Genomic DNA, 56,479 nt, shown 5'->3' on the forward strand with positions numbered 1-56,479 from the left:
TTAATATATCTGAAATTTATACGGTTTTGATAAATTGAAATAATTATTTAATTTCGAGTTCAAGTCATTTTGTTTATTATCAACACAATCATCTTTTTTGAATTGTGTTATGGCCTTGAATATCCCTGAATCCTTAATGAACCTTGAAGCTAATGGCGGTATTTATGCAGTATGGATGCTACTCCAGCATTTATATATCGATGCGGATATTGAACAGTTGATAGAGGTCTGTGGTTACGATGCAGAAAACGGAACGACAACCATTGGCTTGGCAGTCGGATTAAAGAAATTTGGCTTTGATGTTCAATTTTATACTGATGAAGACACAGAGCTTCAAGCACAAGAAAAATTGAGTTATGCAGAAGCTGAGCAACTAAAGCTGCCAGTTTTAGCGGCCATCAATTACCAACAAATTCAACAGGCATTTGAGCAAAATAAATTTATCATTGTCTATTACGATACTTTAGAAGGCGTCGGAAACCATTCACTGGTTTATTCTATAGATGAACAAGAAATCTGTTTCTTTGACAGTTTTGAGGCGATGCCTGCATCTGTATTTGAACAACAGCGAAAAGCCGAAGGCATCTGCCGACAAGTGATCGTGCTTGATCATTCAAGCGCTCGCATGGAAACAGTACAATAAACATGAAAAGAAGACGTTAAATGAAAAAGATCCTCGGACTATGCGTGTTCATCTCTATGCAGATCAGTGCGAATGACAGCACGGGTTTTGTGGCAACGGGCGGTGTGCAATATCTGAAAAATCCAAAAATCAGTATGCAAAGTGAAGATTTGTTTATCAGTAAAAACATCATTCGGGTGAATTACCAATTTAAAAATCTTACAACTCAAGATATTACGGAAACTGTTTTATTTCCCTTGCCGCGTGTGGGCAGTTCGCGTGAAAGCGATTTTGCGCATACCGAACAATTGATTCAAAGCTTTAAAGTACAAGCCAATGCACAAAAGATTCAGCCAGAAACGCATGTGCGTGCATTTTTACCCACTTTAACGGCAGGTGGTGACTTCAATTCCAATGGTGACGTTGTCGATGTGACTGCAGGTTTGAAAAAATGTGGTTTTTCAGATCGAGATTTGATGTATCCGTGGTTATTGCAGCAAGACTCTACACTTAATCTGCGTTTGTACCGTTGTCAGGACAAAACGGTGCAGCAGCTTTTAAAACCTTATCAGGTGGATGATGAAATTTATTGGGAATCGCAAATTATTTATAGTTGGCAGCAGACGTTTAAGGCCAATGCGTTGACCCATGTAAAACATGAGTACATGCCATTGGTCGGTGGTTCGGTCTCTTTATATCCAGAAGAGGATGAAAAAACCTATTGTATGGATCAAAACTTCAAAGCGGGTTTGAAAAAGACCAAGTCGCAATATGCCCCTTATCAAGCTTTGGGCTATATCTTAAAAACGGGTGCAAATTGGGCGAAACCTATTCAAAGTTTTAAACTGACCATTGAGCGTGACCCGAATGAGTTGGTTTCATTTTGTTGGAATGGTCAGGTGAAAAAGATCAGTTCGACACAATTTCAAATGACAGAAAAGAATTTTGTGCCGAAACAGGATTTAGATATTATTTTTGTGCGTAAGTTTTAAGTAGTAAAAAAGCCCATCAAAGGATGGGCTTTTGATTTTATTCCTGTTCTGCGGCATCTGCCTTGTCGTGCCAGTATTTGGCTTTTACCTCATCCGCATCGACACCTAGGGCATTTTCATAAATGAATGCCAAATCACGCATGGCTTGAGCTTCACCCAGTTCCGCTGCTTGTTGTACCAGTTCAATTGACTTAGCGACATCCTTTTCAACCACATCACCACGACGGTAAAAACCAGCCAATTCTAATATTGCAGAAGGGTGTTTGAATTCAGCGGCTTGTTTTAACCAGTGATGTGCATGTCCAAAGTAGGTTTCAGCTTCGCTTGGATCTTCTTCGCGAAGTTCTTTGGCATAAAAAGCATAACCTTCACCCAGCCAATACATGGCTTCTACATGACCCAATGCTGCTGCTTTGAGCGCCCATTCTTCTGCAAGCGTAATGTCATCTTCATTTTCACTTTGCATATACAGTTCAGCAAGTTCAAATTGAGCGTTACTATTACCTGTTGTTGCAAGATTGACCAATTCAGCAGGAATTTTAGGAGATTTAGGCATACAAATAACCAAAGATTTAAACTGTGGATAGCCTAATGCTTTCAAGTGAAAAAGCCAATCCGAAGATTGGCTTTTACGCTCAGATCAGGTGCAAAGTTAGGCTGAATATAAATAAGAGTAAAACTGAAACAGCGATATTCTTAATTTTTTGCTCAAAATAACTTAAACAAAGTCCAACAAACAGTGCAGCGAAGCTAATTACGCCAATCCAATAACTGATTTCGGTACTCCAATGTCCTTGTGTTAAGCAAATGAGCAAAGAAACAATTAACAGGAACCAACCCACAGTGGTTGCTAAGCGTGTTTGCTGAAGTGTTAGTTCTTTAGCAAAGATTTGCTTTTGGTGCTTAGACATACTGCTGGCAAGTGCAAAAAAACCTAAGGTTGCTAAAGTCCAAATGATCATAAACCAAATCATGCTTTGGCCTCCTGAACAGATGCTTTTACTTTTTTATTCGGCAAACCTTGATGTTTTTTCACTTTGTCATAAGCGAAATAGAAGATCACTGCCATTACCCACATGGCTAAATCAACCGATGCAATCATCCATTGACCCTGCGCAATGCTGTTCCGCAAAGCCTGACCACCTGTCATCAAGTTGACCACTGGCAGCAGGGCGAAAGCCAGTGTTGCCAATAAAAGTAAGTCTAACCATGCTTGGCGGTGGGTACGGAAAATGGCATAAATTAGCGTGAGTAACCATACTGTAAAGAAGCTACGGATCTCCCAGTTTAGGCGCATTTCTACATCTGCAGGAATGAAACGGTTGGCATAAAAGTATGCCGCGCAGGCCAAAGGCAAACCAATAATGGCCGCAATATTTAGGACTTCAACCAGTCGGAAACCAAATGATTTATAGCCTTGTTTCTGCTGTTGGGGTGCACGTTTTACACACCAAAGAATCAGACCCGTAGCCACCATGAGCGTGCCTAAAATACCCGAGCAGAATAATAACCAACGCAGTGCTAAGTCGAGGCCACGCGCTTCGTGTAAGACAGTGACCACGTTATAGATGCCACTTGGAATCGATGGATTTTTGATTCGTATATTTTTATCCGTTTCATCTTGACCCGTGACCCCGTTATAGTTGAGGGTTGCATACACATTGCGATGCGCGACACTTTCAGCACGCAAAGCACGCAACTCAATTTTGGCTTGGTCTGTATTGGGTGAAATAATGTTAATTGAAGAAATTGGATTGTCTTTCCACTGTTGTTGTACCGCTGCCATAATTGGCGCTAAGTCTGTCAGTGGTGCAGGGCGGAGTTCGGGTTTTGGACGTTCCTCACCACGACCTTGAGCATGTTCACCACGTTGCTGTCCGCGTTCTCCACGAGTCGCTCTTTCGCCGTCGCGTTGACCTCGATCTTCGCGCTGCACATCTTCAGCTTTTTGGGGCTGCTCAATAATGCTGGCCTGTTGGTCACGTAAAAACTGTTGTCGATTTTCATACGCTTGGTTAATTCCCCAAGGCATGAACATAAACATGAGCAGTAGTAGGCCACTAAAGGTAATCATTAGATGAAAAGGCAATGCAAAGACAGCGGTTGCGTTGTGTGCATCTAGCCATGAGCGTTGACCTTTGCCAGAGCGAAAGGTAAAGAAATCTTTAAAGATTTTTTTATGGGTAATGATGCCGCTAACAATTGCGACCAACATGAACATGGTGGCAATCCCGACCAACCAACGCGTCCACAGGCGGGGTAAACCGTACAATTCAAAATGGAAACGATATAGGAATCCACCACCACGTGTATCCCGTGGTTTAATCACTTCACCAGTCGCACTGTCTAAGGTGATGCGTGTTCCACCACGACGTGCTTTGGGGTCTTCACCAACGGCACGAATAGTCACTTCAGTTGTAGTTTGGCGTGAGTTGGGTAGTTGAATATTCCAGCTGCCTGCATCTGGGTGGTTTTTCTGTAAATAGTTGAGCGCGACCTGCATCTGTTGCACTTGAGACTGCGCAGGGATAGATTGATGTGTTTCGGGTTTCATCCAAGTAGAAATTTCATTTTGGAAAAAACTCAGGGTTCCAGTCACAAAAATTGCATACAGCAGCCACCCTAAAATGAGACTGGCCCATGTATGCAACCACGACATGGATTGGCGCGGTCCTTCCGCTTTTTGATCAACACGCATTGAAAAACTATCCTAAAAATTTGAGTAGGGCATACAGGGCAATACATGGCACAGCAATGCCGAGCGTTACTTTTAAGGTTTTTTTAACCATAAAGACCCAAATAAAGGCAGCACAGTTAAGACAAAATGCAATGAGGGTGGCGCTCATGGCTGCATTGACAGGATTTGCAATAAAGACTTTGGCAATGGTTAATGCAGAGAGTGCAGCAAGGAAATAACCTCCAAGCAAGGCAAGTGCAAATCGGTATAACACCATCAGACGGTAGCTAAGTGGTGTGTCGACTTTTTTCTTTTTGGTTGGTTTCGGACGGATTTTTTCCGAATGAACCAAGGCATCAATTTGAGTGGTGCTATTCATGGAAGAGAGTTGGTGTATTGGTAAACAATATTGAAAATGATAACAATTATTATTTAAATGGAATAGATGGTAACTTTATTTATTTTTTCTGTAACGGTAAGTGAGTTTGGTGAACAGAAAAATTTGGATTGTAGTCGCTACCTTTTTAAATCGATTTGATTCTTATTTTTATTTCTCTAAGGAATGGCTACACAGTGTTACCAAATCACGTTATACGCTGTTTTGATCTGCGTTAGTTTCATAGTCAATACTTGGGCGAATTTGGAGGAAAAGATGGCTGCTTTTATTAATGCCGAACAGGCAAAAATTATCTCCAACCAAGCGTATTTAGATATTGAAGTCTATAAATTACGTTTAGCTTCACTCATTGAGGAGAGTGCGAAACAGGGAAATACTGCAGTATTTACAGTTCTGCCAAAACATTTACCCTTAGAAGATATTCGTCATCTTTCAGCAGAACTTACCCAACTGGGCTATCAAGTCCGTTTGGAAGTAGAAGAGTTCTATTACCGTTTAAACGTGTATTGGATTTAAAACTTCGCTTTGATGTCTTGGTTTATATTGTGTGGATAAAATAAAAGCCCGTAGACGGACTTTTATTTTTTAGGAGTTTCGAAAACCGATGAAAGGTTATATAGCTGAATACTTAATTTATTATCACACCTAAAACCATAGGAAATGAGGTTTTACAGATGTTTCCATGTGCTAGTGTTTTTAGAATTTAGCTATAGTTGAATATCGGAAGCCTTAGTATTGTAAGGATTCTTTAAATCTAGTGTCTGTTCAAGCTGATGATCAAAAATATCGGTGAGCATACTATCGAAGCGTTGAGCATTGTAATGAATCAACTGATCGGCTTCCTCAGGGTTGATGAATCCTGTTTCAAGTGCGTGTTGGATATGTGATTCAAAATCTAAGCCTTTAAATTGTCCTTTAGACTCCGCTTTTTTAAACTTCGTCCACAGTGGATCAATCTTTAATGCTGCTTGGAAGGCATTTTCCATACGCCCAAAGACGTCATTGGGATCGGTATTGTAAAAAACATGCTGCTTCAGTTGTTCACGGAAAGGATTATTTTCCATGATCGAAAGTCCTAATAGCGTTTTTAGCTGATCACTTGGTTGCTGGGCAACACGACCAAAAGGGAAACAGATGAACTTGACTACACAAGCTGACGCTCGCATAGGAAAGTTTGCAAATAGCCCATCAAATGCATCCTGAATTTGGACAAATGCTTTTTCTAAAGCCAGTTGTGCATGCTGTTGTTCCACCTCACTACGTTGTCCTTTTTCATAAAACTTCAAAATAGCGGTCGCGATAAATAGATGGGCATGAATGTCGGCTAAACGCCCTGAAAGCATTTCTTTGCGTTTAATATCGCCTGCAAGTAAGCCTAAACAAAGGTCTGCGGTTAAAGCGAAGTTGGCACTGAAACGGTTAATGGTTTTGTAAAAAGGACGTGAGAAAGCATCTGTCTGTGCGGAAGCATCTGAAGGGCCACCGAATATGCCATAACTGAATGAACGTGCTGCGCGGTTAAAAGTATAAGCTAAATGTTTAAAAAGTAGCGTGTCGAAAGGCGCTAAAGCTGCCTTTGTATCTTCTGCTTGAAGGAGTTGTAGCTCTTCATATAAATAAGGATGACAGCGCATTGAGCCTTGACCAAAGATCATTAAAGAACGGCTTAAAATATTGGCCCCTTCAACGGTAATTGAAATGGGGATGGCCTGATAATTCAGTGATAAAAAATTGCGTGGCCCCATTTGTACCGCCCGTCCACCAACGACATCCATTCCGTGATTGACAATTTTACGCATGGTTTCGGTGGCATAGTATTTGGCCATAGCTGTCATCACAGCAGGTTTTCCACCTTCATTTAAACCACAAGTCACCATATAGCGAAAAGCTTCTAACATATACGCACCGCTGGCAATATCACTGGTGGCTTCTTGCACGCCTTCAAAATGCCCCACAGAAATTTTAAATTGTTGGCGGACTTTGGCAAAAGCACCGACACTTAAATAGGCCATTTCAGCTGAAGCAGTGGAGAGCGCTGGCAGTGAAATCCCACGACCTACGGCTAAGCACTCCATCAGCATGCGCCAACCTTTACCTGCATTTTCCACCCCACCAATAATCCAATCGAGTGGGATAAAAATATCTTGTCCATCGACCGTACCATTCATAAAGGGTGAACCAGGATTATGTCGCGCACCGACTTGGACGCCGTCATGACTGGCAGGTAATAAGGCACAGGTGATGCCGTATTCAGTTTTGCTTGCATCGCCTAATAGTCCATCAGGGTCATACAGTTTAAAAGCGAGACCAATCACAGTCGCAATAGGCGCCAGTGTAATCCAGCGTTTTGAAAAATTCATACGTAAACCGAGTATTTCTCGGCCTTCAAACATGCCATAACAGACCATGCCTGTATCAGGTATTGCACCTGCGTCGGAACCAGCCTCGGGACTGGTTAAACCAAAGCAGGGGATTTCTTCGCCTTTGGCGAGTCCTGGTAGATAGCGTTGTTTTTGTTCCTCAGTTCCATAATGTAAAAGCAATTCACCTGGACCTAGAGAGTTGGGCACCATACAACTGACGGCAGTGGTTAGGGAACGTGAAGAAATTTTGCTCATGATGCGGCTTTGGGCAAAGGAGCTAAACGCACGACCGCCGTATTCTTTGGGAATAATTAAACCTAAAAAGCCTTGTTCTTTGATATATTGCCATGCCTCAACAGGAAGATCTTTTAAGTGGTGATGAATTTCCCACTCATTGAGCAAACCGCAAAGGTGTTCAACTTCATGATCTAAGAAGGATTGTTCTTCAGCAGACAGAGTTGGGTAGACATAACCATCAAATTTTTTCCAGTCAGGCGCACCCATAAATAATTCTTTTTCCCACCAACTGGTGCCAGCATCTAATGCTTCACGCTCGGTACTGCTCATACTCGGCATGGCTTTGGCTAAAGTTTTATAGGCAGGTTGAGTGATTAAAGACTTGCGTAATGGATCAATAACCACAACCAGGCTGAGAATAATTAAGGGCAGACCTAGAAGTAATGACCACGGACTGATAAAAATAGCAGCGAAGAGGGATGCAAAAATAATTATTACAGTGCCAAGCAAGCGACTGAGTTCAAAATAAAAAATAGCCCAGAGGATACAGATTAAAAACAGAATGGTGAAAATGAAACCCATTGAAACCTCCCGTTGTTTACACCGTGAGGTCAGTCATACGTTTTATAAAATTCCACGGAAAATAAGGCAAAACGTAGACTAAAAAGGTGTAATAAAATGAATTTGATGTGATGTGTAGCATCACGATTATTTTAGACTTTGAATTAGATTAGGATGTTTATTGAACAATGACTGTGTTAGAAATGTATGAATACGTAATTGAAAAATATAAAGAACGAAGTTCGTAATAAAAAAAGCCCTCATATGAGGGCTTTTAAGTTTTGCGTTTTTAACTGTTTAACGCTACAGCAAATTAAGCTTCAATCGTTTGGACTGCAATCTTTTTCGCAGGGTCTGCTTTACGACGGACTGCTGGTACAGGTTCGCCATAGTATTGACGGTCAGCGAAGTAGCTTGAACGAACCATCGGCGCTGCCCAAATATTTCTAAAGCCCAGCTTTTGACCATGCGCAGTGTAGCGTTCAAATTCTTCTGGTGTAACGAAGCGGTCAATCGGCGCATGCTCTTTAGAAGGCTGTAAATACTGGCCAATTGTTACATAGTCAACGCCGTGTGCATGTAAGTCATCTAGAAGTGAAATGACTTCTTCTTCAGTTTCACCAATACCGACCATTAAACCACATTTGGTTGGAACGTCAGGGCAATATTCTTTAAACATTTTCAACAGATTTAAAGAGTGTTGGTAGTCTGAACCTGGACGCATTGCTTTGTATAAACGCGGCACCGTTTCAATGTTGTGGTTAAACACATCAGGTGGACACTCAGTCATAATGCGAAGCGCAATGTCCATACGACCACGGAAGTCAGGTACCAAAATCTCAAGTAAAGTATTCGGGCTTAATGCACGTGCTTCTTTAATACAGTCAACAAAGTGCTGTGCACCACCGTCAAGTAAGTCATCTCGGTCTACAGATGTGATCACGGCATATTTTAAACCTAAGTTTGAAATCGTTTCAGCCATGTGACGTGGTTCGTCTGCGTCAAGTGCATTTGGACGGCCATGTGCCACGTCGCAGAAAGGACAACGACGTGTACAAATGTCACCCATAATCATAAAGGTTGCAGTACCGCCACCAAAACATTCTGGGAGGTTTGGACACGCAGCTTCTTCACAAACGGTATGCAGTTTTTGTTCACGTAGGGTTGATTTAATGCGTTGCACTTCTTCGGGTGCTGCCATTTTCACGCGAATCCAATCCGGCTTGCGTGGCGTTTCAACCGTAGGAATAACTTTTACAGGTATACGCGCGACCTTTTCTGCGCCACGAAGTTTGATACCCTGCTCAGGTTTACGGTTTTCAGACATATTCAACTATTCCACTGTTTTTGACGGGGGAGATGCTAAAAATAGCAGTATTAGTATAGCGGAAATGCGAATTGATAGGGCGGAAATACTATTCATTTACTAAATGTGGTTATCACTTAATATATGTAAGCTAAATACAGCAAATTGCCTGCAATTACGTCATAATATGCCCAAGATAAGTAATAAGTTTTTGAAGAAGGAGCGTTGAATGCCACGTAAAAAAGAGGTCGTTGGTGGAACTTTCGTTAAGTACGATGCGGTCGTTCTAGGTTCAGGCCCTGCGGGTGAAGGCGCGGCAATGAAACTTGCCAAATCTGGAAAGCGTGTTGCGATTGTGGATGTGCGTGAGCAGCTCGGTGGTAACTGTACCCACGTGGGGACCATTCCAAGTAAAGCTTTACGTCAAACGGTATCGAGTATTATCCGTTATCGCCGTGACCCAATGTTTAAAAAAATGGGCGACTGGCGTCAGTTTACAATGAAGCAAGTGCTTCAAAATGCACATAAAGTGATTCAACAACAGGTTGATACACACTCACGTTTTTATGACCGCAATAAAATTGATATTTACCATGGTCGTGCCTATGTTCAAGACCAAAATACGGTTTTAGTATTTAGCCCTGAAGGCATTAAAGAAACGATCATGTGCAAACAAATCGTGATTGCAACGGGTAGCCGTCCATACCGTCCTGCGGCGCTTGATTTTAACCATCCGCGTGTATTCGATTCGGACAAAATTTTAGACCTTGATTATTCGATCCAAAAAATCATCATTTATGGTGCGGGTGTGATTGGCTGTGAATACGCGTCTATTTTCATTGGGTTAGATCATAAAGTTGACTTGATTAATACACAGCACAAATTGTTGAGTTATCTAGACGATGAAATTTCTGATGCTTTGTCTTATCACTTACGTCAACAAGGGGTCTTGATTCGCCATAATGAGCAGATTGATCATCTTGAAACGTATGATGATCACGTGGTGCTACATTTGCAAAGTGGTAAGAAAATTAAAGCAGATGCTATTTTGTGGTGTAACGGTCGTTCTGGAAATACGGATGGCTTAGGTCTAGAAAATGTTGGTATTACGCCAAACAGCCGTGGTCAAATTACAGTCAATGATCAATACCAAACCGAAGTGGAAAACATTTACGCTGCGGGTGATGTGATTGGTTGGCCTTCACTGGCTTCTGCTGCATATGACCAAGGTCGTTGCGCAGGTGCAAATATGAGCGGTGAAGTGGGTGTAGAACCTGTGGTTGATATTCCGACAGGAATTTATACCATTCCAGAAATTTCTTCGATTGGTAAAACTGAACAAGAGTTAACCGAAGAAAAAATTCCGTATGAAGTGGGTCAGGCTTCGTTCCGTCATTTGGCACGTGCGCAAATTACGGGTGACACAGTGGGTGAGTTGAAAATTTTATTCCACCGTGAAACTTTGGAAGTGCTGGGTGTGCATTGCTTCGGTAATAACGCTTCGGAAATTATTCATATTGGTCAAGCGGTGATGAATAGTCCAAACAATACCATCAATTATTTCGTAGAAACGACGTTTAACTATCCAACGATGGCTGAAGCATATCGTGTAGCGACTTTAAATGGTATGAACCGTTTGTTCTAATTTTTATAGTATTTTCAGAGACCTGTAAGTTTAGACTTACAGGTTTTTTTATATATAAAATTGCTATTTTGTAAGTGCAGGCATATCTAAAAGCCTAAAACTTTTTAACGATTTGTGCGATGGTAGGTGAGTGCGACAAGTAAAGGGGGGAGGGAGCAACTTTGTTTATGAGATACAAGTAATTTTGCGGGTGCCATGTTTCTTAGCGTAGAACATGGAAAGAATGATCCAGTGATACGGCGTAGCAGATATTATTAGACATAAAAAACCAACAAAGTTGGCTTTTTTGAATTGGGCTGCGACGTGAAATCAGTTACAGGATGAACTGATGTAAGAAGTAGGCAGAAATCATCATGCCTAACACAAAAAACATGCACGAATAAGCGTCAAGCTGATAACGCTTTTCTAACTGATGTTCAACATGCTGTATATTTTCTTCTTGCATAATTTTCATGGAAGTTTTTATTCCGATTTAATTATCGTTAAAATCCTATTGCATGTTTGTATTTTTAACATAAAAAAATGCTTAAATAAAGTACTAATTAAAAATAATCAGATCTCCACTATACATAATCACTTAAATATTCAAGTTTATGCTGAGTTAACCCAGAAGCCAGTAGCTACCAATAACTAACTATCTGAAAGTCATAGAACTTAGGATTTTATTATTCATCGTTAAAATAAGATAATTGAATTTAAAACTGTGGATAAAAGTTCTTTTAAATGAATTTAAAATACCAAGAGATAATAAAATATGTGGATAAGTTTTATACAAATGAATTCAAATTAAAATAAATCGTACTGATATAAATAAAAAAGCCAACGCAACCTATACATCGATCTGGCATAGGCTGAGTTGGCTTATTTTTATAAATTATTGATTTAATGAGTAAATATTGGCTTGAATCCAAATGTTGCCGCGAATGTATTGTCCAATATTAAAGTTGGCGTACTCTGGATTTTTAGTGGCAATACGAATCAGTGTCGCGGGTTGGTTGTCTTCATGAATCAAGGCAACATCAAGCAGAGTGTAGTCTTGTTCCATAAATTGCATGCTAGTTTTGCCAATAATATTCCCTTGGAACCATGCTTCATCTTCCTGACCGATCTTTTCGCCATACAAATAAGCGACCATTTTTGAAAAATCGACAGTCACAGGTTCTTTGTCATCATCCGACTTTGGTTCCCATGCATCAATCTGTTCTTGCAGGTTTGCAGGAGCAATGCCGTTGTTTGCTGCCAAAATATCGTTCAAGGCACGATGATGTTTAATCGATGCAGGATCATCAACCACCAGTTGCTCGTGTTCTGCGACCGCTTCTAGTTCATATGCCCATGCATTGAGATGTGCAATATAGGTTTGGTCTTTTTCGTATTGAGCATGATTGACGCTATATAAGCTGTCATAAGCGTAGACGATGCTGTTATTGCCTAAGTTTAAACGTAAAACGGCTTGTGTGTTGGATTCACCGCGAATGATGCGTTCAACCACAGCAGACACTTTATAGGGGCTATTAAAACTTGGAAATGCAGTTTTAACAGCCTTGGGTTTATTGTCTTCAACCGCGATGACTTGAGTCAGCTGAACAGCCGCTTGACTTGGACCTTGAATGAGCCAACAACCCGCATCCATATCTTGTTCAGTCTGGCATAAACCCATCGGCATGATTGGTGCATTTAAAGCTAAACCTAACCATTTAGGGACATCTTGTGCAGGGTTATCTGTGAGTAAATTCCAATGCTCGACGTGGCTACCAAAGTTTTGGTCATCAATGGTGATTATTTCTGGACTATTTTGATTGTTCATATGCACGATTGAATGAGGTTATATATCCCTATTAAATCGAGGGTTATTTCTATATTTCAAGTGCTATATTCTATTTTTACTAGAAAATCATCAAAAAAAGAGTAAAGCCTTACTTTATTTGATAGACAAAAGAACAAAGTATTTTCATCTGATACTTAAAAAGTATGAAGCGAGCTTTGTATAGGTGATTTTGAGCGATTTTATCTATTATGCTCAAGCACTGAGTTTGTTAGACTAAGGTAGTTTCTTTTGTTTATGGATGTGCAGTGCTGCCATTTAAACTCTGGGTCGATGCAGATGCATTGCCTAAAATTTTACGTGAAGTGATTTTACGTGCTTCAGATCGTTATCAGCTTGAAGTGACCTTTGTGGCCAATCAAAATGTCGGGATTACGCCTTCCGTTCGTATAAATTCAATTCAAGTGATGAGTGGGGCCGATGCCGCGGATAAAGAAATCATCGAACGCATGAAAGAGAATGATATTGTGATGACACAAGACATTCCGCTGGCAGCACAGGTGATTGAAAAGGGTGGAATCGCAATTCACCCACGTGGTGAAATCTATACTACAGCCAATGTCAAAGCCCGCCTACATTTACGTGATTTTATGGATTCATTACGTGGAGCAGGCGTAAATACGGGTGGGCCACCACCTATTTCTGAGCGTGATAAACGCGAATTTTCTAGTTCTTTAGACCAAACCATTCAAAAGCAAAAACGCAAAACTGCCATTTAGCATCGAGCTGATTATGTCTTCTAAAGCCAATCTGATGGCAACCTATGGATTATTGGTTTTTATTTGGTCCACAACGCCTTTAGCGATTGTGTGGAGTGTGACCGATTTACATATGCTGTGGGCGTTGGTATTACGTTTTTTCATTGCGCTGCCTTTGGCTATTTGTTTGTTATTGGTTTTAAAGCGACATTTCCCTACCGATAAAGTTGCTTGGCATAGCTATTTGGCTGGTTCTTTTAGCTTGATTGGCTCGCAGTTTTTTACCTATGTGGCGACCAACTATATTAGTTCAGGCATGATTGCATTGATGTTTGGCTTAGCACCGATTATGGCAGGACTGATCGGACGTTTTTACTTTAAGACTTATTTGAGTGCGATGCAGTGGCTTGGAATGTGTATTGCACTGCTGGGACTTGCGATAATTTGCCTTGCAGGTACAGCACAGCATGTCCATCCGTTTGGGATTGGACTGATGTTACTGAGTGTATTTTCTTATGCAGCCTCTATTTTCTGGGTGAAAAAAGTCAATGCGAATATTGAACCCGTTGCACAAGCGACAGGTTCAATTTTGGTGTCGACATTGGCGGCTATATGTATTGTGCCGTTTATTTGGCAGCATGCACCGCAGCAAATGCCCGATTTGAAAACTTGCTTGGCGCTGCTATATACGGTCGTCATGGCATCATTGATTGCGATGTTCTGTTATTTTAAATTGGTGCAGAAAATTCAACCTACGACTTTATCGCTGACTACCGTCATGACACCGATGATTGCTTTATTTATAGGTGCTGTGCTGAATCAAGAAAAACTTTCGATGATGGTGATTTTGGGTGCAGTGGTTTTATTGTCAGGTTTGTTCGTTTACTTTTATAAAGACCTTCAGGCAAGCCGGAAACTTGCCCAAAAGTTAAAAAGCCAAAACTAGTCCAAGGTTTTGGCTTTAATGATCTTCGACAGTCAAAGAAATACAGTCGGCCAGTTTGACACGATCTTGTGGGTGCAAGGTAATAAAGTATGCTCCCGTGCGGCACTTGCCATTTTCCTCTTCATTGCTGTACACCACTTGCGCAATCGCGGCAATATGGAAGAAGTTTTCAGGGTGGCTCAAGGTTAAGTGGATATAGGTACCATCTTGAATTTGTTTTTCGCTATAGAAGCTCAAGCCACTTTCTGAAAAGTTCACATGTTCAGGCGTAGGTAACATGGTTTGTACAATTGTGTCGTACAAAGACCCCGTGATCAGGTTTAATTTCTGGTTAAATAGGGATAAGATTCGAGCAATTTGTTGATCTTTTTCAGATAATTGTTCTAATTCGTAGTTTAGTGCATGATCAAATTGATCTAATTCTGCGAGTAGTAGAAAATAGCGCGGTAAAACAAAATTAGGATCGTAAGGGTCATTCAGGGCAACATCATCAGAAATGATCTGATAGTTAATTCTCAAGGCCGCATCGATTCGTGACATCACACGACGTTCTGTTTGAACGTTTTGATGCTGTAAATTTTCCATAATTATGACCTCGGACTAGATGGTATGTTTAAACCAATCTCGCTGTATATAGGGTTGAGATATACTCGCGCACGGCGTAGCAACCACTTTATTTCTTTTATTGCACTGGTTTCGATGATCGGTCTGACACTGGGTGTGGCTGTACTTATTACAGTCTTATCTGTAATGAATGGTTTCGACCGAGAGCTGAAAACACGTGTACTTGGAATGATACCTCAAGCCACTGTTTCTTCAACACAAATTTTAACAGATTGGCCTGAACTTGCAAAAAAAATTGAGACAAAGGAACACGTCTCAGGCGTAGCGCCGTTTACTCAATTGCAGGGGATGCTTACGGCACAAGGCCAAGTGGCTGGAATTATGGTCACGGGGATCGAACCTCAATATGAAAAAAAGGTTTCGATTATCCAAGACCACATGGTTGAAGGCGGTATTGATAACTTAAAAAAAGGTGAGTTTGGTATTGTTTTAGGCAAACAAATGACCGATGCCTTAGGTTTAGGTTTAAATGATAGTGTGACTTTGGTTTTACCTGAGGCAACGCCATCACCAGCGGGTGTGGTACCGCGTTTTAAACGTTTCAAAATTGTGGGCATTTTCAGCATTGGTGCTGAGGTCGATTCGATGATGGGCTATATTGCCTTGAATGATGCATCAACGTTGTTACGCTTACCTGATGGTGCGCAAGGCATTCGCTTGAAATTGGATGATATTTTTGCAGCACCTAAAGTGTCTGATGAAATTGTCATGGATCTGCCAAGCGGTTTTTATGCTTCGAATTGGACCTATACGCACGGAAATTTGTTTAGTGCGATCCAAATGGAAAAGGCCATGGTGAGCTTATTACTCTTCCTGATTGTCTTGGTGGCTGCATTTAATATTGTGTCCTCCTTGGTAATGGTAGTGACCGATAAAAAATCGGATATTGCCATATTACGTACCCTTGGTGCCTCACCTGCAACTATTACCCGTATTTTTATGGTTCAGGGCACGATTATTGGTGTGATTGGTACGGTATCGGGTGCGATTCTCGGCATTGTTTTCGCTTCTGGAATCAGTGGTTTTGTGGGTTGGTTAAACAATGTGATGGGACTTCATCTGTTTGATGCCTACTTTATCAATTACTTACCATCGTATTTAAGATGGCAAGATGTATTAACCATTGTGTCACTGTCTTTAGTTTTAAGTTTCCTTGCAACTATTTATCCTGCAATGCGTGCTGCAAAAATCCAACCTGCGGAGGCATTACGCTATGAGTAAAATTGTTTTAGAAGCGCAAAATATTGAAAAACATTTTACCGATGGTAAGTCGACCGTTGAGGTGATTAAAGGTCTCTCGCTACAAGTCAAAGCAGGCGAATTTGTCTCGATTGTGGGGTCGAGTGGTTCGGGTAAAAGTACTTTGTTGCATGTCTTGGGTGGTTTAGACCGTCCGAGTTCTGGGCAGGTTTTTTTGCAGGGTAGTCGTTTTGACAGTTTGAATGAAGCTGAGCGTGGTTATTTACGTAACCAACACTTAGGTTTTGTTTACCAGTTCCATCATCTGTTGCCTGAGTTTACGGCTTTGGAAAATGTGGCAATGCCACTGATGTTACGTCAAGGCACCAACTTTAAAGATGTACAAAAGCAAGCCGAATATTTACTCGAACGTGTAGGATTGACGCATCGTTTAACCCATAAACCGGGTGAGCTTTCGGGTGGGGAACGTCAACGTGTTGCATTAGCGCGTGCATTGGTGGCCAAGCCAGCATTAATGATGGCAGATGAACCGACAGGCAACTTAGATCGTAAAACAGCAAGCAAAATTTTTGAGCTGCTGATGGATTTACGTCAGGAGTTCAATATGGCGATGTTGATCGTGACACATGATGAACAACTGGCTCAGTCCGCCGATTCTATTTTGCATATGCAAGATGGTCTTTGGGTCAATGATTAGGCTGAGTGCCGATAAAAATATGAGATAAAGCCACTATCTATTGAAGCCCACCTCGGTGGGCTTTATTATGGCACCAATAAAAAAAATAACTGAATAAAAGAATGAAGCTTTTATATGCTGCTGCTTGGATTGTAGGAATTGCATTGATGGGGCAGAACGTCCCCATTCTAAATCACCTTTTTTATCCAGCGCTGATTTTGGTCATCGTCCTTTTGCCTTTACAGCTTTTTCTCTTTCAGCACAAACACGCCTTTATTTTGCAGTTTATAGGTGGACTGATTTATTCTATGTTGTTTTTAACTGCGGGATATCATTATGCACAATCGGCTTTGCAACAGCGTCTAGCCTATAAAGAAACAAAAGTTGAAGATACTGAAGTCATTGTTTATATAGAAAAAATTAACCAACTGGGTGCTGAGACTATTCAGCAAGAAATACAGGTCTTGAACCGACATGTGAAACCAGTGCAATGGTTGAGTTTTCAAAAAAGGATCTCGGATGAGCAAGCGGTCTTGGAACTTGGGAAATACTACCGACTGACAGGGAAAATACGTCCTGCACATAGTTATGCGGTGCGAGGTGTATTCGATGTTGAGCAGTGGTATCTGCAACGTAATCTCATGTCTGGTTTCAAACTCAAGCACATACACCCCTTGTCTGAGTCAGAAATTTCTGCATTAGGCTATACCAGTTATTTAAGAAAACAGCAGGGTGTACTCAATAAAATTCAACTGGGTATAGAACATCAGCGATTAAACATTCGTCATTTTATTTATAGCCAGCCCTTAAGCCATAAGGGCTTAATTCTAGCGCTCCTGACCGGGGATGAAAGTTTCTTAGATAAGGAGACGACAGCCTTTTTTCAACGCTTTGGCATTAGCCATTTATTAGCGATTTCTGGGCCACATGTGCTGATCTTTGCCGTGATGCTGTGTTGGCTGTTACAAAAGGTGCTGAATCGTTATTGGCCACAGATTTTTCTAAAAATCCCACGGCCTTATGCATTGTTACTGCCATTTTGTTGCTGCGTATTGCTGTATTGTGCCTTTGTTGGTTTTGAAATTCCTGCACTTCGTACTTTACTCAGTTGTTTCTGTTTAAGTGTGTTGATTTGGCTCAGACAGAAAATTTCAGCTTTGACGTTACTCTTATTGAGTGCATCACTTCTTTTACTTTTTGATCCTTTTTCAATTCTATCAGCGGCCTTTTGGTTGTCCTATGGTGCATGCTTTGTGCTTTTACGCATTTATCAAACCACTATTCGGCTGGATTTGACTCGCCCGCAGTCTTGGCAGAAAAAACTCGTTTTTAGCCTAAAATTTTTGGTTGAGTCGCAGTGGAAAATATTTGTGGCTCTGATGCCTTTGGTGATTATTTTCTTCAAGCAAATCTCATGGGTGAGCCCGATCAGTAACCTTGTCGCTATTCCACTGATCAGTTTGTTGGTTGTACCACTGGAGGTTTTGGCAGCATTTACTTTTTATCTTTTTGAACCGCTGAGCAGCCTTTTGTTTCAGTTGGCAGATTGGGTGCTGGTATTTTTATTGGGCATACTCAATGTGCTGGATGCGCTACTACCGATTAAGTTGTACCCGATTGCTCTCAATACTTGGCAAGTCATTTTACTGATTGTGCTCTTAATCATTGTTTTTATGCCCAAACCCAGTCTACCAAAATCATGGCTGGTGCTAGGTTTGATTCCTTTGTTGGGGTTTAGCAGCCAAAACCGTCCTTTTGAGTTAATCGTACTTGATGTCGGTCAGGGACAAGCCGTGTATATGCAGCATGGTCAACAGCATGCCATGATTGATGTTGGTGGCTCCTACGATGAAACAAAGTTTAGTGTTGCTAAGCAGATTATTCAGCCATTTTTATCGAAACAAGGTGTGAGCCAATTAGATCAGCTGATACTTACACATTTGGATCAAGATCATAGTGGAAGTTATGCCACATTAAAAAATGAGTTTTCGATCAATCAAGTTTACTCTAATCAGCAATTGGATGTGGCAACTACGTCAAACTTTAACTATTGTCAACAAGGTCAGATCTGGCACTGGTCTGAACAAGTGGAAATCAAAATTTTGTCACCGAAAGCCAATCAATTGGCACTAGTGCCATATCAGCAAAATGAGCTATCTTGTGTGGTCTATATACAGGTGAAGGATGTACAGCCTTATCAGTCTTTTCTGATTATGGGCGATGCTGGCTGGCAAACCGAGTTTCAATTATTACAGGATTATCCGGACTTAAAAGTTGATGTATTGGTCTTGGGGCATCATGGCAGTCGACATAGTTCAGCCTATGCGTTTTTAAAACATTATCAACCGAAATTAGCAATTGCCTCAGCAGGGTTCAATAACCGTTATGGACATCCAAGTACAGTAACGCAAACTCGTTTGAAAGCTTTAAATATCCCACTCTTAACAACAGTAGAGCAAGGTAGTATCGGTTTTATTGTGCAGTCTACAGGGCTTATTGAACTGACGACACAACGTCAGAGTCGACAGTGGTTGCAGTCGACTGAATCTGTTGTTCCATACGCAATTGCTCTAAACGGGTCACAGCCTCATTAAAGGGAAGGTTATACAGTGCTCGAATTTTAGGGTTGGCCTTAAAGCGCTTATAGGTCCAATGATAATGCTCAGGATAACGATGGACCAAGTCCTCAATGGCTTGGTGAATGACGAAGGTGCCATCATTGGCTGTACCTTGATAAATACTTTCGCTCATTTCTTCAATGTACATATCAAAGCCATCATCATTACGAATAGCATAAAGTAATAGAGCCTTGGCTTTGGTTTTTTGAATCAGTTTGGCGCTCAGGTTGCTTGAAGCTAAAGGAAAGCCAAAATAAGGAATCATTTCACCGCCTTGTTTTGGGGTATGATCGGGCAGAATTACGGTCGTTCCCCCTTGTTTGAGCGCCTTAAAAATTTGGCGTACCCCTGATTCATCGGTCGGTACAAGGTGAGCGCCTTCACGGCTGCGTGCCTCACGAACAAATAAGTCGGCGCCAGGATCCTTCACGGGCTTGTACATAATGGTCATTTCAGTAAATTGGGCAACATAACTATTCATAATTTCCCATGTGCCAAAATGAGGTACGATTAAGACTAAACCTTTTTTAGCAGCAAGCGCCTCATGTAGCAAATGTTCGCCATGTACTTTTTGGACGCGTTCAATATTTTTCTGATTGCTTGAACCCCAAATACTAAAAAACTCAAAATAGGTGGTCAGTTCATTACGTACTGCTTGCTTCGCAATCACTCCGCGTCGCTCATCACTCAGCTCAGGCAGCGCAATTTTTAAGTTGAGTCTGAGAGCATCATTGTTTTTACTGATTTTTAAAAGATTGACTAAGCCTGCTAAACCCTTAGCAAAAAAACGTGCAAATTTAATAGGTTGTTTGCTTACAAAACGCAGTAAACGATAAGTCGAGTTTTGCTCTTGTGCTTTAGTCATTCTTTAGAGTCAATGGTACATGTGGATAAAAACATAAAATATTATAGGCTAAAATAAACGGTTTCGACAGTTTTCTACAAATCAGTGTATATAATGAGGGCAATTTTATTCAAGTTTGGATTGTTATATGTCCGATTGGCCACCAAAACCAGAAAATGAAACGCCGAAACAACAGCCTGTACATGAACAGCCGACAGGAAACGAATGGAAACTTTTAGAGAAAGCAGTTTTAGCTTCAGTTGAAGAACAACGTCGTGCACGTCGCTGGGGTATCTTTTTCAAATGTCTAACTTTTGCCTACCTTTTGTTTATTCTGATTGCCATGACCAAGAGCTGTTCGACCAGTGGTACGGATGCAACTGCATCTAAACATATAGCTGTAGTTGATATTGTGGGTACCATTGCCGCTGATGAGCAAAGCGTAAACAGTGATGACACGATTAAATCATTAAAGAAAGCTTTTGAAAATAAACAAAGCCAAGCGGTGGTGCTCAATATTAACTCACCGGGCGGTTCTCCGGTTCAGTCGGATGAAATCTGGCAAGAAATTCAATATTTGAAAAAAGCGCATAGCGATAAAAAATTGTATGCGGTGATTGGTGATACAGGTGCATCAGGTGCTTACTATATCGCATCTGCTGCGGACGAAATCTTGGTGAATCCTTCGAGTTTAGTGGGTTCAATCGGTGTGATTATGCCGAACTATGGGGTGAATGGTCTCATGCAAAAACTGGGTGTTGAAGACCGCACCATGACCTCTGGTCAAAACAAAGCTTTATTGTCAATGACACAACCCGTTAACCCTGCGCAGCGTGCACATGTTCAAGGTGTACTTGATAATGTACATGAGCATTTTATTAATGCTGTGAAACAAGGTCGTGGCAAAAAGTTAAAGTCGAACGATCCTGCACTTTTCTCAGGTCTTTTCTGGACAGGGGATCAAGCGGTCAAACTGGGTATTGCTGATCGTATTGGTAATTTACATACTTTAAAACGTGAACTAAATACCGATAAAGTGATGGATTATACGGTGGTACATAGCCCACTAGATGCTGTATTAGGCCGTTTAGGTGCATCTATGGGAGCTGGTTTTGCATCTTCACTTTCAAATCAAATGCAATCTGAACAGACCACGAAACTCCAATGAAACCTTTAATTCATTTTGCGCACGCCAATGGCGTGCCTTCTAAGGTCTATCAGAAATTATTTGATTTATTGTCAGATCAGTATGATGTGATCTATGTCCCTTTACTAGGACCAGATAAAAACTACCCGATTGATAACCATTGGAAAAGCTTAACTCAGCAAGTGATTGACAGTATTGTTCGTCAGGCACAGGGTCGTAAAGTGATTGGTTTGGGACATTCATTAGGATCAGTGTTGACGTTTCAGGCGGCGTTACAGCGTCCTGAGCTATTTCAACAAGTCATCATGATGGACCCGCCTTTGATCATGGGCAAAGCCTCATTTGCATTACACTTTGCGAAAATGTTGAAGTTAAAAATGGTTGATACCATGTCACCAGCAGCGCTATCTTTACGGCGTCGTGACCATTGGGAAAGCCGTGAGCAAGCAGCTGAACTTTTACGTCCAAAAGGTTTTTATAAAGACTTTGATCCAGACTGTTTTCAAGCTTATATTGACTATGCTTTAACGGAAGATCGCGTCCGTGGCGGTGTTGAACTTACGATTGCGAAAATGGATGAAGTTCATATCTTCAGGACCAATCCTTCTTTATGGTGGCTACCTCAGGGTAAACCACAAGTGCCGATGCATTTAATGATTGCTGAAAAAGGTCCTTTTATTGGTCCAGGGTTTCCACAAATAGTGGAAAAGAAATTTGGCATTCCTTATCAAATCGTTGAGGGAAGCCATATGTTTCCTTTAGAGCGACCAGAAGAAACGGTTACTTTGATTAAGATGCTGATTCAAGAAAATGTTTAATAGTACTTTTTAGCAACCATAAAAAAACGCCTCCTTGGAGGCGTTTTTTTATTTTAAAATTTGCAAAACTGAATCGGCTCGTGCATCAGTGTATTGCGGTAGAGAACACCTTGGTCTGTATGCTGAATCGTTTGTGTACAAATCCACTCTACCACTTGCGGGTAGATGATATGCTCAAGCGTATGGACACGTTGGGCCAAACTATTCACACCATCATGTGAACCAACTTTCAGTACACCTTGTGCCAAAGCTTGACCTGCATCGAGTTCAGCCGTCACATAGTGCACGGTACAGCCATGCAGTTGATCGCCAGTATTCAAGACGCGCTGATGGGTATGCATACCTTTGTAATGCGGTAGAAGAGAAGGGTGAATGTTGATCATTTTCCCTTCCCAAGCACTGACAAATTTCTCACTTAAAATACGCATAAAGCCAGCAAGAACCACCAATTCCACATCCCAATCGAGTAACTGTTGATGCATGACATCATCAAAAGCTTCCCGATGAGGATACTGTTTGTGTTCAATGACCGCTGTCGCAATACCTGCATTTTCAGCACGCTGTAGCGCATAGGCTTCAGGTTTATTGGAAATCACACCCACAATTTGCCCTGACAGATTGGCATCAATCAAGGCTTGAAGGTTTGATCCACTTCCTGAAACCAGAACAGCAATTTTAATCATATGACTTAAGCGAATACCACACGGATTTTTTCGTCTGCGCCTTCAACTGACTCAGCATTGTCTACGATATGCCCCATAGTAAACGCTTTTTCACCCAGGTTATTGAGTCGTTCAACTGTTTTATCCGCATCAGCAGCATCGACAACTAAGACCATACCTACGCCACAGTTGAATGTGCGATACATTTCGAACTGTTCAACACCGCCTTCGCGCTGAAGAAGTTTAAACAATTCTGGCCATTCCCAAGATGCTTCATTCACAACAGCTTGAGCACCATTCGGCAATACGCGTGGTAAGTTACCTGGTAAACCACCACCAGTAATGTGCGCCATTGCGTGTACATCAACTTCTTTTAAAAGCTGAAGAATAGGCTTCACGTAAATACGTGTTGGTTCCATTGCAACATCGGCAAGTGGACGACCATCAACGATTTGCGTCAAGTCAACGTTTTTCACGTCTAAAATTTTACGAAGTAGAGAGTAACCGTTTGAGTGAGCACCACTTGATGAAACACCAATTAAAACGTCACCCGCTTTGACTTTAGAGCCGTCAATAATTTTGCTTTGCTCAACTACGCCTACACAGAAACCTGCCAAGTCGTAATCTTCGCCTTCATACATGCCAGGCATTTCGGCAGTTTCACCACCAACCAATGCACAACCAGCAAGTTCACAGCCTGTACCAATACCAGTAACTACGTTTGCAGCTACATCTACATTAAGATGGCCAGTTGCATAGTAGTCAAGGAAGAATAATGGCTCAGCGCCACATACAAGAAGATCGTTTACACACATTGCAACCAAGTCTTGACCAATCGTGTCATGACGGTTCAAATTCAATGCTAAACGTAATTTTGTACCAACACCGTCTGTGCCAGATACGAGAACAGGTTCTTCATAACCTTTAGGGATTTTACAAAGTGCACCGAAGCCACCTAATCCGCCCATTACTTCAGGACGAGTAGTACGCTTCGCGACAGATTTGATACGATCGACTAACGCGTCGCCCGCTTCAATGTCGACACCTGCATCTTTGTAGCTTAAACCAGTGTTTGGGGTAGAAGTTGAGTTGCTCATAATGAAGTCTCCGCATTCGCGGGGCGATTATACCTGAATATACGAAACACATATGTTATTTCTGCGCTAAAATGTTATCTTTACTAAAATATTTTTCTCAATAACGATTAAATCTGACAAAGGCGAGATTGCATGCAAGATCGTACACTTAAACGTATTTTTATTTTGGCAGGAATCGCGCTCATACTCTGGGTGTTGTATCTACTCAAGCCTGTTGTTTTACCTTTTATTGGTGCATTTTTAGTCGCTTATCTGTTTAGTCCACTGGTCGATAAACTGCATAAAATTGGCTTACCACGTTGGTTGTCTATTAGTGCTGTTTTTATCGGTATTGGCGTTGTCATTACATTGGCATTTTGGTATTTGGTTCCACTGGTGTGGGAACAGCTGATGTATGCGAAGAACAGCATTCCTTCAGGTATACATTGGGCAAATTATAAATTCCTCCCTTGGTTATCTGACAGTTTTAATTTGGTCCCAATGGAATTAGATGTTGATCAGATTTCAGCTGCGATTATGGAATATGTACAGACCAACTATAGTGCTGACAGTATTCAGGCTATGATTGCCAAATTGGCTCAGTCTGGACTGAACTTCATTCAGATTGGTGGTACGGTTGTACTGATCCCAATTATTGCATTCTATTTTTTATTAGATTGGGATCGCATGCTGGACAGTTTCCGTCGTCTTATTCCACGGCGATATGAAGAACAGACCTTAGTCATTGTTAAAGAATGTCATAGTGTACTTGGCGCTTTTGTCAAAGGTCAGTTTTTGGTCATGGTGCTCTTGGGTGTGGTCTATGCAATGGGCTTACAGTTGATTGGACTTGAAGTGGGCTTGATTATTGGAATGGTGGCTGGGCTGTGCAGTATCATTCCTTACTTAGGTTTTGCTGTCGGGATTATTGCCGCAGTGATTGCAAGTTTATTCCAGTTTGGTATTGATTGGATGCAACTACTCTTGGTTGGCGTGGTCTTTATGATTGGTCAGGCAGTGGAAGGCTATATTCTACAGCCGTTCTTGTTAGGTGATAAGATTGGTTTGTCTCCAGTTGCTGTAGTATTTGCAGTACTGGCTGGTGCGCAATTGGGTGGTATTTTAGGAATGTTGATTGCGTTGCCTGTGGCTGCTGTGATTGTGGTCTTATTAAGGCATGCACGTGAGTTTTATGAAAATAGTCCAATGTATAGTACCCCTACTTTTGTTGTGCAAGATTCATCCGCGAGTTCAATTACGATTGAAACTGATCAGGTCGATGTCGATATTGAACTAAAAAATCAAGCGGTAAAAGCTCAGCAAGCATCTGAAAATTCAAGTAAGATTGATCAGATAGACCATAAAGAACTTTAGGATACACAAACCAGCATGCGTCAATTGCAACTAGATATTGAACCCCAACTCGATGCTCGAATCAGTGATTTTTCTGGGCCGGGATGGGGGCCTGTTATCGATGCGATTCGTCAGTTACATGCAGGTTTAATGAATCGTTTTTATGTGTATGGTGGTGCGGGTTCTGGGAAAAGTCATTTGCTTTCAGCAATTTGTGATTCTTATTTAGATGTGGGGAAATCAGCGATTCAGGTTTCATTACTTGAGTTGCTGGATGCACCAACAGAAGCAATTACTTCTTTAGAGCGTTTTGACCTTGTCGCTTTAGATGACATTGAAGCCATCAGCGGTGTGCCGCATTGGCAGAAAGCTGTTTTTCACCTGATCAACTACAACAATGAAGAAGGCGGGCAGTTGGTGTTCTCTTCTCGTGTTGCGCCGATTGAATTAAAACTTGAACTACCCGATTTACAATCTCGCCTGACGCAGGCTGTAAGTGTGAAAGTACCAAATGGAAGTTTGTATGCCGATCGTTCTACATTGGTGATGTCGGTTTTATCGCGCCGTGGGATTCATATCGATCAACAGATTATTGATTATTTACTCGCACATGGGCCACATCAAACCTCGGTATTATTGCAAAGTTTAGAACAACTAATTCAACTGCTAAAAGGTGAGAAAACCAAACTGAGTAATGCAAACCTCAGACAAATTTATGCGCTAATTGACGAATATCGGTAAATCATAATATTACTTGAGAAATTGTCCGAGCTGTGACAGAGTACGAAAAATTGTTAGATATTGCAGGGATTTTGCAATCTAAGAATAAAAAGAAAAGATAAAATAAAAGCAAGGAGATCGTTATGCTCAAGAAGAGCATAGGTGTAGCTACGCTATTGGTGGCGAGTCATGCCTATTCGGACAATATTAAAGTGACCATCACTGACGATATTGTCAAAAATGACACGGAATGTTCACTTCGCGAAGCTATCGACTATATTAATCAAGGTATGCCTGAGGCGGGTTATTATGGCTGCGGGGGCAAAGATGCGATTTCCACCGTCATGCTTGAGAAAAATAAAACTTATGTGCTAAATACCCATCTTGCAATCAAAAAAGATTTAACACTCAGAACAAGTTATGACAGTTCTGTGGGGGAAGAAACTGTTCAGGGTTTAAGTAATGCCATCTTAAAAATGAATGGTTCTGACAACTTATTAAGGGTTGATAATGCTGAGAATGCTTTAATTCGTGTGTTAGTAAAAGAGGTTACTTTACAGGGCTGTGCGAAAGACTGCGGTGTGAATCAAGGTGGTTTAATTTATAACAATGAATATTTAGGTCTTGAGTACGTCAAATTAACAGGTGGTTTTGCAGTGCAAGGGGGGGCGATTTACAATGTCGCAACCTTGCTCGAAGATGGTACCAGTCGTAGTCTAGTTGAAATTCGCTCTACTCTGGTTGAGCAAAACCAAGCGGCACAAGGTGCTATTTTGTATGGGGACGCGCCTTCTTTTCGGATTTATAATTCAGTTTTCAAAGAAAATAAAACAACAGATGCAAGCAGTGCCAATATTTACTCTGTCAATAATGCAGCGGTTAAAGAAGATACAACCTTATCCAGTTTAGCATCACGTCTGGTCAGTAGTACCTTTGTGAAAAATACAGGTTATGTCGTTAATGTTCGAGATGGCATGGCTTTGAATAACTTAACGGTGGTGGGAAACAGTAAAGGGATTTATTTCAATCCATCTACAAACTTGGCTTATCTGGCCAATAGTATCGTTTTAGGGAATGCTGAAAATACCATCACACAAAACTGTGCTGGGGATTTAAGTAAAGCAGTTCTTCAGAACAACTTGGTCACGCAAAGTGACTGTGGCAGTGGTGCGAGTTATTATCCGAATGAGTTTTGGTCTGGCGCTTTGATTGCAGGCAGTGATGTGGTGGGTGAGTGTAAAACCATGTCTGCAGATGCTGACAGTTTATTGTGTCCTTATATTGTTCCCAACCAAAAATTTTTAGGCTATATCCGTCCACGCATTTTAATGAGTCAGACGCATTGGTTAGATTCTCCAATTGTGAACAAGGGTAAAGTGGTTGTAAACACAACGGATTCTTTAATTGGCTGTGAAAATTCAGATCAACGTGGTGTGAATCGAAATACGAATAATACCTTTTGTGACCGTGGTGCAATTGAGATTGAGGTCCCAACGACCATTAGCTTAATTGGTGAAGATCTGATAGCGGGGCAAGTAGCTAAACTTTCTGTTGCAGATCTGCTTGGAGATAGTGATCTACTGTCCAAAACCGAATGTGCAAGCTTGTTCAAATCGGCTAAAGCGCCAAATGGTGAAGAATGGCAACCCGGTTGTATGCGGGTGCAGCAGACGCAAACGGTATCGAAAGGTAAAGTGGCGATTGATGAATTAGGAAATATTACTTACACGCCAAATGGAGCATGGCATGGTGCTGATATTTTCAGGTTACAGCTGGTCACAACCACGACACGTTTTGATGAACATATTCCGTTCGTTGAAGTGAATGTACAAATTGTACAGGAACCGCAAAATCATATGGAAAGTGACAAAATTAAAACCTCTGGAGGAAGCACGGGTATTCTGAGCTTACTGGGGTTATTTGCTTTAATTTTGCTGCGTCGAAAATAAAAAGAAAAGGGCGAACATGAAACACTTTAAAAAAGGACTATTGGGTGTCATGGTGGTAGCTGCTATGACATTAATGGCTGCAGAAGATAGAACAATTCATGTCAACACATTTGATGATGAAGATAATGTGAACATGAATCAATGTTCACTCCGTGAGGCAATCAAAACAGCCAGTTTAAATAAGGCTTATGGCGGCTGTAGTGCTGGGAATACGGGTTCAGGTCAAACCGATTATATTCAGTTAGCAGCCGGGACGTATAAGCTGAGTAAGGAAATTGTTCCCGAGTCTAAAGTGGTGGTTTTTGGGAAAAGCCCTTATTTAGATCGTGAAAAAAATCCCATCACTTTTAAGTATCCAGCGCTAGGTGAGCTGACTTCACGGATTGATGCGGGTGGAAAGTCACGTTTATTTAATACCATTACCAAGACCAGTTTGACGCTAGAGAATGTCATTCTAGAAAATGGTTATTCGGCAGATGAAGGCGGTGCTTTACTGGTCGGTGGAGCATTAACCTTAAATAATGTACAAATTCTAAACTCAAAGTCGGATAAAAAAGGCGGAGCACTCTATCTCGTTGGTTCTGGTGAGCATCAGGTGACTGTAAATAATAGTGTATTACAAGGTAACCAAGCGACTGTAGGTAGTGTGCTTGCAATGCAATGTTATGCAGGGCTGTTGGATGTAAAAACGAATATAGAGTTTAGAGCGAATAGTATTATTTCAAATGGTCAGATATCGAATCTAAATACATTCGATTTTTGTGGTAACCCAAAAGTTGCTATGGCGAATAATACGATCGCAAAAAATACTGTGAATACTCTAAACGGGAGCATCTTGTATGCCGTTAATACCCGAGAGCATAATCTGAGTCTTGAAAGTAGTTTCTTATTTTCAAATAACACCATTGTAGAAAACAGTGCCGCGAGCGTTTTGGATTATGATGATTTCGGTACGAAGTCGTTGTATTACAATGTACTTGCATATAATGGAAATACATCATGCCGCTATGTCGGTTCTCAGACACTATCCGACAAATATGATGCCGGTGTGACGGCAGGTTACAATGCGTTTGATACTGCAACCAGTCAGTGTGAACTGGCAGCAAGTGCACGAATACTCGATGGTACGACAGATACCAATATTGATGTGAAAAATGTGGCTATAGGAAGTCTACTCAGTTCCTTAACTTCGCCATCAAAATATAATTTATTCCGCCCAATGTATTTTCCAAAAGTGAATAGTGGAGGAGTTGATTTACTAGATACCAACAGTAAATTGAGCTGCAATGATAGTGACCAGCGTGGTCTAGACCGTATTGTCGACGGAACATTGATGTTAGCACCTGCGGAAGCTAACAGCTGTGATATTGGATCGGTTGAGTTGCGTCGTTTAGCAGCAGCGGATATTGCTGATTTGAAAAATACCTCGCAGGCAGAACGTCTTCAGGCGTATGAGAATAATATTAAGGAATTGGAAGAATTAATCGCCGATAAAAACACCAATCCAGACTTTTTGATCGAGTTTAATGAAGAGTTAAAGCGTTATAAAGAGCTTTTAGCGGCAACCAAACTACATCAAAAATACCGAGCGATTTATGTCGATCCCTTTCAGTTTGTCTTGCAAGATGAGGCTGTGGTCAACACTGCTGATGGAACGTCGGCTTTAAAAGAAATGAACACTGAAAATTATACCATTACTGAAACTCAGGTATTAGGTGTAGGTGTTCTCAGCGCCAAAGATGGTGTGTTGGATACCTCAAAACTCAGAGCGGATCCAACTTTACGCTGTGAGTGGAAGGATGATTTAAAACAAATCATGATTTATCGCACCGATGGTAAGCCTACAACAAGCACGGAATATGTGTATTGCCAATATAGTGTAAAGAGTAAGGCTACGCAGGCAAGTTCTTCGGGGATTCTAAAAGCGGAGTTTAGCAATATACAACCTATTGCCAAAACGGATGAATACACCCTGAATTATGGTGGCACTTTAAAACTCAATGTAAATCCACTTGCAAATGATAGTGATGATGGTGATGGACCGATTAGTACAGTCGCGGCAGAACATCAGCGTCCAGCATTTCACCGTGATGCGAATGGAAAGGATCTTGCTATTCGTATTGTACGTCAGGATGCAGGCATTAATATTAAGCCAGAACGTACAGGTTCTTGTCCGGGAGAATATGAAAAATATGTATGTTATGGCGGCAATATTGAAGTCGAAGTCCGCAATAATTTCAGTCCATTCCCTTATGAAATTGAATATGTGATCTATGATGCAGAGGCTGAAGAGTCTAAATCTGCGATGATGTATTTTACGAACACCGCTAAAAATACCAATACGGAAGCGAGTGGCGGTGGTGGTGGCTCAATCGGTGGCCTTGGGGTGCTTGGATTGTTGTCATTAGCGTGGTTTAGACAACGACGAAAAATATAAATGTAGCCATAAAAAATGCCTCACATGAGGCATTTTTTATGGCTGTTTCTAAAGTATTTACATTCAACTAGGCATCTTAATGTGTAGCAGTGTTGCTATGGATGTACTTGTTGATATATTCATTTCGAATATTCACACGTTCATCTGCATCTGCTTTTTGCATGCGTACACGTAAATCACGTCGTTCTTGGGTGCTCATCTGTTGCCAAGTGTCACGCATTTTTTGCTTTTCTTGTTCAGGTAACTGAGTAAACCAGTCCATACGTTGTTGCAGGGCTGCACTTTGCGCATCGGGCAGTTCTTTAAGGGATTGGTAACGTTGAATCAACGCTCGTTGTTCTTCTTCAGACAACGACTCCCATGTTTCAGACACTTGGGTATCTGCATCTTTAGAAAAAATCCAAAAACGATCAAAACCTGCAAAACTGGTTTGTAAAAAACCTAGCGTGCAAAGTGCGAAAGCGACACGTTTAGCTGCCATGTGGAACAGTGTCCTCACCTAAAACCAATAACATTTCTAAATCTTCAACCATTTGAGGTGAAAGTTTAGGAGTCGAAACCACTTGGTTATGTGGCTTTTCATCAAGGGTTATAGAGTTCGGAAGTACGACAAAGCCAGCAATAGCCGCAGCTAAAGCAAAACCAGACATTTTCCAAAGGCCATAACGTGAGGACTTTTGATCTTGAATGTCATCAAGAACATGTTGCATCACCACGGGTTTGTTTTTGTGGTGTTGCGCGAGCCCATCAAGTTTGGAGGTTACTTGCTTTAAGAAATCATCTTTCATTCGGATGATCCTCCTAGATGTGGATTCAAATGTGCGAGAGCATTGCGTAAGCCTTGAATCGCACGGTGGTAATGAGTTTTAACGCTGCCTTCAGAGCAATTCATGATTTGTGCAGTGGTTGCAGTATCAAAACCTTCCCATGCACGTAACATAAATGCTTGCTGCTGACGAACGGGAAGACCAGCAATGGCTTCTTGAATTTCATCCGCAGTGACAGCTTGACTTAAAAAGTCTGAAGGATTCAGCGCTCTTTCATCGACCACCTCATTGACTTCAAAATCGTCATCATCAAGACTGACTTTTTTAAAGAAAGAAAAGGGTTGTGCTCGACGTGCTTCTTTACGACGCCAATCCTGTAATTTGTTGGTTAGAATGGTATAGAACAGGGGATACCATTCTTCCGTAGATCGATCGGAATAAGATTTGTGTAATGAAATAAAGGCTTCTTGCACCAAATCCATGGCGATACCCTGCTGGTTTTGGGTAGCACTTTCCATCATTACTAACGCACGACCAGTCACTTCTTGCATGAAGTTTTTTAGGCGAGACTCGGCGGTACTCTTAAGAGTACTAGAATCTTGCGTTTTAGACTGTTTGGGTGCTAAATCCATAGAGATGGAAAATCCTGTCATCGGATACCCACCATTATTTCCTCGATCATGTGCCTATAACGTTGGAAATAATGGTTTGGTTGACAACACAAGTAATTATTTTTTCTAGTGTAATCTATTTTTTCTGCTGAGCCGACTTTAGTTAATATAACTTAACGATTTTAAAGTCGTTGTCGTACCATTTCAAAAAAGCAGATTGAACCCGCAATAGCGACATTGAGAGATTCTTGGCCACCGGGCTGTGGGATGCTCAGTGCTTGAGCATGTGCTAAAGCAAAGTCAGAAACTCCTTGGCCTTCATTGCCTAAGATCCAGACACAAGCTTGTGTTAAATCTTTTTGATATAAACTTTCAGCCTGATGTGAGCTGGTCACATACACTGGAATTTCAAAGCGTTCGAGTACATCTTCGATGGCAACGTTTTCATAGGTGTTAAGTGAGAAGTGTGCACCCATGCCTGCGCGTAATACACGTGGTGACCAGAGTGCAGCAGAACCTTTGGTACAAATAACTTGCTTAATACCTGCTGCAGCAGCAGAACGGAGTAGTGTGCCTACATTGCCTGGATCTTGAATGTTTTCCAAAATCAAGGTATCCAAGCTAAAGTCTACACTTTGGCTTGAACTTGGTAAGTCTACAACTGCCAAGAAGGGCAAAGTGGTTCCTAATGTGCTTAAGTCACGATATAGGCTTTCAGCAATGACAAAAACAGCACCTTCATATTCATCTAAAATATCGCAAATATCAGGGTGTTCGAGTGCATTTTCAGTGGTGAAAATAGAATTGAGTTTCTTCTTTTTTTCAACCCAAGCTAAGCCTAAGTGTGTCCCTTCAAGCACAGTTTGACCTTGCTTTTTACGGTAGCTACTTTGCTCTATTAAACCGCGCAGATGTTTAATCTTTGGGTTGTCTTTTGATTCAAGAAAAACGATTGACATGGGAGAGACTCATGCGCATAACGCTTCAGATGGCTATGCGCATTTAAAAAAAATTAGTTGTGGTAGCCGGTCACTAAATCGACTTCGTTTTTAGAACCAATAATCACTGGGACACGTTGGTGTAGGTCAGTTGGTTCGATGTCTAAAATACGAACGCGACCCGTTGTTGATGCACCGCCAGCTTGTTCAATTAGCATACTCATAGGGTTTGCTTCATACATTAAACGCAGGCGACCTGCTTTTTTCGGATCTTTGAGGTCGTATGGATACATGAAAATCCCGCTACGGCAAAGAATACGGTGAATGTCGCCCACCATACAAGCTACCCAACGCATATTGAAGTCTTTCTCACGTGGACCTGTTTTACCTGCGAGAAGTTCTTCAATATAACGTTTTACTGGGTTTTCCCAGTGGCGTTGGTTTGATGAGTTAATGGCATATTCTTTGGTATCTGCTGCCACTTGAATATTTTCAGAGGTGAGCAAGAATTGTTGAGTTTCTGGGTCAAAGGTAAAGAACACCGTACCTGCACCGACTGTTAATGCCAACATGGTTGATGGGCCATAAAGCACATAACCTGCAGCAACTTGCTGGTTGCCTGCTTGCATAAAGTCTTCAGCTTGTGTCACTGCATTTTTTGCAGGCAAGATTGAGAAAATAGTACCCACACACATATTGATGTCGATGTTGCTTGAACCATCAAGTGGGTCAAATAAAACTAAATATTTGCCATTTTCTTGAGCTGGCGTGAATTCATCCAATTCTTCAGACGCTAAGCCACCAACTTGTGGGTGGACTTTTAGAGCATCAATCAAATAATCATTTGAAATCACATCCAGTTTTTTCTGTTCTTCACCTTGCACGTTTTCATGCTGCGCGCTACCTAAGACACCAGCTAAAGCACCTTTTTGTAAAGCTTGATCGATGGTTTGGCAAGTAGCAGCAATGGTGCTAATCACTTGTGCCAATTCAGGCGTAAGATTTCCCGTTTGTTGTTCTAAAAATTGGGACAGATTGAGATATGACATAAGGGGGAGGACTCCACTAAAACTTGAATACGTAACAAAATCAACATTGCGCTATATTTTAGTCGAGAACGAGACAAAAGAACAATTAAACTCGACTATTTGCTGCGATTTTACCCTTGCAAGTCTTGTGGAAAGTGCTATGTTGATGGAAGGAATATCAGGTAAAAATAGGAGCACAACAATGACAACGCAAAAATTTGATGCGACTCCAACGCCGAGCGAAGGGATTAACTTAGATGATATTTCAGACGATAGCGTGAAAAAAGCGTGGCAAGATTACGAAGCAAAAGCTGAGTATAAAAAGTTCAATAAACATGACATGATTGAATCTATGCAACATGCTGAAGAGTCTGATGAAAATCCCAAGCCTGAACAAGTTTAAGTCATAAAAAAGCGCTCATCGAAAGGAGCGCTTTTTTTTATTTCAGTTGTAATACCAGCATTATTTTAAAAGTGGTGGTACCGCTTCGTAGTTAATTTCTACGCGACGGTTTTCTTTCCATGCATTTTCGTCATGGCCTGCATTGATTGGCATTTCTTTACCATAACTAACGGCTTCAAGTTGGTTTGGACTCACACCTGTGGTGATTAAGAAACTTTCAACCGCTTTGGCACGACGTTCACCCAATGCCATATTGTACTCACGTGTACCGCGCTCATCGGTATGACCTGTTAACGCCACGCGCGAATTTGCATTTGCCATTAAGAACTGCGCATGGGCTTGTAGCGTTTGGTAATCATCATTGCTGAGGTCGCTACTGTCATAGTCAAAATGTACAACGCGTTTTGCTAAAAATGCTTTGTTGGCTTCAGTCACGCCTTTTGCCGATGCACCTGCAAGATTTTGTGCATTTAAAGCTGCATCTTCACTTAGACCTTGAGTATTGACTGTGGTTGAGCCATTTGGGTTTTGACCCGCTTCAATTGTTGCAGCAGGTTTACGGCTCGCACATCCTGTAACTACAAGAGCAGTCGCTAAGATTGGAAGGGCTAAAAGTTTGATCGATTTCATTCTTCATCTCCATGAAAATTGATGATTATTAAATGACTAGTCATTAAAAAGTTATTTGGGTGCCCAAGCAGGTTCACGGACTTCACCTTGTTCACTTGGTAAATTCATACGGAAACGGCCATCCAGTGACATGATCGATAACAAACCACGTGAACCTTCACGCGTTGCATAGACCACCATCTGCCCATTTGGGGAAAAACTTGGTGATTCATCCAAACTGGTTGGCGTTAAAATATTGGTGACACTTGAGTTTAAATCTTGAATAGCGACTTTATAGTTACTACCACTTGGACGGTGGACCAGTGCCAGCTTTTTGCCATCGGCACTGAGCGTACCACGTGCATTGAATGCGCCACGGAAGGTCAGACGGTTATAGCTGCTATTTGCCAAGTCATAACGGTAAATTTGCGCAGAACCACCACGGTCAGAAGTAAAGATAAATGACTTACCATCTGGTGCATAACGCGCTTCAGTATCAATGGCACTGTCGTTGGTCATACGCTGCAGTTGACGGGTTTCCAAGTTCATTTGATAGATTTCTGGGTTGCCATGCATAGAAGCGGTGAACAACATACTTTTCCCATCTGGAGAGAAGCTTGGTGCACCATTTAGACCACGGAAGCTAGCAAGCTTTTCACGCGCACCTGTGGAAAGGTCTTGGACATAAATTGCAGGGCGTTTGGTTTCAAACGATACATAAGCGATTTTCTTGGCATCTGGTGTCCAAGCAGGTGATAAAATTGGGTCGCGGGACGTTAAAATTGTACGTGGTTGCTCACCATCAGTATCGGCGATTTGTAGTGTATAGCGTTGTTCCGGTGTAGCTGGATTACGTAGCACATAAGCAATACGACCGCTAAAGTCTCCTGGAATACCAGTTAATGCTTGATAAATGGCATCACTAATCATGTGTGCAGCAGAACGAACGCGTGATGCTGGAACAGTTAATAATTCATTTAAAAGATATTGTTGTTTTTGGACATCATACAGTTGGTAATGAACCTCGTAGCTACCATTTTCAGTGGTTTTTACTGTTCCTGTAACGACATATGGAACACCTGCTGCTTGCCAGTTGGCTGCGTTCGGATTATTCATGCTGGCTGTTGCAGGCAAATTTTTTGAAGCGCTGGTAAATTTCCCTGAGCGGTTTAAATCCGTTTCAATAATGGGATAGAGACTGCTGTCATTGCTAAAAGGTACGATTGCAATTTTAGGCGCTTCTTCAGGTGCTTTTGCAATTTCTAAATGAAGCTGAGCATGCGCTTGAGTCACTAAGACTGGGCTGAAAGCAGTTAAAATGGCTAGGCTAAGAAGGTGTTTACGCGTCATTTCCATCATTCGTTATTTACTCAAACAAACGGCTTTTATTGTGGGTTTAATTGTTCTACATAATGGCATGATTTTCTAATATTAAAAGCATGAAATTATGACTGATCTGTTATAACACTGTGAAAAATGAGTAAGAATTAAGTCGTTTAAACGTAAATACAAAAACGCGTAGGTAGATCTGTGTGATAAGGGCCAGTAGCGACTCGCTTGTATGGAGTGAAATATCGACTGAAATTAAAGATGTTGTAATGGTTGTTATTGAAAGCTAAAACAGATTAAACGTATTTAAAATAAGTCATTTGAGTACTTAAAAATACTGTGAATATGGCTGGAAAAATCCCCCTGACTGTTCAGAGGGATTTGGGTTATTTCGCAGTAAAGGATGAAGTAAAGCTTTGTGCTTGCCGGCGTGCTTCTGGATCTGAAGGCATTGGATAGGGTGCAGCAGAACGAACAGCTGCTTCGACGCTGGCTTTCATGTCAGGGTCACTGGAGCTTACGATCACAGATCGTACAGCGCCACTATCCGAAAGCGTGACACGTGCAGTCGCGGTTTTACCCGTTGAACCTGCTGGGGTATCCCAAGCACGCTTAATTTTATTTTCAAAGTCGCGCTTAGCCGTTGAAGCAATTTGCTTTGCTTCTGCTTTCTTTTGCGCGGCTTCTTCGGCAGCTTGTTTTGCAGATGAAGCACGTGCTTCTTCAGCTGCACGCTCTTTCGCTTCAGCATCGGCTTTACGTTTTGCATCAGCAGCAGCCTTGGCTTTTTCTGCATCGGCTTTGGCTTTTGCATCAGCATTTGCCTTAGCTTTATCCGCATCAGCCTTACGTTTCGCATCAGCGTCAGCTTTGGTCTTCGCAGCATCTGCTTTAGCTTTAGCATCAGCATTTGCCTTGGCTTTATCGGCATCTGCTTTAGCTTTCGCATCAGCGGCGGCTTTCGCTTTGTCCGCATCGGCTTTACGTTTTGCATCAGCGGCAGCCTTGGCTTTATCTGCATCTGCTTTGGCTTTTGCATCAGCCGCAACTTTAGCCTTATTGGCATCAGTAATTTGTTGCTGCTTTTTAGCGAGATCTGCTTTCTTTTGTGCCTCTAGCTTCGCTTTTTGTACTGCCTCTGCTTTTTTCAATGCTTCTAAGTTTGCTCGGCGTTTGGTGTCTGCTTCAGCTTTCGCCGCTGCATCTGCTTTGGCTTTCTCAGCATTTTTAGCTTGCTCCGCTGCACGGGCAGTAGCACGTTCTTGCTGAGCTTGTAGTTTTTCAGCTTCAGCCTTTGCACGTGCCTGAATCTGCTGCTGTAGTTCAGCTTTACGCGCTGCCGCTTCAGCAGCTTTAGCATCCGCTGCTGCCTTTTGAGCGTCGACCTTTGGCACAACGGGTGTTATAGGTGGTGCAGTTGGGATAACAGGTGCAGGCTCTACAACTGGCGGAGCAGTTTGTGTGATTTCTTTGGCTACATTTTCATGTGCTGTTTCCGTAAACTCTGTTTCTTCAAGCGTAACAGGCTTTAAGTCCTCAGGTTTGATGAGCACAGTTCTAATTTGCTTCGGTGGCTCTGGTGGTTTACTCATACCAAGATAAAGTAAGCCAACAACAGCAATCACATGGACACCAAAGGTAAATCCAAGCGCGATGGCTTTTTGTTTAAAAGGTGGCTTTTTAAAATCTTTCATAAATTACTTTAATGGCTCTGTGAGTAATCCAACTTGGCTGAGACCCGCTTCTTGTAGGCTGTTCATGAGCGACATGACTTCGCCATAAGAGCGTGACTGTTCACCTTCCACAACAACGGTTAAAGTTTTATTTTCAGCCTGAGCTTGTTGCTGTGCTTCACTTAAAATAGACGTCAATTCAGATAAAGCCAAAGGTTCAGCTGAACTGTGTGTTTTATATTTAAGGAAATAGCGACCTTCTTTATCTAAGCTGACCATTGCAGGTGCATCTTTTGATTCAATGGGGTTGCCATTGGCCTGAGGAAGATCGACATTGATGCCGCTGGTAATCATGGGTGCGGTGACCATAAAAATCACTAATAATACGAGCATGACGTCAATATATGGGACGACGTTCATCTCACTTTTTAGTGGCTTTTTAATGCGCTCGAAGCGCCCTGAACGTTGAATTGCCATTAGTCATGTTCCTTAGTTTCACCCAAAGACTGACGTTGTAATAACGCAACCATTTCTTCTGCAAATAAAGCACGATCGGAGTAAACCGTTTCGCCTTTTCCTGTGTAATGGTTAAATGCCAATACTGCAGGAATCGCTGCAAATAAACCAATCGCTGTAGCAATGAGGGCTTCAGCAATACCAGGTGCAACCGTTGCAAGGGTGACTTGATCTACGTCTGCTAAACCGATGAATGCATTCATGATGCCCCAAACGGTACCAAATAAGCCAACATACGGGGCCACAGAACCAATGCTGGCCAAAGCACCTAAGCCTTGTTCAAGTTGGCTTTGGTCACGACTTAGACCGACGCGTAAAATACGTTCTGTGCCTTCAATGGTTTGTGCTGGAGCAGCATTGCGTTTTTTTAGTTTTAAAAACTCGCCTAAACCTTGATAAAAAATATCCTCAAGGCCGACACGTTTGGAGTTAAGTTGCGCATTGTTATACAGCGTATTCAGTTCAGCACCTGACCAAAAAATTTTTTGGAAATGGTCATCGTCTGCCTGTGCTTTTTTATAACTCATGTGTAACTTGGCAATCAGATACCAGCTAAACAGCGAGGCCAAAAGTAAAGCCAGCATTACCAGTTGTACGACTGGGCTTGCTTGTAATATTAGATCTGAAACTTGAAGAGATGATTCGAGTTGAGTTGCCATAGTTACTACATGTGCCAATAATTTTTTTAGTCTTGTCCTAATTCTTTTAGAATCAGTTCGCGGATTTCATCGGGAAGTCGACGTGGTTTCATTTCTGAACTGATACATGCCAATTCGACCTCACCTGATGCAAGCATGATTTCACCACGATAAATATTTTGTTGCAACACAAATGACGTAGCCTTACACGAAACAACACTTGCTGTAACAGTAATTAAATCATCCATTAAAATTGGACGTGAATATTTCACATTAATTTTGTGTACAACGAAGTTATAGTCTTTTTGATGCCAGTAATGATCTACACCAGAAGCTCGTAACCACTCTGTACGGGTACGCTCCATAAAGCGAATATGATTGGCGTGGTAAACAATGCCACCTGCATCAGTATCTTCAATATAGACACGAATGTTGAATTCAAATTTATTCGCCATGAGAGTATTCCGTTTTTCCAGTTGTACGAGTCGATTTAGATTGACTTGGCGCTTTTATATTTAAGGACAGGGTCTTAAAATTGATGCACGTCAAAGTACTAATGCGTCGCAGTTTAGCATTATGAGATTTCACTCCAATGGCACAAGATGTCAAATATTGTGATTCATGACTGTTGGGGGAGTTAAGCGCTGTATGGCTATAAAAATATAAGGATAAGGGAATGAATGGTTATTTTAAGCTGCTGCTTATTTTGGCTGTGGCATTTGTGTTTAGTCCGCAGAAAATAAGGGAGAGTAACTCTCCCTCTAAAATTATTTATTTGTCTTTCGGTTCCGGCGGTGTCATACCAAACTGCAAATATGCCATATTGGTGGCAATACGGCCACGGGCTGTCCGCATGACATAACCTTGTTGAATCAAATACGGCTCAATCACGTCCTCTAATGTGCCTGAGTCTTCAGCCATAGCAGCTGCCAGGGCTTCTACACCACCAGGGCCGCCATCAAAACGTTCAAGTAACATACTCAAATAACGACGGTCTAAAGTGTCTAAACCATCTTTATCGACATTGAGCATATCGAGGGCACGCTGAGCCATGTCTTGTGTCACTTCACCTGTACCTTTGACTTGTGCATAGTCACGAACTCGACGTAGTAAGCGGTTGGCGATACGCGGCGTACCACGTGAACGACGTGCAATTTCTGCTGAACCTTCACGTGTAATAGGTACATCCATCAAATTGGCAGAACGAGTCACAATATGCGTCAAGTCAGCGACGGAATAGAATTCAAGGCGTTGCACGATGCCAAAACGGTCACGTAAAGGAGAGGTGAGGAGTCCAGCACGTGTGGTTGCGGCAACTAAAGTAAAAGGGGGTAAGTCGAGCTTAATTGAACGAGCCGCAGGACCTTCACCAATCATAATGTCGAGTTGGTAGTCTTCCATGGCAGGATAAAGAATTTCTTCAATCACTGGTGAAAGGCGGTGGATTTCGTCGATGAACAGCACATCACCTTCTTCAAGGTTGGTCAGCATGGCTGCCAAGTCCCCAGCACGTTCCAATACGGGGCCAGACGTCGACTTGAGGTTTCCACCCATTTCACGCGCAATAATATTGGCAAGTGTGGTTTTACCTAGTCCCGGTGGACCAAAAATTAAGGTGTGATCGAGTGCTTCACCACGACCACGGGCTGCGCCAATAAAGATTTCCATTTGTTCACGAACCACGGGCTGACCAATGTAGTCATCGAGTGAGGTCGGGCGGATAGCACGGTCGATATGATCTTCGGGTTTTTCGGAACCACCGATGAGACGGTCTTGCATATAGTTGAATCAATCTCTGGCTGAACTTTCGAGGCACAGCCTCAAATTATGATTTGTGTTTAGGTACCATTGTGTAGGCATTGCCTTACTTTTGAAAGATCAAAAGTAACAAAAATCTTGTGTTGGATTGAGGATATGTCCTTATATCCCAATCCAACATGGCGACATTCATGTCGCCTTCGTGTATCCAATTTAGGTGTATTGGTGTGTCTATTTGGATTATTTATTCATCGATTTGAGTGCAGCACGGATGATGTCGCTCGCCTCAGTAAAATCACCTTTTGCAGCATTGACCAATTTCTGTGATTCTAAAGGTTTATAACCTAAAGACTGCAACGCCGCTTCAGCTTCTGCCACGGCAGAGTTGCCTGTGAACTGGATTTGTTCAACGGTTGAGTTGCTTGGCACTGTGCCTGAAGACATCGCTTTAAAGCGATCACGTAATTCGATCATGAGGCGTTCAGCGGTTTTTTTACCCACACCCGGTACTTTAACCAGTGTGTTGATATCTTCATGTTCGACAGTATGAATCAACATGTCGACACTGAGCGTGGAAAGAATACCTAAAGCCATTTTAGGGCCGACACCGTTGACCTTTAATAGGGTGCGAAAAATGATTTTTTCTTGTTGATGCAAAAAGCCATAAAGCAGTTGAGCATCCTCACGCACGGCAAGGTGCGTCCATAAGGTGATTTTCTGGCCTTTTTGTAGTTGGCAGAAGGTCGTCAGTGGTGTATCAATTTCATAACCAACACCATTTACATTTAAAAGTACGGTGGGTGCTTCTAGTGCGAAGACTTCACCAATAAGACATCCGATCATGTTGTGCGATTCACTTTTTTATCAATGGTTGCATAGTAGTGAGCATTGCGCAGAAAGGCAAAAGGCTCACGGAAAATTGAGTTCGGATTGATGGCTTTATCATCAAACTGGATGTTGATGACTTATTTAAATTAATCCTGCCTTATTGCCTTGTAACTCTTGAGACAAGTTGTACGCTTGGTGGTCTGAAAATTTAGAAATAATATCTAAGACCTGCATGATATTTTCATAGTGGTTGCTACCAAAGTGCGCACCAGAACGACATAAAATAGCCATTAAGCGTTGTTCTTTAAAGCTCAATGTTTTATGCGGTGTAGTGAGCGGAATAAAGGCATCTAAAATGTTTTGTAAACTTTGATGGGCAATAATTTCCAAACCCGCTTTTTGTGGGTGTTCAAATATTTTATCGCGGGCTAAATCCTTTGCACGGTTAATGCCTAACTCAATATCAGCAGCGCAGTATTGCAGTAAGCTGCCAGCTAGTTGTCCGTTTAAAATTTCAAAATGATGCTTAGCAAAAGCCGATGTGACTTCTTCAACCAGACGTTTCATCACTCGTCCGCGCAGGGCTGCAATTTTTTGCTGCCAAGTCGTATCTGGCATCGACAGTTCAGTTGGTGCGCTGTATTCACCCAGCAAGCTTAAAAAAATCGGTTCAACTTCTTCATAAGACAACATGTTTAAAATAATGCCATCTTCAAGGTCAATCAGGGCGTAGCAAATATCATCTGCAGCTTCAAGTAAATAAGTCAGTGGATGACGACAATAATGATATTCACCCAGTTGAATCAGTCCGAGTTGCTCTGCGATTTGTTGCAGGATTTCTTTTTCTGCCTGATAGCAGCCAAATTTGGCACGTTTACTGGCAGGAGTATTGCCTTGCGATTCGATGGTTTTAGACAACCATGGATATTTTAAGTAAGCTCCCAGCGTTGCATAGGTCAGACGCATGCCACCATCATTAGGATGGTAGTCAATTTTAGTCAGTAAGCGTAGACCTTGGGCATTACCTTCAAATTGACGCACATCGGCTTGTTCTTCTGGGGAAAGTTTCTCTAAAAAGTTGCCATGTGATGCATCGTCAAACCATTCACGAATAGCATATTCACCTGCATGGCCAAACGGTGGGTTTCCAATATCATGTGCTAAACAAGCCGCTTGAATAATGGCTCCAACATCGGCAGGGGAAATCCACATTGGTAGTTCATCTTTGATCTTTTCCGCTGCCAGCATGCCAAGAGAGCGGCCAATACAGGAGACTTCAAGCGAATGCGTTAAACGAGTATGAATGCCATCGTGTTGAGTCAGTGGATGGACTTGGGTTTTTCGGTTCAGTTGGCGAAAACTTTGGGAAAAAATAATTCGGTCATAATCTTTGTGAAATGGACTACGTGCCAATTCGGTATTTTGTTTTTTACTTCCAATACGAACTGTTGAGAGCAGTTCCAACCAACGCATTTGCATCATTTATCGTTATTCAGTAAGTCATTGGCTTCATCATGCCAAAAAAGTGTGACGAGCTCTAGAGGGCTGCGACATAAGTTGTCTTTTAATTTATGCAGTATTAAGTTTTCAGAAATAGAACATCTTAAAGCAGTCATGTTTGTTCTCAAGGAGGCTATCGACTTCGTTATTTGCAGCTTAAAAATCAATTGAAAAGGGTTTTTAGAACCCGACAAAAGCCCAAAAGTCGGGCATCTTTGAAATTTATCCCTTAAAACATTTGTTACTAATCATGTTTGATTTTTAAAGTCAAAGTAAATTGATCTTTTAAAACAAAGAAATCTCACTTTTTTAAGTCGTAGACGACTAGCTGATTTTGGCAATACACAGTAGAATATGCGCTCTCTTCAAGTCACATTGAGGTAGGTTGTCTAGACCTGCCCGTGGAGCCAAAAACAGCATGTTTATCGTTGCCGGTGCACCTGCACACTCTTCTTTTAAGCAAACACAACTTTTAACACGTCTATCGTCTATTAGTTCTGTTCAATCAATAGAAAGCCAATGGGTTTACCTTTTCGACCAAGCGCTCGACGAGCAACAACAGCAATCTGCTTTGCAGTTATTAAATGATGGCGCAACCTTCCAAGTTCGCCAAGCGACAAGTGATGAAGTTCAAGTACTTGTGACGCCACGTGTAGGCACAATTTCGCCGTGGTCATCAAAGGCAACGGATATTTTTGCCAACTGTAATACCCCGATACACCGCTTAGAACGCGGTGTTTTGTTTACTTTAAAAGGTATTTCTGAAGTATCGGATGCAGTGAAACAAGTTTTACATGACCGTATGACTGAAAGTGTGTTCAATCAAATTGAAGACGCTGCTGCATTATTTTCTGAAACTGCACCAAAGCCTTTAAACGCAATTGACATATTAGGTCAGGGTAAAGACGCTTTAGTGAAGGCGAACTCTGAGTTTGGTTTTGCGCTATCTGATGAAGAAATTGATTATTTAGTGGCTGCTTTTAACAAGCTCGGCCGTAATCCGCACGATATTGAACTAATGATGTTTGCTCAGGCAAACTCAGAGCACTGTCGTCATAAAATCTTTGGTTCTGAATGGACAATTGATGGTGAAAAACAACCATTGTCATTATTCCAAATGATTAAAAACACTTATAAAGAATCACCGACAGACGTATTGTCAGCATATAAAGACAATGCTTCGGTGATTGTTGGTTTTGATACTCAGCGTTTCTATCCTAAAAAAGACAATGAAACAGGTCACCACGTTTATAAATACAAGAGCCAGGCTGCTCACATTTTGATGAAAGTGGAAACCCACAATCATCCAACCGCGATTGCACCATTTGCCGGTGCTGCGACCGGTTCAGGCGGTGAAATCCGTGATGAAGGTGCAACTGGCCGTGGTGGTAAACCAAAAGCTGGCTTAACCGGTTTCACGGTATCGAACCTGAACATTCCTGGTTTTGAACAGCCTTGGGAAGAAAATTACGGTAAGCCATCACGTATGGCATCTCCACTTCAAATCATGATTGAAGGGCCATTGGGTGGTGCTGCGTTTAACAACGAATTTGGTCGTCCTGCCTTAAATGGTTACTTCCGTACATTTGAACAAAACGTCAATGGTGACGTGAAAGGTTTCCATAAGCCAATCATGATCGCTGGTGGTTACGGTAACATCCGTCCTGACCATGTTGAAAAAGATGCAATCCAACCGGGCGATCTATTGATCGTACTTGGCGGTCCTGCAATGCTGATCGGCCTAGGGGGTGGTGCAGCATCTTCAGTAGACAGCGGTAAATTGGGTGAAAACCTCGATTTCGCTTCGGTACAACGTGAAAATCCGGAAATGGAACGCCGTTGTCAGGAAGTGATTGATGCCTGCTGGCGCATGGAAGATTTCAACCCGATCGTATCTGTACATGACGTGGGTGCGGGCGGTATCTCCAATGCCATGCCTGAGCTTGTGAATGATCATGAGTTGGGTGCGGTGCTTGACCTGCGTAAGATTCCATCGCTTGAGCCAGGCATGTCTCCAATGGAAATCTGGTCAAACGAAGCGCAAGAACGTTATGTCCTGGCAATTCGTCCAAGTTCTTTAAGCCTGTTTGAATCTCTTTGTGCACGTGAACGTTGTCCGTTTGCGGTGTTGGGTGAAGCGACTGAAGCACGTCACTTAACCGTTGAAGATCCATTGTTTGAAAACAAAGCCGTGGATATGCCAATGCAGGTGATGCTTGGCGGTACACCGCGCATGAGCCGTTCATATGAAACGATTGAACGCAAAGGCGACGACTTTGATGCATCTAAAGTCACTGACCTGAAAGATGCGATTTTCCGCGTTCTGAAAAATCCGACCGTTGCTTCTAAATCGTTCCTGATCACGATCGGTGATCGTTCAATTACCGGTATGGTTGCGCGTGACCAGATGGTCGGTCCTTGGCAGGTTCCTGTAGCGGATGCTGCGGTCACTACCACCAGCCTTGTGGGTTACACTGGTGAAGCGATGGCGATGGGTGAACGTCCGCCAGTCGCATTGTTAAATCCAGCGGCTTCTGCACGTTTGGCTGTGGCTGAGTCAATCTCGAACATCATGTCTGCAAAAATTGACCAGATTAGCGACATTAAACTGTCTGCGAACTGGATGGCGGCTGCAGGTCAACCGGGTGAAGACCAGGCTCTATTCGAAGGAGTGAAAGCCATCGGTATGGAAATGTGTCCTGCGCTGGGTATCGCGATTCCTGTTGGTAAAGACTCGTTGTCTATGCGTACCACCTGGAACGACGAAGGCGAAGACAAGTCTGTAACATCTCCAATGTCTGGCGTGATTAGCGCATTTGCACCGGTAACCGATGTACGCAAAACCTTGACGCCTGAACTGAAAAATGAAGATTCAGTACTGGTACGTATCGACTTGTCTAAAGGTCAGTTCCGTTTGGGCGGTTCGATTCTGGCTCAGGTGTATAAAGCGATTGGTTCGGTAACGCCTGATGTAGACAGCTTCGAAGACTTCAAGGCATTCTTTGCATTGGTTCAGGACTGGAACAACCGTGGCTTGATCAAGGCTTATCATGACATCGGTGATGGCGGTTTACTTGCAACTGTTGCGGAAATGATGTTTGCAGCACGTCTCGGTGTGGCTTTAGAAGATCAATCAACTGAAAGTTTATTTGCAGAAGAAATTGGTGCAGTGCTTCAAATCAGCGCGTCTGATTGGGCAACACTTGCAGAAGAAGTTGCGGCATCTACATTACGCGATGCAATTGCGGTTATTGGTACTGTAAATAATACAGATCAATTGACTGTAAATGGCTTAGTACTTGAACGTGCAGACTTGCAAGTGGCGTGGACTGAAGTGTCACATCAGATTCAACGTCTACGTGATAACGTGGAAACAGCGGATCAAGAATTTGCATTGATCACGGACAAATCACATGCAGGTATTATTGCAAAACCTACATTTGATTTGAATGAGCCAATCGAAGCGCCGTACATCAACGAACGTCGTCCAAACATGGTGATCTTACGTGAACAAGGCGTAAATGGTCATGTTGAAATGGCTGCGGCATTCGACAAAGTTGGTTTCAACACTGTAGACGTGCACATGAGCGACTTGCTTGCAGGTCGTATCAGCCTAGATGACTTTGAAGGTCTTGTGGCATGTGGTGGTTTCTCTTACGGTGACGTCATGGGTGCTGGTGGTGGCTGGGCGAAATCAGTTTTGTTCAACCCAAAACTTCGTGACCAATTTGAAAAATTCTTCAACCGTGATGAGACTTTCTCTCTCGGTATTTGTAACGGCTGTCAAATGTTGTCGCAATTGGCGCCATTGATTCCAGGTGCTGAAGCTTGGCCGCGTTTCCATCGCAACACTTCTGAAATGTTTGAAGCGCGTGCGGTGAACGTTCGTGTTGAAAAATCGAATTCTGTATTGTTAGAGGGTATGGAAGGTTCAATCCTGCCGATCGCAGTTGCACATGGTGAAGGTCGTGTGGTGACAAGCGCGGATAACTTGGCTGCATTAAATGCAGGTAATCAAGTGATCTTGCGTTATGTTGATAGTCAAGGGAATCCAACTCAACACTATCCAATGAACCCGAATGGTTCGCCAGAAGCGATTTCAGGTGTTACATCGAAAGATGGTCGTGCAACAATTATGATGCCGCACCCTGAACGTAACTTCCGTGCGGTACAGCATTCTTGGAAGCCTGAAGAGTGGACTGAAGACGGTGCATGGTTACGTATGTTCCGTAATGCACGTAAGTTCATTGGTTAATTTGGAGTCTGTGTTTTGAAAAGCCACCTTCGGGTGGCTTTTTTATTGAATTGTCTTTTTTGTTTTTTAATTTTTTATTTCTCCCGTTGAAGTTGGTTTAGATTTTGCTTTTATATTTATGTGAAAGTGATATTGTGTAATAAGTGCACAAATATCATGCAAAATAGAAGAAAGATGGATCACTAAACAATTTCAGTATCAACACTCATGTATGAGGTGATGACATGATTAAAGCAGTTACATACGAAGCAGTCGATAAGTCTGCGTTGCGTAAAAAAGGATGGAAGTTGTTTGCTGTGATTTTAAGCTTGCAATTGATCTTTTTGATTTTGGGTTATACATTGCAGATGTGATTTTGAGAATTAAAAAACCGCCGAGAGGCGGTTTTTTTCTTTATAAGAATTTTATTTTACTTTTGATTGAGCAAAAGTAACAAAACCCTTTTGTTAGACTGATGGGACGTCCTGTCCCACAGTCTAACGTGCGACATCCATGTCGCAAGTCATGTGATTGAATTTAGTCTTTGAAAATGTTGTGGTAAAAGTAAAGAAATTTCTCTTGAACAGTGTATTGAGATTTCAAGTGTTTTTTGTATTTATCACCCCAATGAGGTGGCTGATTGAAAATAAGAAAACCGAAGCTAAGTAAATCCATATTAGCATTCTGAAGATCAATCGAGTTTGGAGGATAATGAGTTTGTAGTGGATCTGAAAGACGTTGCTGATGTAGTTGGTATGTTTCTTCAACGATATTGGTCAAATGGTTATTTAGTTTGGTAATAATATAAGTATATTTATCAAATTCTTGTTTAGATATTTTCCCATTATATTTTAATAAAGTAGCACGTCCAATCATTCGAGCTTGATGTTCTAAATAGGTTTGATCCAGTATGCCTAGTATTTCTAAACCGAGTTCAGTGTTGTTTTTATCTTTAAAAAAATCTTTAATAAAATCAGGGTTATTAGTTTCTGTTTCTTGAATAAAAGCTAAAAGCTGTTTTTGTTCCTTAAGCGTTCGAAATTGTGTATAAGCCTGAATTGAACTGCTAATAAGCGATGCGAAGGGAATGGACTTAACGGCATCTTCTAAAAAAGTATTAGCAGTTTTAAAGAGTATTTCATCTGCAAGATTTTCAGTTGCGGTGAAAGCTAAATCTATTTTTGAATTTTTATTAGACATTGTACTAACCACTTCATATTATTATTTTTATATTAATGAAATACAACTTAAATAGAAATGCTCAAACTCATCTACTATGTTCCTGAATCTCACCTTGAATCTACCAAACTTGCGATTTTTGAAGCGGGGGCAGGTGGTATAGGAAACTATGAGCACTGTGCTTGGCAGGTCTTAGGTACAGGCCAGTTTAAACCTGTAAAAGATGCAAATCCGTTTATAGGTGAGTTGGATGCTTTGGAGAAAATTCCAGAGTGGCGGGTGGAAACCATTGTTCCAGAGGAAAAAGCTTCTGCTGTGGCAAAGGCTTTAACATTAAGCCATCCCTATGAAGAACCTGCTTTTGAGTTTATTCAGATGGTCGATGTACTTTAATGATGAACCTAAAAATATATCTGATACACGTTAACGGCATTCGCAACTGTTTGAGGCAGGACTTAATTGATCAGATAAAGTTTCTGCGACTAAATTGATAAACAGCGGAATAGAACGAGTTTTGCGAATGACAATAGTTTTGCCTACTTTTCCCGAAAGAAAAGTAGGTCGAACCGAAGGTTAATCCTGAAATTAAAACGTTAATGAAAGGATTCCATTGAGAAAACTAATATTAAACCTTCTGAATAAATAACTCACGATCAAAACGATACTGCGGGAAAAACACCCCATCTTCTGCACGCTCACCTGCACCAATCACCATCACAGGGTATTGTTGATCATTCAGATTTAACAGTTTAAGCACCAAAGGCTCATCAAAACCTTCCATCATACAACTATCAAAACCATAAGCCCGTAAAGCTAGCACTAGATTCTCACATGCTAAAGCTGTGGTTTTACTTGCCCAAAGTTTTGCATCGGCTTGATTAAATGCAGTTACAGGCAGTTGTTTGTCTAAGCTACGTGCAATTTTGAAAGCCACTTTCTTAAAGTTGCCCAGTGCATTTAAGTAACCTGTCTTATAGTTATAAGGAATGAACTTATAATATTTCTGTACAGCCGCAGGTGCTTCAGGAAAAGGGAACTCGGTAATATTACGTTTTGCCATTTCATCATTACGGTCTGTACGCGCGACACACACGATCAGTTCTGACGCCGTTTTAGCTGCAAGCTGGTTTAGGCAAGCTTTGACCAGCTGTTTTTTCTTAGTCGGATTCTGCACCACATAAAAAGTCCAAGGCTGTAAGTTAGATGAATTGGGCGCAAGTAGGGCCAAATCTAAACAGTCATCAAGCACATCAGCTGGAATTTCTTTCTTGGTAAATTTGCGAACCGAACGGCGGCTTTGGATGACTTTCTTAAAATTTTCAACATCGATACCTTGTGGTGCAGGCTCAAAGTAACGCTTTTTCTCTGTAGTGTTCGACATAAGTAGTTTTTCCGAATGGGTTCTTAAATATGTTGGGACGGAAAATAAAAAAACCACCGTCTAATGTGAAACACAGTGGTTTTTAGTCGTTCAACGATCAAGGATTAGTTGAACTGGGTGAAATCAGGTTTACGCTTTTGCATAAATGCTGATACAGCTTCCATCATTTCTGGAGAGCCGACACGATCCATGAAAATTTCAGCTTCATGATCAATCCAAGCCACAATTACATTCACATTGTGCTTCATCAACGCTTTAGACTGTACTAAAGAGGCCAAGGGTAAAGCAGACAATTGTGCCGCTTTTTTAGCTGCTGTAGCATACACATCATCTTCAATACTGTTGACAAGGTTTGCAGCAACTGCAGTTGCACTATCAAACTTCTGAGCGGTCAGCAGTAATTCAGCAGCTTTGTGATAACCTGCTTGTTCTACCAATAATTTGCTTGAAGCACCTTCTGGAGATAAACCAAGGCTGACAAATGGAATCTGGAATAGAGCAGTATTGTCGCTATAAACCAAGTCACAATGTAACAGGATCGTTACCCCAATACCAATCGCCACACCACGTACAGCCGCAATCAACGGTTTAGAAAATTTTGCGGCAGATTTAAGTAAAATAAATGGAGGGCCTTCAGCCGCAGGTGCTTGACCTTTTTGCGCTGCAGATTTCATAAAATCTTGCATGTCATTGCCTGCGGTAAAGTCCGCATCTTCACCACGTAGAATGACAGCACGAACGCTATTGTCTAGATCTGCTTCATCTAAAGCTTTTGCGATCCATAAATAAAGTTCGCCATACAACGCATTCTTTGCTTCAGGACGGTGAATGGCTAATGTCAGTACGCCATTATCTAATTTTGCATTCAAATGTTGATGAGGTTGTTGAATACAGCTCAGTGTCATCGTACTATCCTTGCTAGAAAGTTTGGTTTAATTTTATGGGCTCATTATGTCGCATAATTTTATGATCGACACAACTGACCAGTTCATAAAAAAGTAAAAGATTTATGCCATATACATTTGATTATCTCGTATTCATTGGTCGCTTCCAGCCATTTCACTTGGCGCATATGCAAACCATTAAGATTGCTTTAGAGCAAAGTGAAAATGTCATTTTGGCTTTAGGCTCTGCGCAAAATGAACGAAATACGAAAAATCCATTTTTAGCATCTGAACGTGAAGAAATGATTTTATCGAACTTTTCAGAAGCACATCAAAAACGGATTCACTTTGTACATGTAATTGATGTTTATAATGATGTTAAATGGGTGCAATTGGTAAAAAAATTAGTGAATCATGTAGTCACACCTGAGGCGAAGGTTGGACTCATTGGCCATTTTAAAGATGATTCCTCATATTATTTACAGCTTTTTCCTGAGTGGCAAATGGTTGAGCTCGATAGCCTACAAGACGCGATGTCTGCAACACCTGTTCGTGAAGCTTATTATCGTGGGGAAATTCTAGAGCAGGCGTTTCCATTGGGAACCAGTGAGTTTTTACATAAATTCCAACAAAGTGAAATATATAAACAGTTACAACACAAATTTTTAACTCAGGACTTATCCAATTTAGACTAAGGTTCTCAGTCGAATAAAAATATTTCGACGAGGATCGAGTTCCATGGATAGAAAACAACAGACGAAACAGATTGCACGTTATGCGGTCATTAAAAATGCTTTGCTGATTGCAGGTGTTACATTTGCATTCAGTACTCAAGTGCAAGCCCAGTCATGGACATTGACACCTCAGAGTAATGTAGGCTTTGAAATTAAATCCTTAGGTGTGACCGTTGTAAGAGCTAAGTTTAATCGGGTGCAATCCAGCATGCAGTTTGATGCCAAAGCACCACAGCATGCTTCGACGAACTTTGTCATGGATGTAAATAGCCTAAGCTTAAGTAAACCTTCACTGAAAAATATGATTTTGGGTGAAGATTTGTTTTATGCATCCAAGTACAAAACCGCTAACTTTAAAAGTACCAGTTTTAAAGATTTGGGTGATGGTCAATATAATATTGCCGGAAACTTAACACTTCGCGGCATTACCAAGCCTGTTAGCTTTAGCACGACCTTAAAACCAAGTGCCAATAATGCCAATCTACTTGATGTTCAGTCCTCTGCCGTGATTAACCGAAGTGACTTTGGCATGAAAAAAGCCATTGGAGGTGTAGGCGAAAAAGTGAATATTCAACTGTCAGGGCAGTGGAAAGTGCAATAGAGGTTTCATGATCTCAAAGACCTATATTCAGGGTTATTCTAGTTCATTGCTGCTTGAGCCTTTTTAATCAAGAGATCTGTCAGCACATTTAACTGCACCGACTGCTGTTTCCAATGGTGCCAATACAAAGGCAAATCGATATTGAGTTCAGGATCCACCTCAACCAATGAGCCATCCTGCAAACGCGCTTTGGCTTGGTAATAGGGCAACCAACCATAGCCGAGTCCCATCGTAACCGCATCAAAAAATGCACTGGAAGATGGAATAAAGTGATGTGGATATTGGGTCGGATTGAGGCCAAACTTTTGTTGGATATACGCGGTGTGGAGTTGATCTTTTGCGTTAAAGATCAGTGCAGGAGCTGCACGTAGAGACTCTCGGTTAACGCCTTGTTTAAACCACTGCTGTGCAAAAGTTGGCGTGGCGACAAAACGATAGTTCATATCGCCAATGTATTCGGCTACACAGCCTTTCATGGCTTGTGATTCATCTGTCACGCAGGCATTCACCAAACCGGCTTCAAGTAAGTGATGGGTTTGTGATTGGTCATCGACCTGAAAATGCACCACGATCTTTTGTTCAATTAATGTTGACTGTAGCAACGGCAACAACCATGTCGCTAAGGAGTCGGCATTGGTTGCAATGTTGATTTGATAAAAAGCAGAGGTGTTCATATGACCCGTGAGGTTCTGAATGAAACTTTGTTCTAACAGTCGGCTATGTTGCAAATAATGTAGCAGCGATTGACCTGCTTGTGTCGAGCGGCAAGGTCTTTCCCGCACAATTAATAAATGCCCCAAACTTTTTTCTAGGCTTTGTACGCGTAAAGTGACGGCTGAAGCAGTAATGCATAGCTGTTCAGCAGCAAGGTCAAAACTTCCTGTTTCTGCCACAGCTAAAAATGCTTCGCACTGTTTATGATTCAGCATATCGGGACTCACTTTAAACTAAAAATATTTTAGTTGTATTGATATTTTCTAAATAATACTTAATTCAATGAAAAATGAAAGATAATCCTGAAATCATCAATTAAGTTGAAAAGTCAAAATGTTAAGTACATATGTACAAGGGATTGCAGTTGGGATGAGCCTCATTATTGCTATTGGGGCTCAAAATGCATTCGTGCTAAAACAGGGGCTCAAAAAGCAGTTTGTTTTTTGGGTATGTTTTGTCTGTGCACTGTCGGATTCGATTCTAATTGTCTTGGGCGTTTCTGGTTTTTCAAAAGTGCTTCAGCACTATCCTGAAATTATTCAGTTTTCCAAATGGGCAGGGGCGCTTTTCCTGTTTTGTTATGGATTCCAACATGCACTGCGGGCATTCAAATCACAGCAGGGCTTGGAGGCAAGTTCCATTGAAAAGCATCATCTAATGAATATTGTTTTGCTGTGTTTGGCGCTGACTTGGCTTAATCCGCATGTGTATTTAGATACGGTTATTTTACTGGGTTCTATTTCAACACAGTTTGAGCAACCTGCGTACTTTGCTCTAGGGGCTGTGTGTGCATCTTGGTTGTTTTTCTTTGCTTTGGGCTATGGTGCTCGTGTGCTTATCCCCATTTTTGCAAATCCGAAAGCGTGGAATGTACTGGATGCGATTATTGCTTTAGTGATGTGGGGAATCGCCATTTCACTGCTTGTGAAATGAAAAGCGTGTGCAATAAAAAACTATCAATTAGAAAATCACAAAAAACAAAGCCCGCATCTGCGGGCTTATGTACATTAAGCTTGTAATGCTTTTAAGTCTTCTAAAACTTGTTCAGCATGCCCCGCAGCTTTTACCTTACGATACTCTTTAACCAGCTTACCGTTATGGAAAATAAAAGTTGAGCGCTCAATGCCCATCACTTTTTTACCATACATATTTTTTTCTTTAATCACATCAAAGTGTTTACACAGTACTTCTTCTTTGTCGCTAATTAAATTAATGGTTAAGGTCTGCTTTTCCGTAAAATTCTGGTGCGCTTTAACCGAGTCACGTGAAACACCAATGATCGTGGTTTGTAAGGCATCAAACTGATCTTTTAAACATGAAAAACCAACGGCTTGAGTTGTGCAACCAGGCGTTGAATCTTTCGGGTAAAAGTACACAATCAGCCACTCAGTCGGCACTTCAGTTAAGTTCACTTCACCCGTTGTGGCTGGAAAGTTCTGATTTGGAAGTTGGATCGTATCAGTCATGTTCTATCCTTAAATGTCGCGTTTTTCTAATTCAATTGGTAAAAAGGCATAATTTTCGTGATACAGAATATCACCTTTAACGACCGAAAGTGGATGTTTGAAAATTGGGCCATCAATCACCGTGGTGTGGAATTCACCTGCTTCTCCGCATGGGTCAATGCCTCTTGCAACCAGTTTATCGACATATTCAAGGCTAAGTACTTGACCTAAGTCTTCAACTGTCATGCCTAAGTTTAAGTTGACAGTAACGATGATGCTTTGAAATCCAAGTCGAATAAACTCATGCACAATGTCTAAACGTGGACATTGCCACAGTGGCATGCATAAGCTGAGCTCACTTTTATCACACACAGATTGATTCCATTCAGCATGTGCCATTAAATCAATATCACCTGTGACTAAGCTTTCTGCCCCAAGAGCTTGAGCTTTTTGTAACAGTTGAATGAACTGGCTTTCATAGTCTTGCCACGTCGCAGAGGCACTGTAGATGGGAAGTCCAATTGCTTTGGCCTGCGCATGAATAATATCGAGGGACATCCCATGTGAGCGTGACTTCAGGCCTTGCTCTTCTAACATGACAATTAATGCAACAGGTTCACCCGTTTGCATAGCTTTGTATAAAGCAAGGCTGCTGTCTTTTCCACCACTATATGACGCAACAAATTTGCGATTTTGGGCGCGTGTATTCCATTGGGTGAGCATATTTTCAGGTTCTATCTATTTTGAACATATAAAAAAGCCTGCATAGAGCAGGCTTTATTCACATTCAGTGAATTATTTTTTCGGAGCAGCTTTCATTGCTTCTTCAGTTAAAGATTTTAATTTACCTGTTAACTGTGGACCGAAACATGTTTGTAAGTCATTATTTTGCTTTTGTACAAAAGCTAAAGTAGACGGGCTTTTCTTTTGGTTGATCGCACTTTGGATTTCCCATTTTTGTGCATTGGTCAACTTACCATCAGCTTCAACTGCACAAGTACAGTATTTGCTTACTTCTGCTGCACTAAGCTTTTTGCTTTTTGCAGTTTCTTCTTTACAAACATTAATTAATGCCGATTTTACATTGCTGCTTTTATACGCTTCTTGTAATTTGTTCGATTCAGCAGCATTTGAAGCTGTAGCGAACAATGCAGCTGCAGACACCAATGTAGAAAGCAAAATGTTTGATTTTAAATTTTTCATAAACTGTACCTTGTCGTTACGGTATATAACGCGTTGGGTCTGTTACGCCAGCATCTGCAAAACCTTCTTTACGAAGACGGCAGCTGTCGCATTTCCCACAAGCACGTCCTTGGTCATCTGCTTGGTAGCAAGACACCGTTTGACTATAGTCTACGCCATGTTCTATACCTAAGCGAATAATATTTGCTTTGGATAAATGTAACAGAGGTGTTTCAAATTTAAGAGGTTTTCCTTCAACGCCAACCTTGGTTGCAAGGCGAGCCATGTTGGCAAATGCCTCAATAAATTCAGGTCGACAGTCAGGATACCCTGAATAATCAACAGCATTAATACCAATCACAATGGCTTCGGCATCTAAAACTTCTGCTGCTGCTAGGGCATAAGACAAGAAAATTGTGTTACGTGCTGGAACATAAGTTACAGGAATACCAACTTGTTCATGATCTGGAACATCAATGCTATGGTCTGTTAACGCAGAACCGCCCAAATTACCTAAGTCGATATTAATGACACGATGTTCTATCCCTGCTTTTTTTGTCAGTTCGCGTGCGGCATCGAGCTCAGTGGTTGAGCGTTGACCATACATAAAGCTGAGCGCTGTACAGTCATACTGTGCTTGCGCCCATGCTAAACAAGTTGTTGAGTCTAAACCGCCAGATAACAAAACTATGGCACGAGGGCGCATACAAATTTCTCCAAATATAAATTAAAGATGAATAGGCAATGTATTAGCGACCAGTTTCGTCATTCCAAAGCAACTTGTGGAGTTGGAGTTGGAAGCAAACAGGGAGATGGTCTTCTAATATCCATTGCGCTAAGTCACGCGCAAGTTGAGGTAAACGAGCAGCACCTTTCTCAACGGCAAAAGCAGGAGAGAACCATACTGTGCTGACTTTTTCATTGAGTTTATAGTCTTCAACTTGCTGTTTTGACCATTCATAATCCTCACGGTTACAAATGACAAATTTGATTTGGTCGTGCTGGGTTAAATGGTCGAGATTCGAAAGCAAATTTCGTGCAACTTCACCTGAAGTTGGGGTTTTCAAATCTAATACTTTTGAAACACGTGGGTCAACCTTAGACACATCTAAAGCGCCACTGGTTTCTAAAGAG

Annotated in this window: 57 protein-coding genes (1 of these 57 cut by a window edge); 22 read left to right on the forward strand and 35 right to left on the reverse strand. The window is 41.6% G+C overall.

The window, feature by feature from the left end:
* Window positions 1-109 precede the first annotated feature (109 nt).
* Together ACF8FD_RS12510 and ACF8FD_RS12515 are read left to right on the forward strand one after the other, a co-directional pair.
* Window positions 110-643 carry a cysteine peptidase family C39 domain-containing protein gene (locus ACF8FD_RS12510; protein ID WP_005399747.1) on the forward strand — a complete coding sequence of 178 codons (534 nt, stop codon included), beginning with the start codon at window positions 110-112 and terminating at the stop codon, window positions 641-643.
* Between the two features lie 20 nt (window positions 644-663).
* Complete coding sequence (locus tag ACF8FD_RS12515; RefSeq protein ID WP_005399746.1) at window positions 664-1,614, forward strand: DUF4424 family protein; 951 nt, start codon at window positions 664-666, stop codon at window positions 1,612-1,614.
* 37 nt (window positions 1,615-1,651) lie between these two features.
* Here the strand turns inward: ACF8FD_RS12515 and ACF8FD_RS12520 are convergent, their stop codons facing one another.
* From ACF8FD_RS12520 to ACF8FD_RS12535, 4 genes are all read right to left on the reverse strand, one after another.
* Window positions 1,652-2,170 carry a tetratricopeptide repeat protein gene (locus tag ACF8FD_RS12520; protein WP_234303798.1) on the reverse strand — a complete coding sequence of 173 codons (519 nt, stop codon included), beginning with the start codon at window positions 2,168-2,170 and terminating at the stop codon, window positions 1,652-1,654.
* A 79-nt stretch (window positions 2,171-2,249) separates the two neighbouring features.
* Window positions 2,250-2,588: a DUF3325 domain-containing protein gene (locus ACF8FD_RS12525; protein WP_234303797.1), complete on the reverse strand. Its 339-nt coding sequence runs from the start codon at window positions 2,586-2,588 to the stop codon at window positions 2,250-2,252.
* Entirely contained in the window at window positions 2,585-4,312 is a 1,728-nt protein-coding gene (locus ACF8FD_RS12530; RefSeq protein WP_234303796.1) for a PepSY domain-containing protein, read from the reverse strand. The genes ACF8FD_RS12525 and ACF8FD_RS12530 overlap by 4 nt, the downstream gene beginning before the upstream one ends.
* 7 nt (window positions 4,313-4,319) lie before the next feature.
* Complete coding sequence (locus ACF8FD_RS12535; protein WP_234303795.1) at window positions 4,320-4,670, reverse strand: hypothetical protein; 351 nt, start codon at window positions 4,668-4,670, stop codon at window positions 4,320-4,322.
* Window positions 4,671-4,943: 273 nt separating this feature from the next.
* Here ACF8FD_RS12535 and ACF8FD_RS12540 point away from each other — a divergent pair, with 273 nt between their 5' ends.
* Window positions 4,944-5,204 (forward strand): hypothetical protein, encoded by a 261-nt coding sequence (locus ACF8FD_RS12540; RefSeq protein WP_234303794.1) that lies wholly within the window; start codon window positions 4,944-4,946, stop codon window positions 5,202-5,204.
* 191 nt (window positions 5,205-5,395) lie between these two features.
* On the opposite strand, the gene ACF8FD_RS12545 is transcribed toward ACF8FD_RS12540, so the two are convergent.
* Together ACF8FD_RS12545 and lipA are read right to left on the reverse strand one after the other, a co-directional pair.
* Window positions 5,396-7,870 carry an acyl-CoA dehydrogenase gene (locus ACF8FD_RS12545; RefSeq protein WP_279678912.1) on the reverse strand — a complete coding sequence of 825 codons (2,475 nt, stop codon included), beginning with the start codon at window positions 7,868-7,870 and terminating at the stop codon, window positions 5,396-5,398.
* Window positions 7,871-8,162: 292 nt separating this feature from the next.
* Window positions 8,163-9,176: a lipoyl synthase gene (gene lipA / locus ACF8FD_RS12550; protein WP_004693928.1), complete on the reverse strand. Its 1,014-nt coding sequence runs from the start codon at window positions 9,174-9,176 to the stop codon at window positions 8,163-8,165.
* A 208-nt stretch (window positions 9,177-9,384) separates the two neighbouring features.
* Here lipA and sthA point away from each other — a divergent pair, with 208 nt between their 5' ends.
* Window positions 9,385-10,800 carry a Si-specific NAD(P)(+) transhydrogenase gene (gene sthA, locus ACF8FD_RS12555; RefSeq protein ID WP_004693926.1) on the forward strand — a complete coding sequence of 472 codons (1,416 nt, stop codon included), beginning with the start codon at window positions 9,385-9,387 and terminating at the stop codon, window positions 10,798-10,800.
* A gap of 313 nt (window positions 10,801-11,113) precedes the next feature.
* On the opposite strand, the gene ACF8FD_RS12560 is transcribed toward sthA, so the two are convergent.
* Window positions 11,114-11,254 carry a hypothetical protein gene (locus ACF8FD_RS12560; RefSeq protein ID WP_004693924.1) on the reverse strand — a complete coding sequence of 47 codons (141 nt, stop codon included), beginning with the start codon at window positions 11,252-11,254 and terminating at the stop codon, window positions 11,114-11,116.
* 420 nt (window positions 11,255-11,674) lie between these two features.
* Window positions 11,675-12,607 carry a hypothetical protein gene (locus ACF8FD_RS12565; protein ID WP_058869318.1) on the reverse strand — a complete coding sequence of 311 codons (933 nt, stop codon included), beginning with the start codon at window positions 12,605-12,607 and terminating at the stop codon, window positions 11,675-11,677.
* A gap of 266 nt (window positions 12,608-12,873) precedes the next feature.
* Between ACF8FD_RS12565 and ACF8FD_RS12570 the strand changes: the two genes are divergently transcribed.
* Both ACF8FD_RS12570 and ACF8FD_RS12575 read left to right on the forward strand, forming a co-directional pair.
* Window positions 12,874-13,344 (forward strand): YaiI/YqxD family protein, encoded by a 471-nt coding sequence (locus ACF8FD_RS12570; protein WP_004693920.1) that lies wholly within the window; start codon window positions 12,874-12,876, stop codon window positions 13,342-13,344.
* A 13-nt stretch (window positions 13,345-13,357) separates the two neighbouring features.
* Complete coding sequence (locus tag ACF8FD_RS12575) at window positions 13,358-14,269, forward strand: DMT family transporter (protein ID WP_058869319.1); 912 nt, start codon at window positions 13,358-13,360, stop codon at window positions 14,267-14,269.
* A gap of 15 nt (window positions 14,270-14,284) precedes the next feature.
* Here the strand turns inward: ACF8FD_RS12575 and ACF8FD_RS12580 are convergent, their stop codons facing one another.
* Window positions 14,285-14,854 (reverse strand): PilZ domain-containing protein, encoded by a 570-nt coding sequence (locus tag ACF8FD_RS12580; RefSeq protein WP_004693916.1) that lies wholly within the window; start codon window positions 14,852-14,854, stop codon window positions 14,285-14,287.
* A gap of 24 nt (window positions 14,855-14,878) precedes the next feature.
* Here ACF8FD_RS12580 and ACF8FD_RS12585 point away from each other — a divergent pair, with 24 nt between their 5' ends.
* From ACF8FD_RS12585 to ACF8FD_RS12595, 3 genes are all read left to right on the forward strand, one after another.
* Window positions 14,879-16,114, forward strand: coding sequence for a lipoprotein-releasing ABC transporter permease subunit (locus ACF8FD_RS12585; protein ID WP_234303792.1), 1,236 nt, complete (start codon window positions 14,879-14,881; stop codon window positions 16,112-16,114).
* A complete protein-coding gene (lolD, locus tag ACF8FD_RS12590) occupies window positions 16,107-16,790 on the forward strand; it encodes a lipoprotein-releasing ABC transporter ATP-binding protein LolD (protein WP_004693913.1) in 684 nt (227 codons plus the stop codon). Before ACF8FD_RS12585 ends, lolD begins: the two co-directional genes overlap by 8 nt.
* A gap of 101 nt (window positions 16,791-16,891) precedes the next feature.
* The gene (locus ACF8FD_RS12595) at window positions 16,892-19,363 is read left to right on the forward strand and encodes a DNA internalization-related competence protein ComEC/Rec2 (protein WP_234303790.1); all 2,472 of its coding nucleotides are present in this window, start codon (window positions 16,892-16,894) and stop codon (window positions 19,361-19,363) included.
* Here ACF8FD_RS12595 and ACF8FD_RS12600 read toward each other — a convergent pair.
* Window positions 19,263-20,252: a lysophospholipid acyltransferase family protein gene (locus ACF8FD_RS12600; RefSeq protein ID WP_205666851.1), complete on the reverse strand. Its 990-nt coding sequence runs from the start codon at window positions 20,250-20,252 to the stop codon at window positions 19,263-19,265. The genes ACF8FD_RS12595 and ACF8FD_RS12600 overlap by 101 nt on opposite strands.
* A 127-nt stretch (window positions 20,253-20,379) precedes the next feature.
* On the opposite strand from ACF8FD_RS12600, the gene sppA reads away from it, so the two are divergent.
* Together sppA and ACF8FD_RS12610 are read left to right on the forward strand one after the other, a co-directional pair.
* Window positions 20,380-21,399, forward strand: a complete 1,020-nt coding sequence (gene sppA, locus ACF8FD_RS12605; protein WP_062034691.1) for a signal peptide peptidase SppA — start codon at window positions 20,380-20,382, stop codon at window positions 21,397-21,399.
* Window positions 21,396-22,196, forward strand: a complete 801-nt coding sequence (locus ACF8FD_RS12610; protein WP_234303789.1) for an alpha/beta fold hydrolase — start codon at window positions 21,396-21,398, stop codon at window positions 22,194-22,196. Before sppA ends, ACF8FD_RS12610 begins: the two co-directional genes overlap by 4 nt.
* Before the next feature lie 53 nt (window positions 22,197-22,249).
* On the opposite strand, the gene purN is transcribed toward ACF8FD_RS12610, so the two are convergent.
* Window positions 22,250-22,879 carry a phosphoribosylglycinamide formyltransferase gene (gene purN, locus ACF8FD_RS12615; RefSeq protein WP_234303788.1) on the reverse strand — a complete coding sequence of 210 codons (630 nt, stop codon included), beginning with the start codon at window positions 22,877-22,879 and terminating at the stop codon, window positions 22,250-22,252.
* 5 nt (window positions 22,880-22,884) lie between these two features.
* On the reverse strand, window positions 22,885-23,955 hold the full coding sequence (gene purM / locus ACF8FD_RS12620; RefSeq protein ID WP_005399731.1) for a phosphoribosylformylglycinamidine cyclo-ligase: 1,071 nt from the start codon (window positions 23,953-23,955) through the stop codon (window positions 22,885-22,887).
* Between the two features lie 132 nt (window positions 23,956-24,087).
* Here purM and cxpE point away from each other — a divergent pair, with 132 nt between their 5' ends.
* From cxpE to ACF8FD_RS12640, 4 genes are all read left to right on the forward strand, one after another.
* Window positions 24,088-25,308, forward strand: a complete 1,221-nt coding sequence (gene cxpE, locus ACF8FD_RS12625; RefSeq protein ID WP_005399730.1) for a chloramphenicol efflux transporter CxpE — start codon at window positions 24,088-24,090, stop codon at window positions 25,306-25,308.
* Window positions 25,309-25,323: 15 nt separating this feature from the next.
* Entirely contained in the window at window positions 25,324-26,028 is a 705-nt protein-coding gene (gene hda, locus ACF8FD_RS12630; protein WP_005399729.1) for a DnaA regulatory inactivator Hda, read from the forward strand.
* 122 nt (window positions 26,029-26,150) lie between these two features.
* Entirely contained in the window at window positions 26,151-27,956 is a 1,806-nt protein-coding gene (gene rbtA, locus ACF8FD_RS12635; RefSeq protein ID WP_234303787.1) for a rhombotarget A, read from the forward strand.
* A 16-nt stretch (window positions 27,957-27,972) separates the two neighbouring features.
* A complete protein-coding gene (locus ACF8FD_RS12640) occupies window positions 27,973-30,393 on the forward strand; it encodes a CSLREA domain-containing protein (protein WP_234303786.1) in 2,421 nt (806 codons plus the stop codon).
* Window positions 30,394-30,469: 76 nt separating this feature from the next.
* Here the strand turns inward: ACF8FD_RS12640 and ACF8FD_RS12645 are convergent, their stop codons facing one another.
* The 5 genes from ACF8FD_RS12645 to ACF8FD_RS12665 form a co-directional block, all read right to left on the reverse strand.
* On the reverse strand, window positions 30,470-30,874 hold the full coding sequence (locus ACF8FD_RS12645; RefSeq protein ID WP_010326404.1) for a DUF3106 domain-containing protein: 405 nt from the start codon (window positions 30,872-30,874) through the stop codon (window positions 30,470-30,472).
* Window positions 30,864-31,181 (reverse strand): hypothetical protein, encoded by a 318-nt coding sequence (locus tag ACF8FD_RS12650; RefSeq protein ID WP_010326405.1) that lies wholly within the window; start codon window positions 31,179-31,181, stop codon window positions 30,864-30,866. The genes ACF8FD_RS12645 and ACF8FD_RS12650 overlap by 11 nt, the downstream gene beginning before the upstream one ends.
* Complete coding sequence (locus tag ACF8FD_RS12655) at window positions 31,178-31,792, reverse strand: RNA polymerase sigma factor (RefSeq protein ID WP_004693886.1); 615 nt, start codon at window positions 31,790-31,792, stop codon at window positions 31,178-31,180. The genes ACF8FD_RS12650 and ACF8FD_RS12655 overlap by 4 nt, the downstream gene beginning before the upstream one ends.
* 161 nt (window positions 31,793-31,953) lie before the next feature.
* The gene (locus ACF8FD_RS12660; RefSeq protein ID WP_078425975.1) at window positions 31,954-32,730 is read right to left on the reverse strand and encodes an RNA methyltransferase; all 777 of its coding nucleotides are present in this window, start codon (window positions 32,728-32,730) and stop codon (window positions 31,954-31,956) included.
* A gap of 53 nt (window positions 32,731-32,783) precedes the next feature.
* Window positions 32,784-33,758 carry a class 1 fructose-bisphosphatase gene (locus ACF8FD_RS12665; protein WP_062034683.1) on the reverse strand — a complete coding sequence of 325 codons (975 nt, stop codon included), beginning with the start codon at window positions 33,756-33,758 and terminating at the stop codon, window positions 32,784-32,786.
* A 181-nt stretch (window positions 33,759-33,939) separates the two neighbouring features.
* Between ACF8FD_RS12665 and ACF8FD_RS12670 the strand changes: the two genes are divergently transcribed.
* A complete protein-coding gene (locus ACF8FD_RS12670; RefSeq protein ID WP_004980614.1) occupies window positions 33,940-34,140 on the forward strand; it encodes an NF038105 family protein in 201 nt (66 codons plus the stop codon).
* Window positions 34,141-34,200: 60 nt separating this feature from the next.
* Here ACF8FD_RS12670 and pal read toward each other — a convergent pair whose 3' ends face one another.
* The 9 genes from pal to ACF8FD_RS12715 all read right to left on the reverse strand — a co-directional run bounded on the left by pal (window position 34,201) and on the right by ACF8FD_RS12715 (window position 42,973).
* Complete coding sequence (gene pal / locus ACF8FD_RS12675; RefSeq protein WP_004693879.1) at window positions 34,201-34,770, reverse strand: peptidoglycan-associated lipoprotein Pal; 570 nt, start codon at window positions 34,768-34,770, stop codon at window positions 34,201-34,203.
* Window positions 34,771-34,821: 51 nt separating this feature from the next.
* Window positions 34,822-36,105, reverse strand: a complete 1,284-nt coding sequence (gene tolB, locus ACF8FD_RS12680; protein ID WP_005399723.1) for a Tol-Pal system beta propeller repeat protein TolB — start codon at window positions 36,103-36,105, stop codon at window positions 34,822-34,824.
* 359 nt (window positions 36,106-36,464) lie between these two features.
* A complete protein-coding gene (tolA, locus tag ACF8FD_RS12685; protein ID WP_234303784.1) occupies window positions 36,465-37,772 on the reverse strand; it encodes a cell envelope integrity protein TolA in 1,308 nt (435 codons plus the stop codon).
* Window positions 37,773-37,775: 3 nt separating this feature from the next.
* Window positions 37,776-38,228 carry a protein TolR gene (gene tolR / locus ACF8FD_RS12690; protein ID WP_004693872.1) on the reverse strand — a complete coding sequence of 151 codons (453 nt, stop codon included), beginning with the start codon at window positions 38,226-38,228 and terminating at the stop codon, window positions 37,776-37,778.
* On the reverse strand, window positions 38,228-38,926 hold the full coding sequence (gene tolQ / locus ACF8FD_RS12695; RefSeq protein WP_004693871.1) for a protein TolQ: 699 nt from the start codon (window positions 38,924-38,926) through the stop codon (window positions 38,228-38,230). Before tolQ ends, tolR begins: the two co-directional genes overlap by 1 nt.
* 26 nt (window positions 38,927-38,952) lie before the next feature.
* The gene (ybgC, locus tag ACF8FD_RS12700; RefSeq protein ID WP_004693869.1) at window positions 38,953-39,360 is read right to left on the reverse strand and encodes a tol-pal system-associated acyl-CoA thioesterase; all 408 of its coding nucleotides are present in this window, start codon (window positions 39,358-39,360) and stop codon (window positions 38,953-38,955) included.
* 316 nt (window positions 39,361-39,676) lie between these two features.
* On the reverse strand, window positions 39,677-40,684 hold the full coding sequence (ruvB, locus tag ACF8FD_RS12705) for a Holliday junction branch migration DNA helicase RuvB (protein ID WP_205666839.1): 1,008 nt from the start codon (window positions 40,682-40,684) through the stop codon (window positions 39,677-39,679).
* 219 nt (window positions 40,685-40,903) lie between these two features.
* Window positions 40,904-41,506 (reverse strand): Holliday junction branch migration protein RuvA, encoded by a 603-nt coding sequence (gene ruvA, locus ACF8FD_RS12710; RefSeq protein ID WP_205666838.1) that lies wholly within the window; start codon window positions 41,504-41,506, stop codon window positions 40,904-40,906.
* Window positions 41,507-41,632: 126 nt separating this feature from the next.
* Window positions 41,633-42,973, reverse strand: a complete 1,341-nt coding sequence (locus tag ACF8FD_RS12715; protein ID WP_005399716.1) for a deoxyguanosinetriphosphate triphosphohydrolase — start codon at window positions 42,971-42,973, stop codon at window positions 41,633-41,635.
* 436 nt (window positions 42,974-43,409) lie between these two features.
* Between ACF8FD_RS12715 and purL the strand changes: the two genes are divergently transcribed.
* Complete coding sequence (gene purL / locus ACF8FD_RS12720) at window positions 43,410-47,246, forward strand: phosphoribosylformylglycinamidine synthase (RefSeq protein WP_234303783.1); 3,837 nt, start codon at window positions 43,410-43,412, stop codon at window positions 47,244-47,246.
* Window positions 47,247-47,470: 224 nt separating this feature from the next.
* Entirely contained in the window at window positions 47,471-47,599 is a 129-nt protein-coding gene (locus ACF8FD_RS12725) for a KGW motif small protein (protein ID WP_252715860.1), read from the forward strand.
* Between the two features lie 163 nt (window positions 47,600-47,762).
* On the opposite strand, the gene ACF8FD_RS12730 is transcribed toward ACF8FD_RS12725, so the two are convergent.
* On the reverse strand, window positions 47,763-48,425 hold the full coding sequence (locus ACF8FD_RS12730) for a hypothetical protein (protein WP_234303782.1): 663 nt from the start codon (window positions 48,423-48,425) through the stop codon (window positions 47,763-47,765).
* 57 nt (window positions 48,426-48,482) lie between these two features.
* Between ACF8FD_RS12730 and ACF8FD_RS12735 the strand changes: the two genes are divergently transcribed.
* Window positions 48,483-48,797, forward strand: coding sequence for an NGG1p interacting factor NIF3 (locus ACF8FD_RS12735; protein ID WP_201706272.1), 315 nt, complete (start codon window positions 48,483-48,485; stop codon window positions 48,795-48,797).
* Between the two features lie 232 nt (window positions 48,798-49,029).
* On the opposite strand, the gene ACF8FD_RS12740 is transcribed toward ACF8FD_RS12735, so the two are convergent.
* Window positions 49,030-49,785 carry a nitroreductase family protein gene (locus ACF8FD_RS12740; RefSeq protein WP_234303780.1) on the reverse strand — a complete coding sequence of 252 codons (756 nt, stop codon included), beginning with the start codon at window positions 49,783-49,785 and terminating at the stop codon, window positions 49,030-49,032.
* 104 nt (window positions 49,786-49,889) lie between these two features.
* Window positions 49,890-50,690, reverse strand: coding sequence for an enoyl-CoA hydratase-related protein (locus ACF8FD_RS12745; RefSeq protein WP_234303779.1), 801 nt, complete (start codon window positions 50,688-50,690; stop codon window positions 49,890-49,892).
* A 104-nt stretch (window positions 50,691-50,794) separates the two neighbouring features.
* On the opposite strand from ACF8FD_RS12745, the gene ACF8FD_RS12750 reads away from it, so the two are divergent.
* Window positions 50,795-51,364 (forward strand): nicotinate-nicotinamide nucleotide adenylyltransferase, encoded by a 570-nt coding sequence (locus ACF8FD_RS12750; protein ID WP_148826347.1) that lies wholly within the window; start codon window positions 50,795-50,797, stop codon window positions 51,362-51,364.
* A 43-nt stretch (window positions 51,365-51,407) separates the two neighbouring features.
* A complete protein-coding gene (locus ACF8FD_RS12755; protein WP_234303778.1) occupies window positions 51,408-52,004 on the forward strand; it encodes a YceI family protein in 597 nt (198 codons plus the stop codon).
* 38 nt (window positions 52,005-52,042) lie between these two features.
* Here the strand turns inward: ACF8FD_RS12755 and ACF8FD_RS12760 are convergent, their stop codons facing one another.
* Window positions 52,043-52,933, reverse strand: coding sequence for a LysR family transcriptional regulator ArgP (locus ACF8FD_RS12760; protein ID WP_205666830.1), 891 nt, complete (start codon window positions 52,931-52,933; stop codon window positions 52,043-52,045).
* A 118-nt stretch (window positions 52,934-53,051) separates the two neighbouring features.
* On the opposite strand from ACF8FD_RS12760, the gene ACF8FD_RS12765 reads away from it, so the two are divergent.
* Window positions 53,052-53,651, forward strand: coding sequence for a LysE/ArgO family amino acid transporter (locus tag ACF8FD_RS12765; protein ID WP_205666829.1), 600 nt, complete (start codon window positions 53,052-53,054; stop codon window positions 53,649-53,651).
* A 74-nt stretch (window positions 53,652-53,725) separates the two neighbouring features.
* On the opposite strand, the gene ACF8FD_RS12770 is transcribed toward ACF8FD_RS12765, so the two are convergent.
* From ACF8FD_RS12770 to queE, 5 genes are all read right to left on the reverse strand, one after another.
* Entirely contained in the window at window positions 53,726-54,184 is a 459-nt protein-coding gene (locus ACF8FD_RS12770; protein ID WP_205666828.1) for a peroxiredoxin, read from the reverse strand.
* A 9-nt stretch (window positions 54,185-54,193) separates the two neighbouring features.
* Complete coding sequence (locus ACF8FD_RS12775; RefSeq protein WP_279678910.1) at window positions 54,194-54,886, reverse strand: diphthine--ammonia ligase; 693 nt, start codon at window positions 54,884-54,886, stop codon at window positions 54,194-54,196.
* Between the two features lie 72 nt (window positions 54,887-54,958).
* The gene (locus tag ACF8FD_RS12780) at window positions 54,959-55,366 is read right to left on the reverse strand and encodes a hypothetical protein (RefSeq protein WP_004980581.1); all 408 of its coding nucleotides are present in this window, start codon (window positions 55,364-55,366) and stop codon (window positions 54,959-54,961) included.
* A gap of 16 nt (window positions 55,367-55,382) precedes the next feature.
* Window positions 55,383-56,051 (reverse strand): 7-cyano-7-deazaguanine synthase QueC, encoded by a 669-nt coding sequence (gene queC / locus ACF8FD_RS12785; protein ID WP_205666826.1) that lies wholly within the window; start codon window positions 56,049-56,051, stop codon window positions 55,383-55,385.
* 43 nt (window positions 56,052-56,094) lie between these two features.
* Window positions 56,095-56,479: the 3' portion of a 7-carboxy-7-deazaguanine synthase QueE gene (queE, locus tag ACF8FD_RS12790; protein ID WP_058869346.1), read on the reverse strand. It continues 326 nt past the right edge of the window; only the last 385 of its 711 coding nucleotides appear in the window; its start codon lies beyond the right edge, outside the window — the gene reads right to left on this strand; its stop codon occupies window positions 56,095-56,097.

It is taken from the genome of Acinetobacter sp. TYF_19, assembly GCF_043105125.1.
Taxonomy (GTDB): domain Bacteria; phylum Pseudomonadota; class Gammaproteobacteria; order Pseudomonadales; family Moraxellaceae; genus Acinetobacter; species Acinetobacter johnsonii.

What these genes read in the sequence shown, in the direction of transcription:
- ACF8FD_RS12725 (WP_252715860.1), top strand. Translation starts at nt 47,471, where the DNA reads ATGATTAAAGCAGTTACATACGAAGCAGTCGATAAGTCTGCGTTGCGT.
- ACF8FD_RS12760 (WP_205666830.1), bottom strand. Translation starts at nt 52,933, where the DNA reads ATGCTGAATCATAAACAGTGCGAAGCATTTTTAGCTGTGGCAGAAACA.
- ACF8FD_RS12560 (WP_004693924.1), bottom strand. Translation starts at nt 11,254, where the DNA reads ATGAAAATTATGCAAGAAGAAAATATACAGCATGTTGAACATCAGTTA.
- ACF8FD_RS12575 (WP_058869319.1), top strand. Translation starts at nt 13,358, where the DNA reads ATGTCTTCTAAAGCCAATCTGATGGCAACCTATGGATTATTGGTTTTT.
- queC (WP_205666826.1), bottom strand. Translation starts at nt 56,051, where the DNA reads ATGCGCCCTCGTGCCATAGTTTTGTTATCTGGCGGTTTAGACTCAACA.
- ACF8FD_RS12715 (WP_005399716.1), bottom strand. Translation starts at nt 42,973, where the DNA reads ATGATGCAAATGCGTTGGTTGGAACTGCTCTCAACAGTTCGTATTGGA.
- purM (WP_005399731.1), bottom strand. Translation starts at nt 23,955, where the DNA reads ATGAGCAACTCAACTTCTACCCCAAACACTGGTTTAAGCTACAAAGAT.
- ACF8FD_RS12780 (WP_004980581.1), bottom strand. Translation starts at nt 55,366, where the DNA reads ATGAAAAATTTAAAATCAAACATTTTGCTTTCTACATTGGTGTCTGCA.
- ACF8FD_RS12520 (WP_234303798.1), bottom strand. Translation starts at nt 2,170, where the DNA reads ATGCCTAAATCTCCTAAAATTCCTGCTGAATTGGTCAATCTTGCAACA.
- purN (WP_234303788.1), bottom strand. Translation starts at nt 22,879, where the DNA reads ATGATTAAAATTGCTGTTCTGGTTTCAGGAAGTGGATCAAACCTTCAA.
- rbtA (WP_234303787.1), top strand. Translation starts at nt 26,151, where the DNA reads ATGCTCAAGAAGAGCATAGGTGTAGCTACGCTATTGGTGGCGAGTCAT.
- ACF8FD_RS12600 (WP_205666851.1), bottom strand. Translation starts at nt 20,252, where the DNA reads ATGACTAAAGCACAAGAGCAAAACTCGACTTATCGTTTACTGCGTTTT.
- ybgC (WP_004693869.1), bottom strand. Translation starts at nt 39,360, where the DNA reads ATGGCGAATAAATTTGAATTCAACATTCGTGTCTATATTGAAGATACT.
- ACF8FD_RS12645 (WP_010326404.1), bottom strand. Translation starts at nt 30,874, where the DNA reads ATGGCAGCTAAACGTGTCGCTTTCGCACTTTGCACGCTAGGTTTTTTA.
- ACF8FD_RS12545 (WP_279678912.1), bottom strand. Translation starts at nt 7,870, where the DNA reads ATGGGTTTCATTTTCACCATTCTGTTTTTAATCTGTATCCTCTGGGCT.
- ACF8FD_RS12510 (WP_005399747.1), top strand. Translation starts at nt 110, where the DNA reads ATGGCCTTGAATATCCCTGAATCCTTAATGAACCTTGAAGCTAATGGC.
- sppA (WP_062034691.1), top strand. Translation starts at nt 20,380, where the DNA reads ATGTCCGATTGGCCACCAAAACCAGAAAATGAAACGCCGAAACAACAG.
- purL (WP_234303783.1), top strand. Translation starts at nt 43,410, where the DNA reads ATGTTTATCGTTGCCGGTGCACCTGCACACTCTTCTTTTAAGCAAACA.
- ACF8FD_RS12650 (WP_010326405.1), bottom strand. Translation starts at nt 31,181, where the DNA reads ATGAAAGATGATTTCTTAAAGCAAGTAACCTCCAAACTTGATGGGCTC.
- tolA (WP_234303784.1), bottom strand. Translation starts at nt 37,772, where the DNA reads ATGAAAGATTTTAAAAAGCCACCTTTTAAACAAAAAGCCATCGCGCTT.
- ACF8FD_RS12655 (WP_004693886.1), bottom strand. Translation starts at nt 31,792, where the DNA reads ATGGATTTAGCACCCAAACAGTCTAAAACGCAAGATTCTAGTACTCTT.
- ACF8FD_RS12775 (WP_279678910.1), bottom strand. Translation starts at nt 54,886, where the DNA reads ATGCTCACCCAATGGAATACACGCGCCCAAAATCGCAAATTTGTTGCG.
- cxpE (WP_005399730.1), top strand. Translation starts at nt 24,088, where the DNA reads ATGCAAGATCGTACACTTAAACGTATTTTTATTTTGGCAGGAATCGCG.
- ACF8FD_RS12755 (WP_234303778.1), top strand. Translation starts at nt 51,408, where the DNA reads ATGGATAGAAAACAACAGACGAAACAGATTGCACGTTATGCGGTCATT.
- ACF8FD_RS12585 (WP_234303792.1), top strand. Translation starts at nt 14,879, where the DNA reads ATGTTTAAACCAATCTCGCTGTATATAGGGTTGAGATATACTCGCGCA.
- ACF8FD_RS12740 (WP_234303780.1), bottom strand. Translation starts at nt 49,785, where the DNA reads ATGTCGAACACTACAGAGAAAAAGCGTTACTTTGAGCCTGCACCACAA.
- ACF8FD_RS12640 (WP_234303786.1), top strand. Translation starts at nt 27,973, where the DNA reads ATGAAACACTTTAAAAAAGGACTATTGGGTGTCATGGTGGTAGCTGCT.
- pal (WP_004693879.1), bottom strand. Translation starts at nt 34,770, where the DNA reads ATGAAATCGATCAAACTTTTAGCCCTTCCAATCTTAGCGACTGCTCTT.
- ACF8FD_RS12530 (WP_234303796.1), bottom strand. Translation starts at nt 4,312, where the DNA reads ATGCGTGTTGATCAAAAAGCGGAAGGACCGCGCCAATCCATGTCGTGG.
- ACF8FD_RS12735 (WP_201706272.1), top strand. Translation starts at nt 48,483, where the DNA reads ATGCTCAAACTCATCTACTATGTTCCTGAATCTCACCTTGAATCTACC.
- tolB (WP_005399723.1), bottom strand. Translation starts at nt 36,105, where the DNA reads ATGGAAATGACGCGTAAACACCTTCTTAGCCTAGCCATTTTAACTGCT.
- ACF8FD_RS12770 (WP_205666828.1), bottom strand. Translation starts at nt 54,184, where the DNA reads ATGACTGATACGATCCAACTTCCAAATCAGAACTTTCCAGCCACAACG.
- sthA (WP_004693926.1), top strand. Translation starts at nt 9,385, where the DNA reads ATGCCACGTAAAAAAGAGGTCGTTGGTGGAACTTTCGTTAAGTACGAT.
- ACF8FD_RS12765 (WP_205666829.1), top strand. Translation starts at nt 53,052, where the DNA reads ATGTTAAGTACATATGTACAAGGGATTGCAGTTGGGATGAGCCTCATT.
- ruvB (WP_205666839.1), bottom strand. Translation starts at nt 40,684, where the DNA reads ATGCAAGACCGTCTCATCGGTGGTTCCGAAAAACCCGAAGATCATATC.
- ACF8FD_RS12525 (WP_234303797.1), bottom strand. Translation starts at nt 2,588, where the DNA reads ATGATTTGGTTTATGATCATTTGGACTTTAGCAACCTTAGGTTTTTTT.
- ACF8FD_RS12670 (WP_004980614.1), top strand. Translation starts at nt 33,940, where the DNA reads ATGACAACGCAAAAATTTGATGCGACTCCAACGCCGAGCGAAGGGATT.
- lolD (WP_004693913.1), top strand. Translation starts at nt 16,107, where the DNA reads ATGAGTAAAATTGTTTTAGAAGCGCAAAATATTGAAAAACATTTTACC.
- ACF8FD_RS12515 (WP_005399746.1), top strand. Translation starts at nt 664, where the DNA reads ATGAAAAAGATCCTCGGACTATGCGTGTTCATCTCTATGCAGATCAGT.
- tolR (WP_004693872.1), bottom strand. Translation starts at nt 38,228, where the DNA reads ATGGCAATTCAACGTTCAGGGCGCTTCGAGCGCATTAAAAAGCCACTA.
- ACF8FD_RS12580 (WP_004693916.1), bottom strand. Translation starts at nt 14,854, where the DNA reads ATGGAAAATTTACAGCATCAAAACGTTCAAACAGAACGTCGTGTGATG.
- ACF8FD_RS12610 (WP_234303789.1), top strand. Translation starts at nt 21,396, where the DNA reads ATGAAACCTTTAATTCATTTTGCGCACGCCAATGGCGTGCCTTCTAAG.
- lipA (WP_004693928.1), bottom strand. Translation starts at nt 9,176, where the DNA reads ATGTCTGAAAACCGTAAACCTGAGCAGGGTATCAAACTTCGTGGCGCA.
- ACF8FD_RS12565 (WP_058869318.1), bottom strand. Translation starts at nt 12,607, where the DNA reads ATGAACAATCAAAATAGTCCAGAAATAATCACCATTGATGACCAAAAC.
- ACF8FD_RS12750 (WP_148826347.1), top strand. Translation starts at nt 50,795, where the DNA reads ATGCCATATACATTTGATTATCTCGTATTCATTGGTCGCTTCCAGCCA.
- ACF8FD_RS12730 (WP_234303782.1), bottom strand. Translation starts at nt 48,425, where the DNA reads ATGTCTAATAAAAATTCAAAAATAGATTTAGCTTTCACCGCAACTGAA.
- ACF8FD_RS12660 (WP_078425975.1), bottom strand. Translation starts at nt 32,730, where the DNA reads ATGTCAATCGTTTTTCTTGAATCAAAAGACAACCCAAAGATTAAACAT.
- ACF8FD_RS12745 (WP_234303779.1), bottom strand. Translation starts at nt 50,690, where the DNA reads ATGACACTGAGCTGTATTCAACAACCTCATCAACATTTGAATGCAAAA.
- tolQ (WP_004693871.1), bottom strand. Translation starts at nt 38,926, where the DNA reads ATGGCAACTCAACTCGAATCATCTCTTCAAGTTTCAGATCTAATATTA.
- ACF8FD_RS12665 (WP_062034683.1), bottom strand. Translation starts at nt 33,758, where the DNA reads ATGTCATATCTCAATCTGTCCCAATTTTTAGAACAACAAACGGGAAAT.
- hda (WP_005399729.1), top strand. Translation starts at nt 25,324, where the DNA reads ATGCGTCAATTGCAACTAGATATTGAACCCCAACTCGATGCTCGAATC.
- ruvA (WP_205666838.1), bottom strand. Translation starts at nt 41,506, where the DNA reads ATGATCGGATGTCTTATTGGTGAAGTCTTCGCACTAGAAGCACCCACC.
- ACF8FD_RS12540 (WP_234303794.1), top strand. Translation starts at nt 4,944, where the DNA reads ATGGCTGCTTTTATTAATGCCGAACAGGCAAAAATTATCTCCAACCAA.
- ACF8FD_RS12535 (WP_234303795.1), bottom strand. Translation starts at nt 4,670, where the DNA reads ATGAATAGCACCACTCAAATTGATGCCTTGGTTCATTCGGAAAAAATC.
- ACF8FD_RS12595 (WP_234303790.1), top strand. Translation starts at nt 16,892, where the DNA reads ATGAAGCTTTTATATGCTGCTGCTTGGATTGTAGGAATTGCATTGATG.